Here is a 44,276-nt window from a genome sequence, read left to right as displayed (position 1 = left end):
GTCAGCCGTCAGCGTGAAGTCGGTGTCCACCGCCGTGCCGCCGTCGTCGTTCACGACATCCTTCACGAGCGTCAGCACCGCCGGCACGTCGTCGTTCGTCAGCTCGCAGACGGCGCTCCCGCCGTTCGCGAGCTCGATCCGCCCGTCGACCACCTCCACGGGAGTCTCGCGCGTCGCATCGGTCCAGCAGGACACGTCGACGAGGGAGTACCCGTCGAACGCCGTCTCGCCGATCACGTACCCGCCCGCCGACACCTCCGCACCGGTCACCGCCGCATCGCCCTCCGCACCCGAGACCGGCGTCGGACCGTCAGCCGTCAGCGTGAAGTCGGTGTCCACCGCCGTGCCGCCGTCGTCGTTCACGACATCCTTCACGAGCGTCAGCACCGCCGGCACGTCGTCGTTGACGATCGTGCAGACGGCGTCCTCGCCGACGCCGAGCACGAGCTCGTCGCCCTCCAGCGCACCGCCGTCGCAGCTCCAGGCGCCCGCGGCGTACCCCGAAGGCCCCGACTCCGACAGGACGTAGGTGCCGGCCAGCACGTCCACGACCGTCACCTCCTCGCTGCCGGTGGAACCCGACAGCGGCGTCGGGCCGTCGGCCTCGAGCGTCCAGTCGATCGCCGACGCCGCGCCGCCGTCGTCGTTCACGACCGTCTTCACGAGCGTGAGGGTGGGCGCGACATCGTCGTTCACGATCGTGCACACGGCGCTCTCCCCGATGTCGATCGTCAGCTGGTCGCCCTCCTGCGTGCCGCCGGCACAGCTCCACGCGCCCGCCGCATAGCCGGGCTGCTCGACCTCCGAGAGCGTGTACGCCCCCGGGGCCACCGCGACGTCCGTCACCTCGACCGCGCCCGAGATGCCGGTGACGGTCTCCGGCCCCTCGGCCGTGAGCGGGAAGTCGTCGACCGTCCGGGTGCCGCCGTCGTCGTTCACGACGACCTTGACGAGGGTGAGTCGGGGGGCGATGTCGTCGTTCACGATCGTGCACACGGCGCTCTCGCCGATGCCGAGGGTGAGCGTGGCGCCGTCGAGCGCTCCGCCGTCGCAGCTCCAGTCGCCCGCCGCATAGCCGTCGGGACCGCTCTCCGTGAGGTCGTAGGCGCCGGCGAACACGGCGGCGTCGGTGACGGCGGGGGCTCCCGTGGCACCGGAGATCTCGATCTCGCCGGACGCCGTCAGGGTCCAGTCGGTCGCGACGGACGTGCCGCCGTCGTCGTTCACCACCTGCTTGACGAGGGTGAGCCGGGGCGCCACGTCGTCGTTGACGATCGTGCACGTGACATCGCCGCCGTTCGGCACCGTCACGACACCCTCGGCTGTCACGCTGCCGCCCTCGCAGACCCAGGCGCCCGGCTGGTAGCCGCCGGGGCCGTCCTCCGTCAGCGTGTACGCGCCGGCGGGCACGGTCGCATCGGTGATCTCGGGATCACCCGTGACGCCGCTCACCGTGACCGGGCCGTCTGCCGTGAGGGTCCACGCGGCCGGGTCGACCTCTCCCCCGTCGTCGTTCGTCACGCTCTTGATGAGGGTGAGCTCGCCGGGCTCGTCGTCGTTGACGATCGTGCACACCGCCGTGTCGCCGACGGCCAGCTCGAGCACGTCGCCCGAGAGCACGCCGCCGGCGCAGCTCCAGTCGCCCGCCGCGTAGCCCTCCTGCGTCTGCTCCGACAGCGTGTACGAACCGGCCGCGACCGCGACATCGGTGACCGCGTCGTCGCCGGATGCGCCCGTCACGAGGTCGGGCCCGTCGGCCGTGAGCGGGAAGTCTTCCGTGCCGAGCGTTCCGCCGTCGTCGTTCACGACCTGCTTGACGAGGGTGAGGCGCGGGGCGATGTCGTCGTTCGTCAGCTCGCAGTAGGCGGTGCCCGCCCCGCTCAGCGTGATCTGCCCGTTCTCGACCGGCACCTCGGTGTCGCGGTCGGCCGTGGTCCAGCACGACAGGCCGGTGAGGTCGTATCCGTCGACCGCATCCTCGCCGATCGTGTAGACGCCGGCATCGACGACCGCGGCGGTGATCGCCGCATCGCCTTCCGTGCCGGAGATCGGCGTCGGGCCCTGGGCGTGGAGCGTGAAGTCGGTGTCGACGGCCGTGCCGCCGTCGTCGTTCACGACCTCCTTGACGAGCGTCAGCTGCGCCGGCACGTCGTCGTTCGTCAGCTCGCAGAAGGCGCTCGCGCCGAGAGCGAGCTCGATCTGCGCATCGTCGACGGCGACCTCCGTCTGGCGCGAGTCGTCCGTCCAGCACGAGATGCCGGTGAGCTGGTAGCCAGGGAGCACCTCCTCCCCCAGCGTGTAGACGCCGGTCGAGACCGCCGCGTCGGTGATCGCCGGGTCGCCCTCTGCGCCCGACACCGGCGTGGGGCCGGTCGCGGACAGAGTGAAGTCGGTGTCGACGGCCGTGCCGCCGTCGTCGTTCACGACCTCCTTGACGAGCGTGAGGTGCGCGGGCTGGTCGTCGTTGACGATCGTGCAGACGACGGCTCCCCCGTTCGGGACCACGACCTCGTCGCCCGCGACGGATGCGCCGGAGCAGCTCCACGCGCCCGGCTCGTACCCTGCCGGTCCGCTCGTCTCCGACAGCGTGTAGACGCCGGCGGCGACCTCCTCGACGGCCGTCCCGCCGGCGCCCGAGATGGGCGTCGGACCGTCGGCCGACAGCACCCACGCCGCCGGATCCGCCGTGCCGCCGTCGCCGTTGTCGACCTGCTTCACGAGCCGGAGCGTGCCGGGGAGGTCGTCGTTCGCGAGCTCGCAGAACGCGCTCGCCCCGTTGGCCAGGGCGATGGAGCCGTCGGTCACCGGGACGATCGTCGTTCGCGTGGAGTCCGTCCAGCACGAGACGCCCGTCTGCGCGTAGCCGTCGAGGGGGTCCTCGCCGATCGCGTACGAGCCGGCCGAGACCTCGACGTCGGTCACCTCGGGCGCGCCCTCTGTGCCCGACAGCGGCGTCGGGCCGTCTGCCGTCAGGGTGAAGTCGACGTCCTCCGCCGTGCCGCCGTCGTCGTTCACGACGGCCTTCACGAGCGTGAGGTGCGCAGGGGCGTCGTCGTTGACGATCGAGCAGACCACGCCGGCGCCGGCCGCGACCGTCACGACGTCGCCCTGGAGCGTGCCGCCGACGCAGTTCCACGAGCCGGCGTCGTAGCCGGGCTGGCCGACCTCCGCGATCGTGTACGCCCCCGGCGCCACGAGCGCCGAGAGCGTGCTCCCCTCGTCGGAGTCGGTGTCGACGCCGTCGATCGCCGCCGTCTGGCCCGATGTCGCCGTGAGCGGGAAGTCCTCCGACGTCGCCGAGCCGCCGTCGTCGTTGACGACCACCTTGTCGAGGGTGAGCGAGGTCACCTGGTTCGTGATGACGCACACAGGGGTCATCAGCCCCAGCGTCGCCGCCGAGAGCACGAAGTCGTCTCCCGTGTACGCGCCGTCCTGCCAGACCGTCGTCTGCACCTGAGGGCTTCCCGCGACGAAGGGGTCCTGGTACGTGCAGACGACCGAGAGCCCGGTCACGCCCGGGGGCAGGTCATCGACGATCTCCGCCACGCGGTAATCGGGCTGCGCGATGACGCCAGTCCAGGTCTGCGACGCGTCCGGCGCGATCTGCGCGGTGATCGCGGAGACGCTGCCGTCGGTGTCGGCCACGGGCCCCGTCGCCCCCGCTGGGCCGTGGACGGGCATGGTGTCGGCCTGGTCGACGACGTAGTCGAAGAGCAGATCGGCCGGCGCGGTGCCGTTGACGACCTTCTCCACCGTGAGGCCGCCGCACGTGCCGATCGTGAGCGGGTCGCCGGCCACCATGAAGTCCTGGAGCTGGCCCTGCGTGCCCGCGTTGCCGGTCTTGGTGACGATGTCGCCCGACGTGAAGGTGACGCATCCCGTCGCCGGCAGGATCCCCGATGCCGTGAGGTCGATCGCGAACTCGCCGAAGGTGTCGCCGATCGAGCCGGCGATGTCGGGGTTCGGGCCGAGGAGCGCCTGGAAGGCGAAGGAGCCCGTCTGGACCCACGACGCCCCGTTCCACGCCATCCCGATGACGTTGGTCGAGCCGTTCGGGTTGACGTTGAACTGGATGAGGATGTCGCCGGCGCGCCCGGCGGCTCCGCCCGCGAAGGAGTAGTTGATCGACAGGTCGCCCGTGCCCTGCGGCGCCCGCGTCCAGTACTGGTAGAGCATGACGTGCTGCTGGCCGTCGACGTCGACGATCTCGTATGCGCCGCCCGCCGAACAGAGGTCGCTCTTCTTGTTGGGGAACGGGCCGGGGCTCATCTGCCACGGGTCGTCGTTGAGGTTCTGGCTGTTCGTGCCGCTCACCGTCGGGTCCGTCAGGCTCGATCCGTCGCCCTCGCACGCCTCGACGAGCGAGTAGCTGTCGAGGATGCCGGTCGTCGGATCGCCATCCGGTGTGAGGCCGGGCCCGTAGAAGGCGGCCCAGTCGGAGGGGCCCGCCTTGTTCCCGTCGATCGCGAACGCCGTCGTGATGCCGCCGACCGTGGCCGCCTGCGCAGGCACGGCGACGAGCACGCCGAACGACGCGAGCACGAGGGCCGTGCCCGCCGCGAGCACGGCGCGCGCGCGTCGCCGCCATCCGTGCGACGAGCGCCGCCAGCTGGTCTTCGCCATGATCGACATGAGTTCGCTCCTGCCCGGGCGCACGCCCACCTCCTGCCCGCAGGGGTGCGCCGGTCGGGTCCGGCTGAGCGGGCAGGCGGCCGGCAAGCCGACCGCTGAGGTCAACTTCCTGTCTCCCCGTCTCTGCCCGGGCCCGAGCACGGGTACTTCACCCGCGATGTCACCCCGTCCCGTTCGGAGCGGCTCCCGCGGGATCACGCGGTTTCACCCCCTCCGTCACCCGGGCGGGAGCTCATATATCGGATATCCGGGTGCAACCGGTCGAATCGGGAGCAGAATAACGCTCGTGAAGGTCGGTACGAACGCTTCCGTACCCGGGGAAGCGCACCGAGCGTCCGACGCGTCCGCACGCGTCTACCGCGCGCTCGGTGCCCGGTCCTGGGACGAGGCCCTGCGCATCGTCGAGCAGAACTGGAGCCAGCTGCTCGCGTCCGGCGCGCCCGCACTGCGCGCCGTCGTCGCGACGGTGCCGCGGGATCGGCTCGCGGCGGATCCGCGCTGGACGCGCGCCCGTGCGTACATCGGCGCGCTGCCGGCCGCCGCCCCGTCCCCCGCACCCGTCCACCCCGATGCGCTCGCGGAGGTCGTCCGTCTGACGACGTCCGCCGACCGCGAGCGGCGGACGGGGTCCGCAGCGGGGGCGCTCGCGCTCACCCGACGTGCGAGGTCGGCGTACGACGCCGTGCCGTCCGAGCGGCGCGGCGGACTGCGCGGCGATCTGCCCCGGATGCTCCTCGCGTGGGGTCTCGCAGAGTTCCGCGCGGGCGACCTCGCCACCGCGCAGGAGGACCTCACGCGGGCGTACTCGGCGGCGCGCGCGGTGGGCGATCCCCAGGCCGGCTCCGTCGCGGCCGCCGAGCTCGCGTGGCTCCACGCCGCGGAGGGCCGCCCGAGCGCACGGACCGAATGGGCGGCGATCGCGCGCTCGCTCGCGCCGCGGGGAGTGCCCGGCGGTGCCGTCCCGGCCGCACTCCTCCTCGCCGAGGCCCTGGCGGCGCTCGACGCGCTCGACCTCGCTGGCGCCCGCGTCCGCCTCGAAGCGGCGGCACGGGCGCCGGGAGATCACGCGTTCGACGTCGAGATGCTCTCGGCGCTCGTCGACGCCAAGGATCCCGCCGCCGATCCGCGCGCCCGGTGCGCCCTGCTCGAATCGGGGGCGACCTCGTCCGACGACGTCGCCCTCCTCGCCCTCGCCGACGCGGCGCAGGCCTGTGCACTGCTCCACACCGGCAGCAGCGAGCAGGCCAGACGGCTCCTCACGACGCTGCCCGTCCCCGCGCAGCCCGCCACGCGCGCGCTCCGCGCCGTCGCGCACCTCGTGCAGGGCGACCTCGACCACGCCCTGCGCGACGCCCAGGCCGCCCTGCACGACCTCGGACGCCCCCGCGTCGTCGTGGAGGCATGCGCAGTGGCCGCAGCCGTGCACCTCCGTCGGCGTGACGACGAGACCGCCCCGACGTTCCGCCGGGCCGTCGCCCTCGCCGACGCGCACGGCCTGCCCTGCGCCCTCACGCAGATCCCGCAGGGCGACTTCGACGCCCTCGCGATCTTCGCTCCCGAGGGAAGCCCGTCGATGGCGGTCATCGCATCGACGCCGGTCCGCCGGCCGCCCGCTCCCCGGGTCGCCGGGGTGCGCGCCACCGAGCACGAGATCGCCGCCGTCCGGCTCCTCGCGGCCGGGCGGAGCGTCGCCCAGGCGGCCGCCGAGCTGGGAGTCAGCACGAACACGGTGAAGACGCTCACGCGGCGGATCTACGCCAAGCTCGGCGTCTCCGACCGCCGGCAGATGACGGCGGCCGCCTCCGAACACGGCCTCCTGTGACGGCGACGCCATGGAGCATCGGGGGAAGGACACGGCGGGCACCGTCTTCGACGCTCTCGCGGACGGAAGGTGGGGCGACGCCCTCGACCTCGTCGAGGCCGCCATGCCGGAGCTCCTCGATCGCGACCCCGCGCTCATCCGGACGGTCGCGGATGCCGTTCCGGCCGTCGAGCTGCGGCGACGGCCGTGGTGGCTCGGCCTGCGGCAGTACGTCGTGCACCTGCTGACGGAGCCCGCGAAGCCGCCTGTCTTCCCGGATGTCGACCCGCGCGTCCCGGACCACCTCGACGCCGTCGACCGGATCGTGATCCTCACCGGGCGCGCCGCCGCCCTGCGCACGCGCGGCCGTTTCGCCGATGCCGCGTCGCTGGCCGACGACGCGCACGACGCGCTGCATCGCCTCGACGGCGGCGAGCGCGCACGGCTCCGCCCCGTCGTGGCGATGCTTCTCACGCAGTGGGGCACGACCTTCGCCGCCGCGGCGCTCGCCGACCACGCCGTCGTCGTCCTCGAGGAGGCGCACGGCGCGGCCGAGGCGACCGGCAGCGCACGAGCGGCCAGCGAGTCGGCCGGTGAGCTGGCGTGGATCCACGCCGTCACCGGCTCGGGGAAGGAGGCCGATCGGTGGATCGAGCGCGCGGGATCGCTGCGGGCGCGGCATCCGGGGGTGCAGCACATCCGCGGCGGCCTCGCCCTCGCGCGCGCCTACCGGGCGGGCGACCGGCTCGACATCCTCGAGGCGCTCCGCCTCCTCGACCACGAGGGCGACCCCTTCGAGGAGCTCTCCCTGCTCGCGGCATCGCTCGGCGCCGTGCTGGGCGCACGGTCGGGGGCGGCCGATGCCCTCGCCATGCACAGCAGGATCGAGGTCGCCGTGGCGAGCGCCCCCGGTCCGCGCGCGCTCTCGGGGATCAACGCGGCGGCGCTCGCGGTCGCACGCAGCACCCTGCACGCCTTCCAGGGCCTGTACGAGGCCGCGCTCCTCGACCTCGCCCGCTGCCCGCCCCTGCCGCGGCCTGCGGCCGGCATGATCCGCTCCCGCGCCGGTGTGGCGCGGCTCGGGCTCGGCGACCCGCACGGCGCGCTCGCCGAGGTCGCCAAGGAGTCCGCGAACCCCGCGCCGAGGGTGCGCACGGAGGCGCTCATCGTGCGCGCCGCCGCGCTCCTCCGGATCGGCAACGAGCCCTCCGCCGTCACCGCGTTCCGCGAGGCGCTCGCGGTGTCGTCCGAGAACCGCCTCGGCGGCGCCCTGGCGCTCGTGTCCGCGGCGGATCTCGGTGCGCTGGCCGCGGCATGCGGCACGCCCGCCCCGCTCGACCTCGCGTCGCTGCAGCGCCTGGCGACCCCGGCGGCCGCCTACGGATACGAGCGCCTGAGCCCTCAGCAGCTCGCCGTGCTGCGCGCCATCGCCGAGCGCGAGCACATCGCCGACGCGGCGGCGCTCCTGGGGCTCAGCCCCAACACGCTCAAGACCCACCTGCGCGCTGCGTACCGGCGGCTCGGTGTCGTCGACCGTTCAGGGGCTCTCGACGAGGCGCACCGCCGCGCCCTGCTCTGACCGCGCCCTGCTCTGACCGCGCCCTGCTCTGACCGCGCCGGACAAGACTCAGCGCCCGGGCCGCGGCGATGCCTGCGAGACGTCCGGGCGCTGAGTGGATCTGACAGCAAGGATGCTCCCCCGTGAGCGGCCTGTCAAGGGCCTACATCGACAGGAGCGCCTGCCTCGTGACGACGGCGCGCTGCAGCAGCGCGTGCTCGTCCGCCGCCGCCCGCGGATCGCGACCCGACAGCGCGCGCTGCCGCGTCGCGGCGAGCGCCGTCGCGTCCCGGATGAACGCCTTCATGAGCGGCGAGCGGTCGCCGCGCAGGGTGCGCGCCCAGGCCATCCCCGCGCGTCGCCCTGTCGGCGTCGCGAGCATGTCGACCTCCTGCGGGGTGAACCACCCCGCAGCGGCGTACTCGCCCAGCCGTTCGCGCGTGAGCCGCTCCTCCTCGCGTCGCAGGCGCACGAGCATCACGGTGAACACGATGAAGAGCGGCACCTGCAGCACGACGTAGAGGTGCAGGAACCCCTCGAGATCGGTGAACGTCGCCGACCCGTTCCACAGGCCGTGCAGCGCCATGGCGCCGAGGAGCCCGACGAGCCACGAGGCGAGGATGCTCCCCGCGCGCGCCCCGCGGCGCACGGCGAGGCCCAGCGCGAATCCGGTCACGGCCGTGAACATGGCGTGCGCGAACGGCGACAGCAGTCCGCGCAGGACGAACGTCCAGGTGAGGGAGGCGGCCCCTCCGTCGATGACCGACACGGCGAAGTACTGGATGTTCTCCGTGAAGGCGAACCCCGCCCCCACGAGGGCGCCGTAGACGACGCCGTCGACGGGGCCGTCGAAGGCGCGCCGCCCCATGACGAGGACGAGCAGGAGCCCCGCGCCCTTCGCGAGCTCCTCCACGACGGGCGCCTGCACGACCGTGCCGACGATGTCGAGCACGGGCGAGCGCGGCAGCACGAGCTGCACGCCGAGGTCGAACAGGAGCGCGAAGCCCACCGAGGCGACGGCTCCCCACGCGAGCGCGAAGACGATGAGGCTGCGGGGCTCCGGCTCCCACCGGTCGACCCACAGCATGGCCGAGACGACGACCGTGAACGGGACGAGGGCGACGACGAGGCCGACGATCGAGGCGGCGGCGCCGAGCGCGCTCGTGAAGTACGCCACCAGGCCGATGAGGAGGAGGGCGAGGACACCCCACACCCAGATCCATGTGCCGCGCCCCTTCCGCGTCGGCACGGGCACGCGCGGCAGATGCGCCTCGGCATGACCGCCGACGGGGATGGCGGCGGCTGGCGCGCGGTGCGGCTGCGCGAACGACGTGGCGAACGGCGGGGAGGAGGGCGGGGTCAACCCTGTGCCGTATGTCATGGTCCACAGCCTAGAGGGGGAGCTTTCGTGCATATCGGTCGTGATCGCCTCGCCGCTGGGCCGGATAGCCTGGACCTCATGCGTTTCGCCCACGTGACCTTCCCCGGGGGCGTCGCCCCCACCCTCGCGTTCGTCGACGACGACGGCGCCCTCGACGTCGCCTCCGTGCTCGCCGACGGACCCCGCACGGTCGAGCAGCTCATCGCAGGGGGCGACGCCGCCCTCGCCGCCGTGCGCGAGGCCGCGGCGGCGCCTGGCTCCGAGCGCACGCCGATCGCCGACGTCGTGTTCGCGCCGGCGCTCCTCACGCCGCCGTCCATGCTGGCGATCGGCCTGAACTACGCGGCGCACTCCGGCGAGCTGAACCTCAAGACCGACGACACCCCCACGGTGTTCACGTTCTGGCCGAACTCGCTGCAGGCGCACGAAGGCACGACGACATGGTCGCGACGTCTCAGCGAGGCCGTCGACTACGAGGCCGAGCTCGGCGTCGTGATCGGCCGCCCCGCCAAGGACGTGACGGAGGAGGAAGCCCTCGACTACGTCTTCGGGTACACCGTCGTCAACGACATCTCGGCGCGCAACATCCAGTACTCCGAGGCGCAGTGGTGCCGATGCAAGTCGCTCGACGGCTTCACCCCCGTCGGCCCGTACATCGTCACGGCCGACGAGATCGCCGATCCACAGGACCTGCACATCTGGACGCGCGTGGACGGCCACATGATGCAGGACGCGACGACGGGCCAGATGGTGCGCTCGGTCGCGAAGCTCATCGCGCACCTGTCTCAGGGCATCACGCTGCTGCCGGGAACGCTCATCTCCACGGGCAGCCCCGGCGGCTCGGGCTTCTCGCGCACGCCCCAGGTGCTCCTGCGCGACCGCTCGACCGTGACCGTCGGGATCGACGGCATCGGCGAGCTCACGACGCACTGCCGCATGACCGACTGACCGTCACGCCCGGATCAGGCGGTGGGGATGTCCTCCGCCGCCACGATGGGCATCACCGTCGTGATGGGCTCGAGACCAGACAGCCGCTGGGGGCTCAGCTGCTTGTCGACCTCGGCACGGTCCATGAGACCCGCCTCCACGACGAGGTCCGCCACGTTGCGGTTCGTGAGGAGGGCGGTCTTCGCGAGCGCGGCCGCCGCGGCGTAGCCGATGAACGGCGTGAGCGCCGTGACGACGCCCACGCTCGAACCCACCATCGCGCCCAGTCGCTCGCGGTTGGCGGTGATGCCGTCGACGCAGTTGATGCGCAGGGTCCGCATTGCCTGGCGCATCCAGATGATCGACTGGAAGATCGAGTGCGCGATGACGGGCTCGAAGGCGTTCAGCTGCAGCTGCCCCGCCTCGACGGCCATCGTCACGGTCACGTCCGACCCGGCCACCGCGAACGCCACCTGGTTCACGACCTCGGGGATGACGGGGTTCACCTTGCCCGGCATGATGCTCGACCCCGCCTGACGGGCGGGGAGGTTGATCTCGCCGAGCCCCGCCTGCGGCCCCGACGACAGCAGCCGCAGGTCGTTGCAGATCTTCGACAGCTTCACGGCATTGCGCTTGAGCGACGCCGAGAACGACATGAACGAGCCCGTGTCGCTCGTGGACTCCACGAGGTCGCTCGCCGTCTCGAGGTCGAGCCCCGTGATCTCGCGCAGGTGGCGCTCCACCGCGCGCCCGTACCCCGGGTGCGTCGTGATGCCGGTGCCGATCGCCGTCGCGCCCATGTTGATCTCGTGGAGGAGGAACGCGTTCTCGTTCAGGCGGCGGTAGTCGGCCTCCAGCGTCGTGGCGAACCCGTGGAACTCCTGGCCGAGCGTCATGGGCACCGCGTCCTGCAGCTGGGTGCGGCCGACCTTCAGCACGTCGTGGAACTCGACCGCCTTCGCGAGGAAGGAGCGGCGGAGGAGGTCGAGCTCCTCCAGGAGCGACCTCAGCGACAGCGAGAGGCCGATCTTGATGGACGTCGGGTAGACGTCGTTCGTCGACTGGCTGCGGTTCGTGTGGTCGATGGGCGACAGGTACGCGTAGTCGCCGCGCTCGCGGCCGGCGAGGCCGAGCGCGATGTTCGTGATGACCTCGTTCGCATTCATGTTCGTCGAGGTGCCGGCGCCCCCCTGGATCACGCCGACGACGAACTGCTCGTGGAACCCGCCGTCGATGACGATCTGAGCCGCGCGGTCGATGAGGTCGGCGCGCTCGGCGTCGAGGACGCCGATCTCCCGGTTCGCCCGCGCCGCCGCCTGCTTCACCATCGCGAGCGCGACGACGAGCTCGGGATAGACCGAGATCGGGCGCTTCGTGATGTCGAAGTTCTCCAGCGCCCGCGCCGTGTGGATGCCCCAGTACGCCTCGGCGGGGATGTCCATCGACCCCAGGGAGTCGGTCTCGGTGCGGATGGGCGTCGCGGCGTCGTCGGCCATGGGTGCTCCTCGTGGGTGCTCACGTCGGTGTGTGTGCGGGATGCGGCCGATCCTACCCGCCGGCTCCGCCGCCTCCGCTTGACGTCGCGTACATGCTCGAACCTGCGGCTGTACGCCTTGTACAGTGCCTCCCCGACCGACCGGGACCCGACTAGCGTGGAGGGGTGACCACCGAGAGCACCGCCGTCCCCTCGCCCGCCGTCTCCCCCGCTCCCCCCGTCGCCGCTGCGCGCCCGGTCGTCCGCTCGCACCACGGCGACGACGTGGAGGACCGCTACGAGTGGCTGCGCGCGAAGGACGACGCCGAGGTCGTCGCGCATCTGGAGGCGGAGAACGCCTACACCGACGCCCGTCTCGCGCACCTGGAGCCGCTCCGCGAGACGCTCTTCCAGGAGATCAAGGGGCGCGTGCGCGAGACCGACCTCACGGTGCCGGTCCGGCAGGGCGGATGGTGGTACTACGGCCGGTCGATCGAGGGCAGGCAGTACGGTCTGCAGTGCCGCGCGCCCCTCGCGGACGCGGACGACTGGACGCCCCCGCGTCTCGAGGCCGACGTCCCGGTGCCCGGCGAGCAGGTGCTGCTCGACGGCAACGTCGAGGCCGACGGCCACGAGTACTTCTCGCTCGGGGCGTTCTCCGTGACGACGGACGGGTCGCGCATGCTGTGGGGCGTGGACACGGCCGGCGATGAGCGCTACACGGTGCGGATCCGCGACATCGCGACGGGCGAGGAGCTGCCCGACGTCCTCGAGGGGATCGGCGGCGGCGCCCGCTTCACGCCGGACGGGGCGTATGTCGTGTACTCCACGGTCGACGACGCCTGGCGCCCCGACGGGGTCTGGCTGCACCGCGTCGGCGAAGCCGGCCGGGACGGCGACGTCGAGATCGCCCACGAGGACGACGACTCGTTCTGGATCGGCGCGGGCTTCACGCGCAGCCGCCGCTATCTCGCGATCGAGTCGGCGTCGAACACCACGAGCGAGATCGACCTCATCGCGGTCGCCGATCTGCCCCTCCTCATCGAGGACCCCGACGCGGTGGACTCCCTCACCGTGTGGGACCGCTCGGCAGGGGTGGAGTACTCCGTCGACCACGCCGTGATCGACGGACGCGACTGGATCTACGTCCTGCACAACCAGGGCGCCCTCGACTTCGAGCTCGTCCGACTGCCCGCCGACGACGAGGACGCGGAGCCGGAGACGGTCATCCCCCACACGCCCGGCACGCGGCTCGAGAGCGTCGACTGCCTGCGAGACTTCGCGATCGTCGAGTACCGCTCCGACGGCATCCCGCGCGTCGGCATCCTCGACTACACGACGCACGAGGTGCGGGAGGTCGCCTTCGACGAGCCCCTGTACGACGCCGGCTCCGGCGGAAACCCCGAGTGGGCGCAGCCCGTCGTGCGCCTCAGCTACGGCTCGTTCACGACTCCCGGCGCCGTCTACGACTACGTCGTCGACACGGGCGAGCTGCGCGAGCTCAAGCGCGTCGAGGTGCGCGGCGGCTACGACGCCGCAGACTACGCGCAGGAGCGCCTGTGGGTGCCCGCAGCAGACGGCACGGCCATCCCGGTCTCGCTCGTGTGGAGACGCTCGTTCGGCGAGCCGGGCGCCGACCCGCGCCCCCTGCACCTGTACGGGTACGGCTCCTACGAGCACTCCATCGACCCCGGGTTCTCGTACGCGCGGCTGTCCGAGCTCGATCGCGGCGTCGTGTTCGCCGTGGCGCACGTGCGCGGCGGAGGCGAGCTGGGCCGCGCGTGGTACGAGGACGGCAAGCTCTCGCGCAAGCGCAACTCGTTCACGGACTTCGTCGACGTCGCCCGCCACCTCGTCGCGCACGGCTTCACGACGCCCGAGCGGATGGTCGCCGAGGGCGGCTCCGCTGGCGGCCTCCTCATGGGGGCCGTCGCGAACCTCGCCCCCGAGCTCTTCGCGGGCATCCTCGCGGACGTGCCCTTCGTCGACGCTCTCACGACGATCCTCGACCCCTCGCTCCCCCTCACCGTCATCGAGTGGGAGGAGTGGGGCGATCCCCTCCACGACGCCGAGGTGTACGCGTACATGAAGTCGTACACGCCGTACGAGAACGTGCGCGACGACGTCGCCTACCCCCGCATCCTCGCGATGACGTCGCTCAACGACACGCGCGTGTTCTACGTCGAGCCCGCGAAGTGGGTGGCGCGGCTGCGCGAGGTCGGCGCCGACGCGCTGCTGCGGTGCGAGATGGTCGCCGGTCACGGCGGCGTGAGCGGCCGCTACAACGCGTGGAGGGAGCGGGCGTTCCAGCTCGCGTGGATGCTCGACGTCATGGGCGTCGACGCCTGAGCGTCACGCCGGCTTGCGCGAGAACCGCTCCAGGCGCTCGTGCGGCGGCAGGGCGGCCATCCGCGCGTACCATTCCGGCGTGAAGAAGTCGTTCGGGTCGGCGGCGTCCACCGGCACGACGGCGTGCGTCACGGTGTCGTCGTACACGTGCACGAGCTGGAACGTCTGCCCCGCATCCATCCCGTTCACCGAGAGCGCGGGGCGGGCGATGTCCATCGTGTAGCACGATGCGGACGCGACGCTCACGGGGATCCCCGCGAACGTGCCGCTCGTGGCGTAGTGCAGATGGCCGGCGAGGATGGCCCGCACGTCGGTGCCGCGGATCGCGTCGGCGAGCGCCGGCTGGTCCTGCAGCTCGAGGATGTCGAAGAGCGGGACGTGGCTCGGCAGCGGCGGATGGTGCAGCGCGAGCAGCGTCCCGAGCGGCGCGGGCACCGCCAGCTCGCGACGCAGCCAGTCCAGCTGCTCGTCGCCCAGCCGGCCGTGGTGCCAGCCGGGCACCGAGGAGTCGAGGGCGATGAGGCGGAGGCCGCCGAGGTCGTGCACCGAGGTGACAGGTTCGAGGCTCGGCTCTCCTCCCAGGAGCGCCGATCGCAGCGGAGCGCGCTCGTCGTGGTTGCCCGCCACCCACACGACGGGCGCGCCGAGGCGCTCCGCCACCGGCTCGACGAGCGCCCGGAGCCGGCGGTACGCCGACTCCTCGGCGAGATCGGTCAGATCGCCCGTGAACACGAGCGCGTCGACCCCGCCGACGAGCCGCTCGACGCGCGCGAGCGCGCGGACGAGGTTGGCCTCGGTGTCGATGCGCCCGTTCAGCGGCCCCTCGAGCAGATGGGTGTCGCTGAGGTGCACGATCGTGCGGCGGGCTGGCGGATGGCTGCCGAGCTGGTGCATGCGCCCAGCCTAGGCGGGGCGGCCGACGCCGCCCCGCCCGCGGCGGGTCAGCCGAAGAGGGCGGCCGCCTCCTCGTAGCGGCTGAGCGGCACCGTGTGCAGCTCGCCGAGGGCCTCCTCGAACGGCACGCGCACGATGTCGGTGCCTTGCATGGCGACCATCTGACCCCAGGCGCCGTCCACGACGGCGTCGGCGGCGTGCAGGCCCAGACGCGTCGCGAGCACGCGGTCGAAGCCCGAGGGGGCGCCGCCGCGCTGGATGTGGCCGAGCACCGTCGAGCGGGTCTCGATCCCGGTCGCCTGCTCGATGAGCGGCGCGAGCACCTCGCTGATCCCGCCCAGGCGCGGGCGGTTGAACGCGTCGAGCCCCTTGTCGCTGTACGCCTCGGACTGGCCCTTCAACGTGAAGCCCTCCGCCACGACGACGAGCGGCGCGCGACCGCGCTCGGCCGCCGCGAGCACGTGCTCGGTGATCTCCTCGAGCGACAGCGGCACCTCGGGGATGCAGATGATGTGCGCACCCGCCGCCATCCCGGAGTGCAGGGCGATCCAGCCGACGTGACGGCCCATGACCTCGGCCACCATGCAGCGCTGGTGCGAGTCGCCCGTCGTGCGGAGCCGGTCCATGGCGTCGGTGGCGATGTTGACGGCCGTGTCGAACCCGAACGAGTAGTCCGTCGCCCGCAGGTCGTTGTCGATCGTCTTCGGCACGCCGAGCACGGGGATGCCGTCGTTGTTGAGACGCTGAGCGGCCGCGAGGGTCCCCTCGCCGCCGATCGCGATGATGCCGTCGAGCTTGTGCCCGTAGAGCGTCTTCGCGATGTTCTCCGCTCCCCCGCGGTCGCCCTCGTAGGGGTTCGTGCGGCTCGTGCCGAGGATGGTGCCGCCGACCTTCGACAGGCCCTTCACGTCACGGCGCGTGAGCGGGAAGAAGTCCGCCTCCACGAGGCCCTTCCAGCCGTCGCGGATGCCGACGAACTCCATGTCGTACGCCTCGGTGCCCTTGAGCACAGCACCGCGGATGACTGCATTGAGGCCGGGGCAGTCGCCACCACTCGTCAGAACGCCGATCTTCATGAGAACAACGCTAGGGCATCCCGGGCCGCCGTGTTCACGCCCCGGGATGCCGTGCGCGTCATTCGCCGCCGAGCGCCTGGCGGAGCACGTGCATGAGCGCGGCGAGCTGCACGGAGTCGCTCGACGTCTCGTCCCAGACCTCGCCGTCGAGGGCGCGTCCCGCGAGACCCTGCTTGCGGTCGATGAGCTCCGCGATCTTCGTGTCGATCGTGTGCGCCGCGATGATGCGCCAGGCGGTGACGGGCTCGTCCTGGCCGATGCGGTGCACGCGGTCGATCGCCTGCGTCTGCTCCGCGGCCGTCCAGCTGAGCTCGGCCAGCACGACGTTCGAGGCCACCTGCATGTTGACGCCGACGCCGGCTGCGGTCAGCGAGCACACCGCGATGCCGACCTCCGGGTCGTTGTTGAACGCGTCGATCGCAGCCTGCCGGACGGCGCCGGACTGCTCTCCCCGCACGGAGACCGCCTTGATCCCGGCCGCGGCGAAGTGCGCCTCCGCCTGGTCCATGACGTCGATGTGCTTGGCGAAGAAGACGACCTTGCCGACCGAGCGCTGCAGCTGCGCGGCGTAGTCCGCCGCGAGCAGCGCCTTGGCCTGGCCGATGCGGCGCACCATCGCGAAGACGTTGTCCCCCTCGGTGCCGGCGGCCTTCGACTCGTCGAGCTCGCCCTGCGCCACGAGGCGCACGATGTCGTCGTCGATCTCGCCCGGCGCGAGGCCCCTGTCGCCGCGCGCCTCGATGATGCGGCGGTACCGTGCGGCGAGCCGGCCGCCGAGCTCGCGCTCGGCCGCGCGGATGCCGCGCCCGAACTCGTCGTCGAGCTGCACGGGCAGGTCGGCCACGAGCTTGTCGGGGAGGTCCTTCGCGACGTCCTTCTTGCGTCGGCGGACGATGCCGAGCGAGATGACGGCGTCGCGGGCCTCGGGGTAGAAGGCCTTGTCGGCAGGCGTCAGCCCCGTCGCGTCGAGCTTCTCCATGAGCTCGGGGCCGGGCTTCTCGCCGTTCGTCCAGCCGAGGAAGCGCCAGATCGCATCGAAGTCCTCGACGTCGTTGATGAGCGGAGTTCCCGTCAGGGCGAGCATGAGCGGCTCGCCGCCCGGGGTGGTCTCGCGGATGCCCCGCGCGAGGGCGAGGACGTTCTGCGACCGCTGCGACGTGAGGTTCTTGATGAAGTGCGCCTCGTCGACGACCATCCCGCGCAGCCCGAGCGTCGACAGCCATCCGATGTGGCGGTCGAGGATCTCGTAGTTCACGATGAACACGTCGGCGAACGCGTCGACGTCCTGCCCGTCACCGGTGATGACCGTGGCGCGGCGCTGCGGCGTCCAGCGCTCCACCTCGCGCGCCCAGTTCATCTTCACGACGTTCGGCACGACGACCACGAGCGGATACGCCTCCGCGACCGACGCCGCGAGCACCGACTCCGCCGTCTTGCCGAGACCCGGCTCGTCGGCGAGGAGGAACGACCGGTGCCCCTGCCGCACGGCCTCGAGGAACCGCGACTGGTGCGGCATGACCTCGAGCCCCTTGGGCGAGAGCCGGTCGAACTCGGGCACGTCGGGCAGCGGCATGGTCGCCGCGCCTCCGCCGGCGCCCAGCTCGAACGCCTTGTAGAGCGGGCCCATGAGCTCCCAGCCGTCGAGTCGACGACGCGGGGTCGGGCCGGACGGCGCGCGCGACAGATCGGGGGCGAGGAACGGATTCGCCTCGCGGCGCGTCTCGATCTGCGGCGGCGTGACGGCGCGCTCCGACACGACGGCGGGGAGGACGGCGGCCTGCACGACGGGCTTCTCGTCGGAGATGACGAGCTCCTCCGGCGGGAGATCGGCACCCGACTCGAGCAGCCAGTCGCGGCGCATGCGGCGCGCCACGGGAGAGGTCGCGTGATCGGCCTCCAGGAGCTGGATGAGCGAGGTGTCGCGCGCCGCCGTCTTGGCGAGGATGGTCGCGACGCCGTCGAGGCGCTTGAGAAGCTCGACGCGGGCCGCGTCGGTGATCGCCGTGTCGGCCTTCACGCGGGCGCGCTCCTCGCGGACGAGGAACGCGATCACCTGGAACTTCACGCGGTTCGTGGGGCCGAGCTTGTTGCGCTGGGCCTTCGCCTCGATCTCGCGCACCTTGCGGGCGAGGATCGGGATGACGGGGGCCTCGTCGTCGCGCCGGGCGGACGAGGACTTCTTGCGCTGTCGCGCGGGTGCCGTGGTCGGCATGCTCCTCCTGAGCGTCGCTGCCCGCGGATGTCGCCGCGGGTCAGGTCGAGGTCGTGCGCGCGCCATGCGCCGCCGGAGTGCGGGCGGCGCCGTCCGGCGGGACCGGGCGACGACCGGAGCGCTCGCGAACCGGCGTCCGATGACGCGTCCCGTCCTCCCGGCGCACGCGCGTCGATCGGGAGAACGGAAGCTTCACGGGCATTCTACGCCATCGGGCGGCGTCGACCGCGTCTCAGCCCCAGAGCGTCGCGATGACGTCGTCGGTGTACTCGGGCTCGACGTCCGCGTTCAGCCAGTGGGTGGACACCCAGCCGTTGCCGCCCAGCACGTGGATCTCGCCGCCCTCCCCCGCGGGAGCGCCGTCGAAGGTCTCTCTGAGCTCGCAGCGCGTCACGACGACGCGGTCCTCGCAGCTGAACGACCGCTCCTGCAGCGCCGCGAGGACGGCGTCCGCCTGCGCGTCGTCGATGATCGCGACGGTCGTGGCGATCCCGACGTCGCTCGGCAGGCCCCACGTGCAGCGCAGGCTCGGCACCGTGTCGAGCACCTCGAGCGCCGGCACGACCTCGGTCGAGAGCATCGTGAGACCGGGGTCGTTCAGCGGTCCCACGTCCTCGCTCAGGATGGCGAGCGCCTCGGGCGACCACACCTGCTCGCAGCCCGCCGGCAGCGCGATGCCGTCGGAGGGCTCGGCCGTCGGCGTCGACGCCGCGGGTGCCGTGGTCACGGGAGTCGGCGTGACGGGAGCGCCCGTCTCCGCCGTCACGGGCACGGACGAGGTCTCGGCGGGCGCCGGGCCGAGCCCGCCGGACGCGCACCCCGCTGCCGCGAGCACGAGGGCCGCCGGCACGACGGCGAGGGCGAGGCGGCGCATCATGCGTCCGACGGTAGCGGAGCGGCCGTCCCGCCGCGCGGGGGCGCACCCCGATCGTGATGCAATCGCATCCGATCGGGGCGCACCTCAGCGGAAGCGGCGCAGCCGCAGGCTGTTGAGCACGACGAAGACGCTCGAGAACGCCATCGCCGCCGCCGCGATCATGGGATCGAGCAGGCCGAGGGCGGCGAGCGGGATGGCCGCCACGTTGTATCCGAACGCCCACACGAGGTTGCCGCGGATGATCGACATGGTGCGCCTCGACAGTCTCACGGCATCGGCGGCGGCGTCGAGCGACGCGCGCACGAGCGTGACGTCGCTCGCGTGCAGAGCCGCGTCGGCTCCCCCGCCCATGGCGATGCCGAGGTCGGCCGCGGCGAGCGCCGCGGCGTCGTTGACGCCGTCGCCCACCATCGCGACCCGGTGGCCGTCGGCCTGCAGGCGGGCGATCTCGGCCAGCTTTCCCTCGGGGTCCGTGCCCGCGACGACGCGGTCGATGCCGACGGCGTCGGCGACCCGGCGCGCGATCGGCTCGGCGTCGCCCGTGAGCAGGACGGGCTCGAGACCGAGGGCGCGCAGGCGCGCGATGGCGGCGGCGGAGTCGGGCCGCACGGCGTCGGCGACGAGGAGCACGGCCCTGGCCTCGAGCGGTGCGCCGGAGTTCTCCGTCCAGCCGACCACGACGACCGTCGCGACCGCGTCGTCGACCGCCGCGGCGAGCGCGTCCGGCAGGCGCGCGCCCTGCTCCGCGGCGAAGGCCGGGCTGCCTGCGAACGCGCGACGGCCTCCGACGACGCCCGTGACGCCGCGACCCGCGTGGTCGCGGAAGTCCTGCACCGCATCGGGCTCGCCGCCCGCGGCCGCGACGACGGCGCGCGCGATCGGGTGGGCGGAGGCGCCCTCGAGGGCCGCCGCCGTCCGCAGGGCGTCGCGTTCGGAGACACCGCCGGCGACCACGATGCGCTCCAGGGCCATCCGACCCTCGGTCACGGTGCCCGTCTTGTCGAGGACGACGACGTCGACGCCGCCCGCCGTCTCGATGGCCTCTGGGCCCGTCACGAGGACGCCGCGCTGGGCCCCCCTCCCCGTGCCGACGAGGATGGCGACGGGGGTCGCGAGGCCGAGCGCGCACGGGCAGGCGATGATGACGACGGCGACGGCGGCCGTGAACGCGGCGTCGACGGGCTGACCGGCGATGAGCCATCCCGCGAAGGTGGCGAGGGCGAGGGCGATCACGATGGGGACGAACACCGCCGAGATGCGGTCGGCCAGACGCTGCACGCGACTCTTGCCCGCCTGCGCGTCCTCGACGAGCCGCGCCATGTGGGCCAGCCGGGTCGCCTCTCCCACGGCCGTCGCGACGACGACGAGCCGTCCGTCCGCGGCGATCGTCCCGCCCGTGACGGAGTCGCCCTCGCCGCGCGCGACGGGGACCGACTCGCCCGTGAGCATGCTCGTGTCGACGGCCGCAGATCCGCTCTCGACGACGCCGTCCGCGGCGACTCGCTCGCCGGGCCGCACGATGAACCGGTCGCCCGCGGCGAGGGAGCCGATCGGCACGCGCGCGCCGTCCCGACCGTCGGGGGCGGCCAGCACGACGTCCTTCGCTCCCAGGTCGAGCAGGGCGCGCAGCGCTGCTCCCGCCGTGCGCTTCGACCTCTGCTCGATGACGCGCCCGAGCAGCAGGAAGACCGTGATGACCGCCGCGGTCTCGAAGTACACGTGCCCGTCGCCGACGACGGTCGCCCCCGCGCTCCACAGCAGCGCGGCCGCCGTCCCCAGCGTGATGAGCGTGTCCATGGTGGCGGCGCCGTGACGCGCGGCGGCGAACGCCGCCCGGTGGAACGGCCATCCGCCCCATACGACAACGACGGCCGTCGCGACGAGCGCCGCCCACTGCCATCCCGGTACCTGGAGGGGCATGATCATCGACACGAGCACGACGGGGACGGCGAGCACGGCCGACACCACGAGTCGCGTCCGCAGCCTCACGGCACCCGGCCGGTCCTCGACGTCGTGCACGTGGGCTGGCGCACCCGCGTGCTCATGGTCGCCGTGCTCATGGCGATCGGCGCGTCCCGGCGTCGCCGCGGGGCGGCGCACGACGGCGTCGTACCCCGCCGAGCGGACGGCCGCGACGAGAGCGTCGTCCGCGACGCCGGCGGGCGCGGTCACCCTCGCCGACTCGGTCGCGAGGTTGACGCTCGCGTCGACGCCCGGCACGCTCCGCAGGCGCTTCTCGACCCGGGCGACGCAGCTCGCGCAGGTCATCCCGTCGATGTCGAGCACGACGGGTCGCCCGCCGGACTCCTCTGTCACCGCCATGGTGCATCCTCCTCTGCTGTCGTCTCAGGGAACACGATACCCCCCAGGGGTATTCCCCACCACCCGCGCGGGTAGGCTGGCCGCATGCCCATCGAGCTCACCGAGGCGGCTGTCGCCGCCGCCATCGACCACGCGATCCTCAAGCCGGACTTCACGCGCGCCGACGTCGACCGGGAGCTCGACATCGCCGCGGAGTGGGGCGTGTTCAGCGTCTGCGTCCGCCCCTCCGACATCCCCTACGCCGTGCGCCGTCTCGACGGGACGGGAGTCGCGGTCGGCACCGTCATCGGGTTCCCCCACGGCACCACCTCGACGGCAGCCAAGACGGCCGAGCTGCGGCGGGCCCTCGACGACGGCGCGACGGAGTTCGACATGGTCGTGCACATCGGGGCCCTGCGCGGCGGAGAGGACGACCGCGTCGTCGCCGACATCCGCGAGGTCGTCGCCACCGCCGGCGGCCTCGTCACCAAGGTCATCCTCGAGACGAGCCTCCTCGACGAGGAGCAGATCGAGCGCGGCAGCCGTCTCACCGAGGCCGGCGGCGCGTCCTTCGTGAAGACGTCGACGGGCTTCGCCGGGGGCGGTGCGACGGTCGAGCACGTGGCGCTCATGCGCCGCACGGTGTCGGAGGCCGTGCAGGTGAAGGCGTCCGGCGGCGTCCGCGGCCTCGACGCGGCCATCGCCATGCTGGAGGCCGGCGCGACCCGCCTCGGGACGAGCGCGAGCGCGACCATCCTCGGCGAGCTGCGTGCCCGCGAGGCCGGCGGCGCTGCCTCCCCCACGGAGGACACCACCTCCTACTGAGGAGCCGTCCGACCCCCTCAGCCCTGACGGAGGGCGTCGCGGACGCGCGCGACGTCATCGGCCATCTGGTCGATGAGCTTCTCGACGCCCTCGAAGGCGACCATCCCGCGGATGCGCTCGACGAACTGCACCTCGACGCGCAGCCCGTACAGGTCGAGATCGGCCTCGTCGAGCACGTAGGCCTCCACCTGGCGGCGCTCGACGTCGTCGAAGGTCGGGTTGGTGCCCACCGAGATCGCAGCCGGATAGCGCACGACCGAGCCCAGGTCGCCGCGCGGCACGATGAGCCATCCGGCGTAGACGCCGTCGGCCGGCACGAAGCCCTCCGCGTCCTCGGCGAGGTTCGCGGTCGGGAACCCCAGCTCGCGGCCGCGCTTCAGCCCGTGCACGATCTCGCCCCGCATGCCGTGCGGGCGGCCGAGCAGCTTCGCCGCGCGCTCCACCTCGCCCTCATCGAGCAGCTCCCTGATCCAGGTGGACGACACCCGGCGGCCGTCGCCCGCGCTCGCGATGTCGGGCATGACCTCGACCGTGAAGCCGTGGACCGCCCCCATCCGCTCGAGGAGGGCGGAGTCGCCCGCCCCGCCGCGGCCGAACCGGAAGTCGCCGCCCACGAGCACGCGTTCGGCGTGCAGGGCTCCGACGAGCACGCGCTCGACGAAGCGCTCCGGCTCCTCCCCCGCCAGCTCGTCGTCGAAGGCGAGCACGAGGGTCGCGTCGATCCCCGTGCCGTCGAGCAGGTCGATCTTCTGCGCGACGCCGATGAGGGGCCGCGGGCACTTCTCCGGTGCGATGAGCGCGAGCGGGTTGCGGTCGAACGTGACGGCCACGGTGCGCGACCCCGTCCCCGCCGCGTCCACGAGCATCCGCTCGACGATGGCGCGATGGCCGGCGTGGAGGCCGTCGAACTTGCCGATCGCGACGACCGAGGGGCCGAAGCCGACGGGAACCTCGTCCGCGCTGCGGAAGAGCATCATGCTCCCGCCTCCGGTGCATGCGTGCGCAGCCACCAGATGCCGAAGAAGGGCAGCACGAGCGGGATCCAGACGTAGCCGCTGCCGTAGAGCGACCACACCGTGGGGTGCTGGAAGAGCGCGGGGAGCGCGATGCTGAGGGTTCCCACGACGAGCACACCCGCCAGTTCGAACAGGACCGAGACCCACGCGACCCGGTACCAGGCGGGGCTCTTCGCGAACAGCAGCGCGAGGGTCGCCAGGATGTACACGACGGCCGATGCGGCCGACAGCGCGTACGCGAGCGGCGCCTCGTCGAACGCGCGCACGATCTGCACGAACGAGCGGCCGGTCGCGGCGAGCGCCATGACGCCGTAGACGAACACGAGGACGATGCCGACGCCGGTCATCCGGCGGGTGCGCGCGGTCTGTGTCATAACCGCCCCAGTCTAGTTCTCCCGAGGGGTGGGCGATCCGGCCTCACGCGCCCTGGATGGTCCAGATGACGTGCATGCGGTACACCATGACCGCCACGGCGAGCGCGAGCACGCCCATCACGACGACGCTCCATCGGCTCCTGTCGACGAACGCCCACACGATGCCGGCGGCGGGCAGGAGCGCGGCCGATACGAGGTACGTCCAGAACTCCAGCAGGTCCCCCGTGGGCGGGTTCCCCGCGAGCGGCGCGACGATCGCCACGACGATCTGCGCGAGCAGGAGCAGCTCCACGAGCGCGAGCGAGCCCACCGAGACGTCGCCGGGGCGGCGCCCGACGAGGCCCAGGACGACGCACAGGAGCCCGGCGACCGCCGCGACGCCGACCTGCGCCACGGTGAACCACTCGATCACGACCGCGCCTCCGGCATGTTCATGGCGCTCTTGAGCGCCGCCCCCCGCTTCTCCACCACGCCGACGAGCACGCCGTCCGGGTCGATCGCCGCGGCGCGGGCGCCCGCCACGCGGACGGCCGCCCCCTCCAGGCGCTTGCCGTGGCGGAGGTCCCTGGCCTCCTCGGCGGTCGCGTCGAAGCGGCCGAGGACGCGCGCCGCCACCTCCGCGGCGGGGAGGAGGACCGCGTCGTCGAGCGCGTCGACGGCCGCCGCCTCCGCCACGCCGAAGGGGCCGACATGCGTGCGGCGGAGCGCCGTGAGGTGCCCGCCGACGCCGAGCGACGCCCCCAGGTCTCGCGCGAGGGCGCGGATGTACGTCCCGGACGAGCAGTCGACGACGACGTCGAGGTCGATCGCATCGGCCGAACGGCGGATGGCCCGCACGTCGAATCGCGAGATCGTCACCTCCCGTGCCGCGAGCGAGACCTCCTCTCCGGCGCGCACGCGGTCGTACGCACGGCGGCCGCCGACCTTGATCGCGGAGACGGCGCTCGGCACCTGCGAGATCGTGCCCGTGAGCGCCGCGACGCCGTCGGCGATCGCGGCATCCGCCACGGCCGCGAGCGCGACCTCGTCGACGGGCGCGAGCGTCTCGCCCTCGGCGTCGTCCGTCGTCGTCGCGGCGCCCAGGCGGATGGTCGCGGTGTAGGTCTTCCCGAGGCCGACGAGATAGGTGAGGAGCCGGGTCGAGCCCTCCACGCCGATCATGAGGAGACCCGTCGCCATGGGGTCCAGCGTGCCGGCGTGGCCGACCTTGCGGGTGCCGAATGCGCGCCGCGTGCGGGCGACGACGTCGTGGCTCGTCAGCCCGCCCGGCTTGTCGACGAGGAGGATGCCCCCTGCCGTGGGATGAGCCTGTGCCATCCCTCCAGCCTAGGCGCTCGCGCGCGGGAGACTCTCAGGCGCAGGCCTCGTAGGACGGCGTCTCCTGCGTCGTCACCGTCACGGATCCCGCACCGTCGCCGCCGTCGGAGTAGGTGAAGAAGAGCGCGCCGTCGTCGGCGTCCTCGTCTCGGACGCGCAGATGCGAGACGCCGTCGACGGGCGAGTCGACCTCCTCCGCATCGGGGAAGACCGCGAGCACGTCGTCGCGCTGCGCGCCCACTCCGAGCCCCTCCTCCGTGCGCGGGCCGATGCCGGTCATGTCGCTGAGCCACTCCACGGCGACGCCGACGACAGGACCGTCGGCACCGGCGTCGGCATCGCGCTGGAAGGACACGAGGTAGGTGCCGTCGGGCGAGGACCAGTACGCCACCCAGGCGCAGGTGTCGTCGTTGATCCACTCGGCGGGGAGCCCGGCCAGCGTCTGCGCGAACGGTTCGCCCAGCTCCACCGGCCCGATCGACCCGTCCTCGATCTCCCACGTGGCGGGATCGGCGGGATCCTCCTCGTCGCGCCCCGGCGTGGAGGGGGTGGGCGGCGGCGTGGCCGGGGTCTGCGACGGGGTCGTGCTCGACGGCGCGGATGAGTCCGTCGTGCCCGGCTCCGCGCCCCCCGGCGACGCGCAGCCGGCGAGCGCGAGCACGAGCACTCCCGCGAGCGCGGCGGCAGAGCGTGTGCGCGACATGATGAAACTCCTCCGTCGATCCCCCTCTCGACGCTAGTGGCGGGTCGCGGTATGTCGGTAACGGTTGGGACGCCGTCCGATAACGCTTCGGTCGCGACGGCCGTCCTAGGGTGGAGGGATGCCCGACCTCGCGCTCGCCGACGCCCTCGCGCCGTGGTTCCGCGCCCACGCGCGCGATCTCCCGTGGCGGCGGCCGGGGTTCGGCGCCTGGGGCACGCTCGTCAGCGAGTTCATGCTGCAGCAGACCCCCGTGGCGCGCGTCGTCCCGCGACTCGCCGAGTGGCTCGAGCGCTGGCCCACGCCGACGGCCCTCGCCGACGACGCGCCGGCAGAGGCCGTGCGCCTCTGGGCCAACCTCGGGTACCCGCGCCGCGCACTGTGGCTCCACCGCGCCGCGGTCGAGATCCGCGACCGCCATCACGGCGTCGTCCCGCGCGACGTCGACGACCTGCTCGCCCTCACGGGCATCGGCGACTACACGGCGCGCGCCGTCGCCGCCTTCGCCTACGGCGACAGGCATCCCGTCGTCGACACGAACACGCGTCGCGTGATCGCACGGGCCGTGCACGGGAGGGCGCAGCCCGCGCCGCCGCATCGTCGCGACCTCGCCGAGATGGCGGAGCTGCTGCCGCCGGCCGCTCCGGACGCCGCCGTGATGAACGCCGCGGCCATGGAGCTCGGCCAGGTGATCTGCACGGCGCGGACGCCCCGCTGCGGCGAGTGCCCCGTCCAGCACCTGTGCGCATGGGTCGCCGCCGGTCGTCCCGAGACGCCCGACACCCGTCGGCGCCAGGCGCGGTACGAGGGCAGCGACCGGCAGGCGCGAGGCGCCGTCCTGCGGCTGCTGCGCGAGCGCGATCCCGCTCCCGTCGCGGAGGACGCCGTGCTCGCAGGATGGCCCGACCGCGCACAGCGCGACCGGGCCATCCTGTCGCTCCTCGCCGACGGCCTCGTCGAGGCGGAGGGCGGAGAGCTGCGACTGCCGCGGTGAGCGTCAGTCCTCGTCGTCGACGCGCGGCTTGACGTAGGGGTCCTCGTCGCCCGCGTACCGGGCGCCCGCCGCGAGACCGGCGACGGCCTGATCGCGCTCACGCGCCTCCTGCAGCAGCGCGGCCAGGTGGTCCGCCGATTCCGGCAGCGCGTCGGGGATGAACTCGAGCGTGGGAGTGAGGCGCGTGTTGAGCTTGCGGCCGACCTCGCTGCGCAGCATGCCGGTCGCGGCCTTGAGAGCCGCGCCGCTGGAGGCCCGCTCCTCGTCGGAGCCGTAGACGGTGAAGAACACCGACGCGTGCTGCAGGTCGCCCGTGACGCGCACATCGGTGATCGTCACGAACCCGAGCCGCGGATCGCGCAGCCCCTTCTCGAGCCGCTCGGCGAGGATGACGCGGATGCGGTCCGCGAGCCTGGCCTGTCGTTCGTTTCCAGCCATGTTCAGTCCTCCTCGGGAAGAGATGGCCCTGCCGAGCGGCTCGCGCCGCCCGGCAGGGCCATCGTGTCATGAAGACGCGTCAGGAACGCGGCTTCTCGACCATCTCGGTCGTCTCGATCTCGTCGCCGATCTGGATGTCGTTGTACTTGCCCAGGCCGATACCGCACTCGAAGTCCGTGCGGACCTCGGTGACGTCGTCCTTGAAGCGGCGCAGCGACTCGATGGCGAGCCCGTCCGCGATGACGACGCCGTCGCGGATGACGCGCGCCTTCGCGTTGCGGGTGATCGTCCCCGACCGCACGATGACACCGGCGATGTTGCCGAACTTGGAGGAGCGGAAGACCTCGCGGATCTCCGCGACGCCCGACTGCACCTCCTCGTACTCCGGCTTGAGCATGCCCTTGAGCGACTGCTCGACGTCGTCGATCGCGTTGTAGATGACGGAGTAGAAGCGCACGTCGACGCCCTCGCGGGCGGCCGCCTCGCGGGCCTTCGCGTCCGGTCGGACGTTGAAGCCGATCACGATCGCGTTGTCGATCGTGGCGAGGTTGACGTCGGACTCGGTGATCGCGCCCACACCGCGGTGGATGATCCGCAGCTGCACGCTGTCGTCGACCTCGATCTTGAGGAGCGACTCCTCCAGCGCCTCCACGGCACCGGCGACGTCGCCCTTGATGATGAGGTTGAGCGACTCGACCTTGCCCTCCTCGAGGGCGCGCGTGAACTCCTCGAGCGACATGCGCTTGCGGGCCTTGGCCAGCTGCGCGTTGCGCTCGACGGCCTCGCGCTTCTCGGCGATCTGGCGTGCCGTGCGGTCGTCGTCTGTGACGATGAAGGTGTCGCCGGCCCGGGGGACCGAGCTGAGACCCTGCACCTGGACGGGCCGCGACGGGGCGGCCTCGACGACCTGGTCGCCGTTCTCGTCGACCATGGCGCGCACGCGGCCGTACGCCGTGCCCGCGACGATCGGGTCGCCGACGCGCAGCGTTCCCGACTGGACGAGGACGGTGGCCACGGAGCCGCGGCCCTTGTCGAGCTTCGCCTCGATCGCGATGCCGCGCGCGGCCTTGTTCGGGTTCGCACGCAGGTCGAGACCCGCGTCGGCCGTCAGCAGCACGGCGTCCAGGAGGTCCTGGATGCCCGTGTTCTGGCGCGCCGACACGTCGACGAACATGACGTCCCCGCCGTACTCCTCGGCGACGAGCCCGTACTCGGTCAGCTGCTGGCGCACCTTCGCCGGGTTCGCCTCCGGCTTGTCGATCTTGTTCACCGCGACGACGATCGGCACGCCGGCCGCCTGCGCGTGGTTCAGGGCCTCGACCGTCTGCGGCATGATGCCGTCGTCGGCCGCGACCACGAGGATCGCGATGTCGGTCACCTCGGCACCGCGGGCGCGCATGGCCGTGAAGGCCTCGTGACCCGGGGTGTCGATGAAGGTGATCGCGCGCTCGTAGCCCTCGTGCTCCGTCCACACCTGGTAGGCGCCGATGTGCTGCGTGATGCCGCCGGCCTCGCCCGCGACGACGTTCGTCTTGCGGATGGCGTCGAGCAGTCGCGTCTTACCGTGGTCGACGTGGCCCATGACGGTGACCACGGGGGGACGGATCTCGAGATCGTCGTCGTCCTCCTCGAGCTCCTCCTTCTCGAGGTCGAGACCGAAGCCCTCGAGGAGCTCCTTGTCCTCGTCCTCGGGGGAGACGATCTGCACCTTGTAGCCGAGCTCGGAGCCGAGCACGTCGAAGGTCGCCTCGTCGAGGGACTCGGTGGCGGTGGCCATCTCACCGAGGTGGAAGAGCACCGTCACGAGGTTGCCGGGCTGGCAGACCATGCCGGTCGCCGCCTCGATCTTGTCGGCGAAGTCGGAGATCGATGCGCCGCGGCGCATCCGGATGACGGTGTTGCCGTCGCCGCGCGGGACCTTGACGCCGCCGACGATCGGGGCCTCCCGCATCTCGAACTCTTGACGCTTCGCCCGACGCGACTTGCGCTGCTTCGACTTGCCGCCGCCCTTGCCGAACGCGCCGGCGGTGCCGCCGCGTCCGCGACCGCCGGGGCCGGGACGACCGGCGAAGCCGCCGCCGGGAGCGCCGCCGCCGGGACGGAAGCCGCCGCCGGCACCGGGAGCGCCGCCGGGACGACCGGGGCCCCCGGGACGCTGCTGGAACGGCGCGCCGCCGGGACGACCACCGGGACGACCGGGACGCGGAGCGCCCGGGCGGGGTGCCCCGGGGCGCGGAGCCTGCGGCTTCGGCGGGCGCGGGATGTTGCCGGGCGTCGGGCGCTGGCCCATGCCCTGCTGCGAGGCGAAGGGGTTGTTGCCCGGACGGGGACCCGCGGCGGGGCGCTTGCCCATGCCCTGCTGGGTCGAGAACGGGTTGTTGCCGGGACGCGGGCCGCCGGGTCGGGGGCCGGGCGTGGGCGCACCGGATGCCGCCGGCGCCTCATCGGCCGACGCCGTCGGGGCGGCCGGCGCGGCGGGCTTCGCCGCAGCGGGTGCGGCGGGTGCGGCTGCTGCCCGCTTCGCCGGGGCGGACGGCGCGGCAGCAGCGGGCGCCGGAGCCGCCGGCTCCTCGACGGCGGGCTTCGCCGCGGGGCGCGCGGGGCCGGGCTTCGGCGCGCCGGGGCGCGCGGCCGCGGGCCCCGGACGACCGGGGGCGCGCGGAGCGGCGGGCTTCGCCGACCCCTCGGCCGCCGGCTTCGCGGAGCCCTCCGACTCGAGCGCGGCGCGCAGCTTGCGCGCGACGGGCGGCTCGATCGTCGACGACGGGCTCTTGACGAACTCGCCGAGCTCCTTCAGCTTCGCGAGCGCGACCTTGCTGTCGACGCCGAGCTCCGCTGCGATCTCATGTACGCGTGGTTTTGCCACAATTCTCCTGTCTGGGGCGGCCTGCCCCGGACAGGGCAGACCTCAGTGAAGTCGGACGGGACTCATTTCGAGCCGTTCACTTGGTTTCCATAGCTGACAGCCATTTCTCGAAGGTCTGCGTGTCGAGCGGGCCCGGCACGCGCAGTGCCCGAACGAAGGCGCGTCGCTTCACCGCGATCCCGATGCATTCGGGGGTCGGATGGACCCACGCGCCCCTGCCCGGCATGATCGCGCGCTCGTCTGCGACGAGTTCGGAATCGATGACCACCACCCTGAGGAGGGCGGTTCGGGAGGCACGCGTGCGACAGGCGACGCACGTCCGTACGGATTCCATCCTACACCTCGGTGTCGCGGCCGCCTCCGCGCGTGTCGCGGCGCCGGCCATCCTGCGGTTACTCCTCGAGCACGCTGTCGGGCTGGATGTCGATCTTCGCGCCCGTGAGCTTGGCGGCGAGGCGGGCGTTCTGGCCCTCCTTGCCGATCGCGAGCGAGAGCTGGTAGTCCGGCACGAGCGCGCGCACGGCCTTCGTCGAGGCGTCGAGCACGAAGGCGCTCGTGACCTTGGCGGGCGAGAGCGCGTTGGCGACGAACTTCGGCAGCTCGTCGTCGTGGTCGACGATGTCGATCTTCTCTCCGCTCAGCTCCTCCGTGACGGCACGCACGCGCCGCCCGAGCTCGCCGATGCAGGCGCCCTTGGCGTTGATGGACGGGTCGTTGGCGCGCACGGCGATCTTCGTGCGGTGCCCCGCCTCTCGCGCGAGCGAGGTGATCTCGACGAGGCCGTTCGCGATCTCCGGCACCTCCAGCGCGAAGAGCTTCCGGACGAGCCCGGGGTGGGTGCGCGAGACCGTGATCTGCGGGCCCTTGGTGCCCTTCGCGACGCTCGTGACGTAGACGCGGAGCCGCGATCCGTGCGCGTACTCCTCCCCCGGAACCTGCTCCTCGGGAGGGAGGATGGCCTCGACGGTGCCGAGGTCGACGTGGATCATCCGGGGGTTGGGCCCCTGCTGGACGACGCCCGCGACGATGTCGCCCTCCTTGCCGCGGAACTCGCCGAGCACGGCGTCGTCGGCGATGTCGCGCAGTCGCTGGCTGATGACCTGCTTCGCCGCGTAGGCCGCGATGCGGCCGAAGTCGTCGGGGGTGGTCTCCTCCTCGCCGACGACGGCGCCCTCGTCGTCGCGGACGGGGAGGAGGATGGCCACGTGGCCGCTCTTCCTGTCGAGACGGGCGCGTGCGCCCTCGGGGATCTCGCCGGACTGCGAGATGTGCTTGCCGTACGCGGTGAGGATCGCCTGCTCGATGATGCGGACGAGTTCGTCGAAGGGGATCTCCTTCTCGCGCTCGACCGTCCGAAGCAATCCGAGATCGATGTCCACAGGGCCCTCCAGTATTCAGCTCTCACCGGCACACGTCTCGCCGATATCTCCGCAACGATACCGGATGACCGGGAGCGGCGGCTGTGCGTCGTCGCCCCGGGCGCGCCGGTCAGCGCGCGGAGGCGAGCCCGTTCACGGCGGCGATGAGGCGGTGGAGCGATCCGACCTCGCGTCGACGCAGGTGCAGGGCGAGACGAGGGAGGTCGACGTGGTCGTCGTCGGCGACCTCGGGAGGGAGCGCCGCGACGCGCTCGATGCGCCCCTCGGCGAGGAGCGCGCCGAACGTGGCGTCGAGCTCGGCGACCTCGGCGTCGCTCGGCTCGTGCCGCAGCCGCAGCACGAGGCGCTCGCCGACCCACCGGAGGGAGTGGTAGTTGCGCCAGAAGCCGGTGATCTCGGCGATCGCCTCCTCGGCGGAGTCCGTGAGGAGCACGCGGTCGAAGTCGCCGGGCGAGATGACGCCGGCCGGCTCGAGCTGCTCCGTCACGAAGGACTCCAGTCCGCGCCAGAAGCGGCCGCCGGGGGCGTCGAGGAGGACGATCGGCATGGGCTCGGCCTTGCCGGTCTGCTGCAGCGTGAGGAGCTCGAACAGCTCGTCGAGCGTGCCGAACCCGCCCGGAAGGCAGATGAATCCGCTCGACTCCTTCACGAGCATGAGCTTGCGCGTGAAGAAGTACTTCATCTCGACCGAGCGGCTGTCGTCGGCGACGCCCTCCGCCTTCTCCTCGAACGGGAGGCGGATCGACACGCCGAGCGCGCGCTCGTCCCCCGCGCCCTCCGCGGCCGCGCGCATGATGCCGGGGCCCGCGCCCGTCACGACCATCCAGCCGCGTTCGGCGAGCGCGGCCGCCGCATCGCGCGCCTGCCGGTAGAGGGGGTCCTCCGGCCGCGTGCGCGCGGATCCGAAGACCGTGATCTTGGGGACGCCCGCATAGGGCTGGAACAGCCGGAACGCGGAGCGCATCTCGGTGACGGCGGACGCCGCGATCTTCAGATCGAGCCGGGACGTGCCGTCCTGCCCGAGCTGGAGCGCGGCCCGCAGCATCCGCTCGACGAGGCCGCGATTCGCCGTGATGCCCGCCGCGTCGAGGAGTGCGGCGAGGTCGTCGTCGACCGTCGTCATCGGGTGGCCGTGAGGCGCGCGACGGCCTCTTCGACGGGGACCACCTCTCGCTCGCCCGAGCGCCGGTCCCACAGCTCGACCTGGCGGTCGGCCGCGCCGCGGCCGACGACCACGAGGCGCGGGACGCCGATGAGCTCGGCGTCGCCGAACTTCACGCCGGGAGAGACCTTCGGACGGTCGTCGTAGAGCACGTCGAGACGCGCGCCCTCGAGCGCGCCGGCGAGCTCCTCGGCGAGCGCGAACGCCTCGTCGCCCTTGCCTGTCGCGACGACGTGCACGTCGAACGGGGCGACCGCCTCGGGCCAGATGAGGCCGCGGTCGTCGTTCGAGAGCTCGGCGATGATGGCGAGGATGCGCGTGACGCCGATCCCGTAGGACCCCATCGTGACGGTCGCGAGCTTGCCGTTCTCGTCGAGCACCTTGAGACCCAGCGTCTCGGCGAAGAAGCGGCCGAGCTGGAAGACGTGGCCGATCTCCATCCCGCGCGCGAGCTCGACGGGGCCGGAGCCGTCGGGCGCGGGGTCGCCAGCGCGCACGTTCGCGATCTCGACGACGCCGTCCGCGGCGAAGTCGCGGCCGGCGACGACGGAGTGCGCGTGCTTCTGGTCGATGTTCGCGCCCGTGATCCACACGGTGCCCTCGCTCACGCGCGGATCCACGAGATAGCGGATGCCGGTGGCCGACTCGGAGCCGAGCACGGCGCCCGTCGGCGACCACGGCCCGATGTAGCCCTTCACGAGGAGGGGGTGCCGCTCGAAGTCCTCGGGCGTCGCGGTCTCGACCTCTGCGGGGGCGAAGGCCACCTCCGCGCGCTTCTCGTCGACCTCGCGATCTCCCGGGATGCCGACGACGACGAGCTCGCGCGTGCCGTCCAGGTGGGTGAGGGCGAGCACGACGTTCTTGAGGGTGTCGGCGGCCGTGTACTCGCCGTCGAGCACGGCGTTGGAGTGCGCGACGAGGGTCTCGATCGTCGGCGTGTCCGGGGAGTCGAACACGGTCGCCTCCGGCACGGCCGAGAAGTCGACGGCGTCGGGGACGGCGGTCGTGAAGGCCTCGACGTTGGCGGCGTAGCCGCCCGCCGAGCGCACGAACGTGTCCTCGCCGACGGGCGTGGGGTGCAGGAACTCCTCGCTGCGCGCGCCGCCCATGAGCCCGTTGTCGGCGTTGACGATCACGTACTCGAGCCCGAGGCGCTGGAAGATGCGCTCGTAGGCGTCGCGCTGCGCCTGGTAGCTGTCTTCCAGCCCGGCGTCGGAGACGTCGAAGGAGTACGCGTCCTTCATCGTGAACTCGCGCCCGCGGAGGAGGCCGGCGCGCGGCCGGGCCTCGTCGCGGTACTTGTCCTGGATCTGGTAGATCGTGAGCGGCAGGTCCTTGTACGAGGAGTACAGGTCCTTCACGAGCAGCGTGAACATCTCCTCGTGCGTCGGCGCCAGGAGGTAGTCCGCGCCCTTCCGGTCCTGCAGGCGGAAGATGCCGTCGCCGTACGACTCCCAGCGGCCCGACTGCTCGTACGGGTCGCGCGGCAGCAGCGCAGGGAAGTGCACCTCCTGCGCACCGGCGGCCGTCATCTCGTCGCGGATGATCGCCTCGATGCGCGCCTTCACCCGGAGGCCGAGCGGCAGCCACGTGAAGATGCCGGGCGCCGCCCGCCGGATGTAGCCGGCGCGCACGAGGAGCTTGTGGCTCGCGACCTCCGCCTCGGCGGGGTCCTCTCGGAGCGTGCGGACGAAGAGCTTCGACAGACGGGTGACCACGATCCCCCAGTCTAGGCCCGCGCCCTTCCGCGCCCCCGACACGCGAGACACAACGCAGGAGTTTTCTCCGCGGCGGATGGCCGTCCCGCGTGGTTCTGCGGTTCCCGTCGCGTCGGCCGGCCGGATCTCCTGCATCGTGTCCCGGCGGACGCGCGCCTAGGCTGACGCCATGCCGGCCCGTCGCACCCGACTGTCCCCGTCCGCCGTCCGGACCGAGCTCGCGGACTCCCTCGCCGCGCTCCGCCGAGACCTCGAGCTGCCGGAGTCGTTCCCGCCCGAGGTGCGGTCGGAGGCGGTCGCGGTATCGGCGGGCCCCGCGGTCGACGGCTCCGATCGCGAGCGCATCGATCTGCGGGACGTCGACTTCCTCACGATCGACCCCGAGGGGTCGCGCGACCTCGACCAGGCGATGCACATCGCCCGCGACGGCGACGGCTTCGTCGTGCGCTACGCCATCGCCGACCTCGCGGCGTTCGTGCGCCCGGGAGGCGCGATCGACCGCGAGGCGCGGCGACGCGGGCAGACGCTGTACGCCCCGGACGGCTCGATCCCCCTCCATCCCGAGGAGCTCTCGCACGGCGCCGCATCGCTCCTGGCGGGCGAGGACAGGCGCGCGTACGTCTGGACCTTCGCGCTCGACGCGCGCGCGGCCGTCCGCTCCCCCGCGTCGATCGAGCGCGCGTGGGTCCGCTCGCGACAGCAGTGGACCTACCGCGAGGCGCAGACGGCGCTCGACGACGGCACCGCGCCTGTCACCATCGCCCTGCTCGGCGTCGTCGGGCCGCTCCTCGTGGCACAGGAGGCGCAGCGCGGTGGAGCGAGCCTCAACACGCCGGAGGAGGAGGTCGTGGACGGGCCGGCGGGGTACGCGCTGCGTCGGCGCGTGCCGCTGCCGATCGAGGAGTGGAACGCGCAGATCTCGCTCCTCACGGGGATGGCCGCCGCGGCGCGCATGCTCGCGGCGGGCAAGGGCGTCCTCCGGACCCTGCCGCCCGCCGACGAGGATGCGCTCGCGCAGTTCCGCCGCAAGGTCGAGCTGCTCGGGCGGCCGTGGGACGACTCCCTCGCGTACGGCGAGTACCTCCGGCGGCTCGACGTGGACGACCCCGTCACGGCCGCCGTGCTGCAGGCGGCCACCGCGCTCTTCCGAGGTGCCGACTACGCGGTCTTCCTCTCCCCCGCCGAGGTGCCGGAGCACGCAGCGCAGGCCGCCATCGGCGCACCGTACGCGCATGTCACGGCGCCGTTGCGGCGCCTCGTCGACCGCTTCGCGCTGCGCGCCTGCATGGGCGACGTCGACGTCGAGGCGCTGCCCGCCCTCCCCGAGGCGATGCGCCGGTCCTCCGCGCTGGCGTCTCGGCTCGAGAACGGCGCCGTCGACCGTGTCGAGGCGGCCGTGCTGCACGCCGGCGATGTGCACGACGCCGTCGTGCTCTCGGAGGCGAAGAGCGGCGTGCGCGTGCAGATCGCCGAGCCGTTCGTCACGGCGACGGCGGATGGCACGGCGCCGGCGGGCGCGCGCGTGCGGGTGCGCGTGGTCGCCACCGACATCGCCGCCGGCACGGTGTCGCTCGCCGTGGTCGAGGAGGATCCGGGCGAGGACGGCGCGTAGGAGCCGGCGCGCTCAGCCGGCGCGCACGAGCGCGACGAGCGCATCGATGCCGGGGGCGGCGGCATCACGCGGGAGGTGGCCCGCGACGACGAGGTTGGCGAGACCGTGCGCGAGACCCCACACGCCCGCGACGGCTGCGGCGCGCGCCGCCTCGTCGAGCTCCGGGTCGACCTCTCCCACGACGTCGGCGATCAGCTCTTCGTTGGCGCGGATCAGCGGCGCCATGGTCCCCGAGGGAGCCCCGGGAACGCACACCTCGGGGTCGAAGACGAGGGCGAAGCCCTGAGGGTGGTCGGCGGCGTAGTCGACGTAGGCCACCGCCATCGCACGCAGGCGCGACGCTCCCGGCGGCGACGCGGAGGCGGCGGCGCGCTGCGCGTCGAGCAGGGCGGACATGTGCCGTTCGGACAGCCGCTTCAGCAGCGCCTGGCGGTCGGCGAAGTGATGGTACGGCGCGTTGTGGCTCACCCCCGCACGGCGTGCGACCTCGCGCAGGCTCAACGTGGCGGCGCCGCTCTCGCCGAGGAGCGCATCGGCGGCCTCGAGCAGGGCGGCGGCCAGCGCGCCGTGGTGATAGCGGCCACCCGATGTTGACATGCGCAAGATCGTAGCTATCTTGATAGTGTCCAGATATCTGGGCACTGTCCATATCAAGGGAGCCGCCATGTCCGCCCTCGTCATCGACGGCCATCCGTCACCCGAATCGCTCACCGCCGCGCTCGCCCGCGGATACGCACAGGCGCACGGCGACGCCACGCTGCTGGCGCTGCGCGACCTCGCGTTCGACCCCGTGCTGCGCGCGGGCTACCGCGGGGTGCAGGAGCTGGAGCCCGACCTCGAGCGCGCTGTGTCCCTCCTGCTCGCCGCCGACCATCTCGTCGTCGCCACCCCGGTGTGGTGGGCGTCGACCCCCGCACTGCTCAAGGGGTTCTTCGATCGCGTGCTGTTGCCGAAGACCGCCTACCGCTACCGGTCCAACGGACTGCCCGAGGGCCTGCTGACGGCGAGGTCGGGGCGGATCCTCCTCACGAGCGACTCCCCCCGCTGGTTCCTGGCGTGGACGGGAGATCCGGCGACGCGCCAGGTGCGCGATCAGACGATGCGGTTCTGCGGCGTGCGCGGCGTGCGCGCCACGCGGTTCACGGCGGTCCGTCGCGCGGACGCCGCACGACGGGATGTCTGGCTCGCATCCGTCGAGCGCCTCGCGCGCCGCGACGCCCATCGCGCACGCACCGTCGCGGATGTCGGCGCTCGCCGTTAGCGTCGGGGCATGGAGATCATCCTCGTCCCCGGACTCTGGCTCGACGCCGATTCGTGGAGCGCCGTGACCCCGGCGCTCGAGGCCGCGGGGCACACGCCGCGGCCCCTCACCCTGCCCGGGGTCGGCGACCCCTCACCCGACGGCATCGGCATCGCCGACTGGGTCGACGCCGTCATCGCGGAGATCGACGCGGCGGACGCGCCCGTCGTGCTCGTGGGCCACTCGGGCGGCGGCAACGTCGTCTGGGGCGCGGCCGACGCACGGCCCGCGCGCGTCGCGCGCGTCGTCTTCGTCGACACCGTGCCGCCGCCGCCCGGTGCGGGCATCTCGGAGTTCCCCGTCGATGGCGGCATCGTGCCGTTCCCCGGCTGGGACTTCTTCCCAGACGAGGACGTGCACGACCTCGACGCGGCGACCAGGGCGCGCACCGAGCCGCTCACGCGCAGCGTTCCGGCGCGCGTGCCGACCGACGCCATCCGCCTCGCCGACCCGCGCCGGCACGAGGTGCCGGTGACGCTCCTCATGGGCGGGATGGACGAGCGCGCCTTCCGCGCGGAGATCGCGCAGTGGGGCGCCTACGCGGCCGAGTTCGACGCGATCGCCGACAGCGAGGTCGTCCGCATCGGGTCGGCGCACTGGCCGCAGTTCACGCGGCCAGAGCGCCTCGCCGAGCTGATCATCGCCGCGGTGCGCTGACCCCGAAGACCGTCAGACGGTGACGACCTGCGCGGTGCCGGTGGCGGCATCCGGGCCCATCTCGTCGGCGATGCGGTTCGCCTCCTCGATGAGGGTCTGCACGATCTCTGCCTCGGGGACGGTCTTGATGACCTCGCCCTTCACGAAGATCTGGCCCTTGCCGTTGCCCGACGCGACGCCGAGGTCGGCCTCGCGCGCCTCGCCGGGGCCGTTCACGACGCAGCCCATGACGGCGACGCGCAGCGGCACGGTCATGTCCTTGAGTCCCTCAGTGACGTTCTCGGCGAGCGTGTAGACGTCGACCTGCGCGCGTCCGCACGAGGGGCACGACACGATCTCGAGCTTGCGCTCGCGCAGGTTGAGCGACTGCAGGATCTGGTGGCCGACCTTGACCTCCTCGGCCGGCGGAGCCGACAGCGAGACGCGGATGGTGTCGCCGATGCCCTCCGACAGGAGGATGCCGAACGCCGTGGCCGACTTGATCGTGCCCTGGAACGCGGGGCCGGCCTCCGTCACACCGAGGTGGAGCGGCCAGTCGCCCCGCTCCGCGAGCTGGCGGTAGGCCTTGACCATGACGATCGGGTCGTTGTGCTTCACCGAGATCTTGAAGTCGTGGAAGTCGTGCTCCTCGAAGAGGCTCGCCTCCCAGACGGCCGACTCGACGAGCGCCTCGGGCGTCGCCTTGCCGTACTTCTCGAGCAGACGACGATCGAGCGAGCCGGCGTTGACGCCGATGCGCAGCGAGACGCCGGCGGCCTTCGCCGCCTGCGCGATCGCTCCCACCTGGTCGTCGAACTTGCGGATGTTGCCGGGGTTCACGCGCACGGCGGCGCACCCCGCGTCGATCGCCTGGAAGACGTACTTCGGCTGGAAGTGGATGTCGGCGATGACGGGGATCTGGCTCTTCGCCGCGATGATGTGGAGGACGTCGGCGTCGTCCTGGCTCGGCACCGCGACGCGGACGATCTCGCATCCCGACGCCGTCAGCTCGGCGATCTGCTGCAGCGTCGCGTTGATGTCGGTCGTGGGCGTCGTGGTCATCGACTGCACGCTCACGGGAGCGTCGCCCCCGACGAGCACCTTGCCGACCTTGATCTGCCGGGACTTCCGTCGCGGGGCGAGGGTCTCGGGAACACGGGGCATACCGATGTTGACTGCGGGCACGTGCTCCAGCGTACGCGCGCACGGTGGGTGAGGGCTGGATGGCCGTGGCCGCGCCGCGCGCTGTGGTAGTTTCGGCGCATGCTCGCGAACCTCTCCTGGTGGCCCGCCCGATAGGCGGACCCTTTCGCGAACCACGATTCGACCGCCCAGTTCAACCGGATGGGGCGGTCTTTTCCGTATCAGGGCGGCCCCGCCCAGAGGGAGTACCACGCATGACCGGGCCCACCGCCCTCGCCCCCGCCTCGGCCGACCTGATCGCACGGCTGGCCGCCGACCCCGCCTCCTCGTTCGCGCTCATCGTGCGCGAAGGGGGCGCCGCCGTCGAGGTGCTCTCCGGAGCGCTCTCCGACGTCGAGCTGCTGGGCGACATCCCGCTGCAGGACGCCGACGGCACCCCGCGCGAGGTGCTCGCGCTCGTGCCCTTCCGCCAGGTGCGCGAGCGCGGCTTCGCCGCCCACGACGACGGCGCACCGCTTCGCTGCCTCCTCGTCGACGCGCACGTCGCCGTCCCCCTCGACGAGGCCGTCGCCGCGCTGCCGAGCGAGACCATCCCCCTCGCCGACGCGGGCTTCGACCTCGCGGACGCCGAGTACGCCGACATCGTGCGCCGTGTCATCGCCGACGAGATCGGCCAGGGCGAGGGCGCGAACTTCGTCATCCGCCGCGACTACGTGGCGGGCGTCGACGCCGACCCCCGGATGGCCGCGCTGACGTGGTTCCGGGCACTCCTCGAGCACGAGCGCGGCGCGTACTGGACGTTCGCCGTCGTCACGCCCGGGCACGTCGCCGTCGGCGCGAGCCCCGAGGCGCACGTGAGCGCCAGGGACGGCGTCGTCACGATGAACCCCATCTCCGGCACGTTCCGCCATCCCGCCGGCGGCGCGACCGTGGAGACGCTCACCGAGTTCCTCTCCTCGACGAAGGAGACCGAGGAGCTCTTCATGGTCGTCGACGAGGAGCTCAAGATGATGAGCGCCGTCTGCAGCGACGGCGGTCGCATCACGGGGCCGCACCTCAAGGAGATGTCGCGACTCACGCACACCGAGTACGTGCTCCGGGGGCGCTCGCGGCTCGACCCACGCGACATCCTCCGCGAGACGATGTTCGCCCCCACGGTGACGGGCTCGCCCATGCAGAACGCCTGCGCCGTGATCCAGCGCCACGAGCGCACGCCGCGCGGGTACTACTCGGGTGTCGCGGCGCTCTTCACGCCGAACGCCGAGGGCGGGCACGACCTCGACGCGCCCATCCTCATCCGCACCGCCTACCTCGAGGACGGGCGCCTGCGCGTACCCGTGGGCGCGACGCTCGTGCGGCACTCCGACCCCTACGGCGAGGTGAGCGAGACGCACGGCAAGGCCGCGGGCGTACTCGGCGCGATCGGCGCCATCCCCCGTGCCATCACGATCGTCCCCGACGATGATGAGCCGGCTCCGGCCCGACGCCTCGCCGACGACGAGGGCGTCGCGACGCTGCTCGCCTCCCGGAACGCGCGCCTCGCGCCGTTCTGGATGCAGGAGCAGGCGGGCGCTCCCGACGCACGGCCGTTCGCCGGCCGCCGTGCCGTCGTGGTCGACGCGGAGGACCGCTTCACGACGATGCTCGCGCACCAGCTGCGCCACCTCGGCCTCGACGTCGAGATCGTGCACTGGAGCGACGCCTCCCCCGAGGTCGTCGACGCCGCCGAGCTCATCGTGTCGGGTCCCGGCCCCGGCGACCCCCGCGATGAGGCGAGCGCCCGCATCGCGCGCATGCGCGAGGTCGTGCATGCGCGGCTCGCGGGGCACCGGCCGCTCCTCGCCGTGTGCCTCAGCCACCAGATCCTGTCCGACCGGATCGGAGTCTCGCTCGCACCGCTCGCGAGCCCCCACCAGGGGCTGCAGCTGACCGTCGACCTGTTCGGCGAGGACGCGTCGATCGGGTTCTACAACACCTTCACGTCGCGCGTGACGCCGGGCGTCACGCAGCTGACGCCGAGCGAGACGCGCTGCGGCGGGGTGGGAGCCGTCGAGATCGCCGCCGACCCCGCGACGGGCGACGTCTACGCCCTGCGCGGCGCCGGGTTCGCGTCGGTGCAGGGCCACCTGGAGTCGATCCTGTCGCGCGACGGCATGCGCACCCTCGAGCGCCTCGTGGCGCACGCGCTGCGCTGAGCGGAGTGCCGCGGGGGACGGACGCGGGTGCGCGTCGGGGTTTCGCCGCGTTTCGGGGCGAAACCCGCGCCGGGGGCCCCGCAACCCGGCGCCCCGCGCCCGCGCCCACCCCCCCCCCCCCCGCCCACGGGTGTAAATTTGGGCGGCGGTGGGTTTTGCGGCGTTTTGGGGGCCAAACCCGGCGCGGGTCCCCGCAAACGGGGGCCACCGGCGCCGTCGCTCAGCCGCCGAGCAGCTGCACAGGGTTGAAGATGTCGGCGGCGAACAGCAGGGCGCCCATGCCGACGAGCAGCACGACGACCACGAGCGTCACCGGCACGAGCTTCGTGGCGTCGGTCGGCTTCGGCTCGGGCCTGCCGAGAAGCTTCGCGACCGCGCGGCGCAGACCGTCCCACAGCGCGATGAGGATGTGCCCGCCGTCGAGGGGCAGCAGCGGCACGAGGTTGAACACGAACAGCGCGATGTTGAGCGACGCGAGCAGGCTCATCATGACGGCGATGCGGTCGAGCACGGGGGCGTCGGTCGCCGCGACCTCGCCGGCGAGCCTTCCCACTCCCACGACGCTCATGGGGCCGTCGGCATCGCGCTCGCCGCCCGTGAACAGGTCGTACGCCGTGTCGTACAGGCGCGCGGGCAGGTTCGCGACGATCTGCACGACGGCGCCCACGTTCTCGAAGGCCGTCTGCGGGCCGACCCAGATCGGCTCCTGGATGCGCGCGACGGTCGCCGTCACCCCGGCGTAGCCGACCGTCTCGACCGATGTCGTGCCGTCGTCCGCCGTGACCTCGACCTGGTTCTCGACGGGGGTGAGCGTGAGCGCGATCTCCGAGCCCTCGCGTTCGACGACGACCGGGATGGCGTCGCCCGGGTGCGCCTGGATGATCGCGGACGCGTCCGCGAAGCTCTCGACTTCGGTGCCGTCGAGCGACACGAGCACGTCGCCCGGCAGGATGCCGGCCGCATGCGCCGGCGCCTCGGCGTCCGCCGCCGAGCACTCCGTCGCCGTCGACCCCGCGGGCAGCACGCACTCCGCGACCTGCGAGACGGTCGTCGTCGCCTGCTGCATGCCGATGCCGCTGAACAGCACCGCGAACAGCACGACCGCGAGCACGAGGTTCATCACCGGACCGCCGAGCATGATGACGACGCGCTTCCACACGGGGAGCCGGTGGAACGTCCGCGACTCGTCGACGCCGTCGAGCGTCTCGGCGTTCGCCGCCTGCGCATCCTGCACGAGCGTCGCGTACATGCGGCGCCCTCGCGCGGCGCGCACCGTCGAGGCGCCTTCTGCGACCTGGGCCGGCGGGTACATGCCCGCCATCGAGATGTAGCCGCCCACGGGGAGCGCCTTGATGCCGTACTCGGTCTCGCCGCGCCGCCGCGACCAGAGCGTCGGCCCCATGCCGATCATGTACTGGCCGACGCGCACTCCGAAGAGCTTCGCCGGCACGAGATGCCCGACCTCGTGCAACGCGATCGACGCACCGAGGCCGATGACCATGACGACGACGCCGACCACGAAGAGGAGCACATCCACCCCGCCACGGTAGCCCTCGCCGCCTATGAATGCGCGCAGAGGCGCGTCGCCTATCCTGGAGCCGTGAACCCGCGGCAGTTGCGCGTCCTCCGTGGCGCATCGGCATCCGCCGCCGCGACCCTGCTCGCCGCCGTGTCGCACACGTTCGGCGGCGGCGCTGCCCCCGCTCCCCTGCTCGTCGTCGGGATGGCCGCGCTCCTCGCGCTGCCGGCGGCGGCCCTCATGGGGCGGCGCCTGAGCCTTCCCCGCCTCGCCGCCACCACGACGATCACGCAGGGGGCGTTCCACGTCGTGTTCGCCGCGCTCGGCGCTCCCTCCTCGGCCGCGGCCGTGCACTCGGCTCACGATCACGATGCGCACCTCGCGGCTCTCGCGACCGAGCACGCGTCGCTCGCCGCGCAGACGGATGGCGCCATGCTCGTCGCGCACGCCGCCGCCGCGCTCGTCACGACCGCGCTGCTCTGGCGCGGGGAGCACGCGGTGCGCGCCATCGCCGGATGGGCGCGCGCCGCCATCCGGCGCGTGCCCGTCGCGGTCGCCCCGCCCGTCGCCGTCGCCCCGGCGGCTGTCGCCGCCGAGCCGACGCGCCCCGCGAGCCGCCTCTTCCACGACGTCCGCCTCCAGCGCGGCCCTCCGCTCGCGTTCTCCTGAGCCCCCTTCCTGCGGCCCGTGCGACGGCTTCGCCCGTCCCGGTCGCAGTCCGCGTCCCCGACCACCGGTTTCGGGACGCTGATCGCCACCTGGGCGACGGACATCGTCGCCGGGTGGGTTCATGGCGCAGCCGCGCCCTCTTCCGACTCTCCAGGAGAACCCATGTCCTTCACCCCCGCACCCCTCCCCTCCGCGCCCCTCGACGCAGCGCCCCGCATCCGCCGTCGCCGCGCGATCCGCCTCGCCGCGGGAGCGGCCGCCGCGTGCGCGCTCGTCGTGGCCGCGCCGCTCGCCGCCCAGGCGCACGTCACCGTCACGCCGGATGCCCCCGTCGCGGGCGGCTACGACGTCCTCACGTTCGCGTTCTCGCACGGCTGCGACGAGTCGCCCACCACGCAGCTCGTGATCTCGATGCCCGACGAGGGTCTCGACTCGGCGACTCCGACCATCCAGGCCGGATGGACGATCGACGTCGCGCGCGACGCGTCGACGGGTCTCGTCGACGCGATCACGTACACGGCCGACGAGCCGGTGCCGAACGCCATGCGCGCGGCCGTCGAGATCTCGGTCGCCTACGCCGCCGACGCTCCCGAGACGCTCGCCTTCCCCGTGGAGCAGATCTGCGAGGACGGGTCGACGTCGTGGTCGGAGCTCGCCGAGGACGGCGAGGACCCGCACGCCCTCGACGCCCCCGCCCCCGTGGTGACGCTCGCCGAGGCGGCCGACACGGCGGCTTCGGACGAGACGTCGCACGCCGACCACGAGACGGCGTCCGCGACGGCCTCTGCTGCGGCGGACGCTGACCCCCTGCCGGTCGCGCTCGGAGCGGGCGGCCTCGTCGCCGGCGTCGCCGCGCTCGTCGTGGCCGTGCTCGCCTACCGCCGCGGAGCGCGCCGCTGACGCGGTGAGGCGGGGCGCGCGGCTCTCGCGC

The 44,276-nt window shown here is 72.8% G+C and carries 34 protein-coding genes; 12 read left to right on the top strand and 22 right to left on the bottom strand.

Annotated features, from left to right (window positions below):
- A partial coding sequence (locus ACWGPF_RS12385; RefSeq protein ID WP_452333108.1) for a hypothetical protein occupies positions 1–4,632 on the bottom strand: 4,632 nt, incomplete at its 3' end.
- A 286-nt stretch (positions 4,633–4,918) separates the two neighbouring features.
- On the opposite strand from ACWGPF_RS12385, the gene ACWGPF_RS12380 reads away from it, so the two are divergent.
- Both ACWGPF_RS12380 and ACWGPF_RS12375 read left to right on the top strand, forming a co-directional pair.
- Complete coding sequence (locus ACWGPF_RS12380) at positions 4,919–6,454, top strand: LuxR C-terminal-related transcriptional regulator (RefSeq protein ID WP_452333107.1); 1,536 nt, start codon at positions 4,919–4,921, stop codon at positions 6,452–6,454.
- Between the two features lie 10 nt (positions 6,455–6,464).
- Positions 6,465–8,012, top strand: coding sequence for a response regulator transcription factor (locus tag ACWGPF_RS12375; protein WP_452333106.1), 1,548 nt, complete (start codon positions 6,465–6,467; stop codon positions 8,010–8,012).
- 142 nt (positions 8,013–8,154) lie between these two features.
- On the opposite strand, the gene ACWGPF_RS12370 is transcribed toward ACWGPF_RS12375, so the two are convergent.
- Entirely contained in the window at positions 8,155–9,372 is a 1,218-nt protein-coding gene (locus tag ACWGPF_RS12370; RefSeq protein WP_452333105.1) for a PrsW family intramembrane metalloprotease, read from the bottom strand.
- A 78-nt stretch (positions 9,373–9,450) separates the two neighbouring features.
- Here ACWGPF_RS12370 and ACWGPF_RS12365 point away from each other — a divergent pair, with 78 nt between their 5' ends.
- Positions 9,451–10,320, top strand: coding sequence for a fumarylacetoacetate hydrolase family protein (locus tag ACWGPF_RS12365; RefSeq protein ID WP_452333104.1), 870 nt, complete (start codon positions 9,451–9,453; stop codon positions 10,318–10,320).
- 14 nt (positions 10,321–10,334) lie between these two features.
- Here the strand turns inward: ACWGPF_RS12365 and ACWGPF_RS12360 are convergent, their stop codons facing one another.
- On the bottom strand, positions 10,335–11,795 hold the full coding sequence (locus ACWGPF_RS12360; protein ID WP_452333103.1) for an aspartate ammonia-lyase: 1,461 nt from the start codon (positions 11,793–11,795) through the stop codon (positions 10,335–10,337).
- A 164-nt stretch (positions 11,796–11,959) separates the two neighbouring features.
- Here ACWGPF_RS12360 and ACWGPF_RS12355 point away from each other — a divergent pair, with 164 nt between their 5' ends.
- Complete coding sequence (locus ACWGPF_RS12355; RefSeq protein ID WP_452333102.1) at positions 11,960–14,122, top strand: S9 family peptidase; 2,163 nt, start codon at positions 11,960–11,962, stop codon at positions 14,120–14,122.
- Between the two features lie 3 nt (positions 14,123–14,125).
- Here the strand turns inward: ACWGPF_RS12355 and ACWGPF_RS12350 are convergent, their stop codons facing one another.
- From ACWGPF_RS12350 to ACWGPF_RS12330, 5 genes are all read right to left on the bottom strand, one after another.
- Positions 14,126–15,016 (bottom strand): phosphodiesterase, encoded by an 891-nt coding sequence (locus ACWGPF_RS12350; RefSeq protein ID WP_452333101.1) that lies wholly within the window; start codon positions 15,014–15,016, stop codon positions 14,126–14,128.
- A gap of 47 nt (positions 15,017–15,063) precedes the next feature.
- On the bottom strand, positions 15,064–16,092 hold the full coding sequence (locus tag ACWGPF_RS12345; protein WP_345439718.1) for an ATP-dependent 6-phosphofructokinase: 1,029 nt from the start codon (positions 16,090–16,092) through the stop codon (positions 15,064–15,066).
- Between the two features lie 58 nt (positions 16,093–16,150).
- On the bottom strand, positions 16,151–18,304 hold the full coding sequence (locus ACWGPF_RS12340) for a DEAD/DEAH box helicase (protein WP_452333100.1): 2,154 nt from the start codon (positions 18,302–18,304) through the stop codon (positions 16,151–16,153).
- Positions 18,305–18,536: 232 nt separating this feature from the next.
- Entirely contained in the window at positions 18,537–19,181 is a 645-nt protein-coding gene (locus ACWGPF_RS12335) for a hypothetical protein (RefSeq protein ID WP_452333099.1), read from the bottom strand.
- Between the two features lie 84 nt (positions 19,182–19,265).
- Positions 19,266–21,503: a heavy metal translocating P-type ATPase gene (locus tag ACWGPF_RS12330; protein ID WP_452333098.1), complete on the bottom strand. Its 2,238-nt coding sequence runs from the start codon at positions 21,501–21,503 to the stop codon at positions 19,266–19,268.
- A gap of 84 nt (positions 21,504–21,587) precedes the next feature.
- Between ACWGPF_RS12330 and deoC the strand changes: the two genes are divergently transcribed.
- A complete protein-coding gene (gene deoC, locus ACWGPF_RS12325) occupies positions 21,588–22,307 on the top strand; it encodes a deoxyribose-phosphate aldolase (RefSeq protein WP_452333097.1) in 720 nt (239 codons plus the stop codon).
- Positions 22,308–22,324: 17 nt separating this feature from the next.
- Here the strand turns inward: deoC and ACWGPF_RS12320 are convergent, their stop codons facing one another.
- Genes ACWGPF_RS12320 through ACWGPF_RS12300 form a run of 5 tightly spaced genes read right to left on the bottom strand, consistent with a single transcriptional unit; the run spans position 22,325 to position 25,717 of the window.
- Positions 22,325–23,284 carry a bifunctional riboflavin kinase/FAD synthetase gene (locus ACWGPF_RS12320; RefSeq protein WP_452333096.1) on the bottom strand — a complete coding sequence of 320 codons (960 nt, stop codon included), beginning with the start codon at positions 23,282–23,284 and terminating at the stop codon, positions 22,325–22,327.
- Complete coding sequence (locus ACWGPF_RS12315) at positions 23,281–23,697, bottom strand: hypothetical protein (RefSeq protein WP_452333095.1); 417 nt, start codon at positions 23,695–23,697, stop codon at positions 23,281–23,283. Before ACWGPF_RS12315 ends, ACWGPF_RS12320 begins: the two co-directional genes overlap by 4 nt.
- Before the next feature lie 43 nt (positions 23,698–23,740).
- Positions 23,741–24,109, bottom strand: a complete 369-nt coding sequence (locus tag ACWGPF_RS12310; protein ID WP_452333094.1) for a hypothetical protein — start codon at positions 24,107–24,109, stop codon at positions 23,741–23,743.
- The gene (gene truB / locus ACWGPF_RS12305; RefSeq protein ID WP_452333093.1) at positions 24,106–25,014 is read right to left on the bottom strand and encodes a tRNA pseudouridine(55) synthase TruB; all 909 of its coding nucleotides are present in this window, start codon (positions 25,012–25,014) and stop codon (positions 24,106–24,108) included. Before truB ends, ACWGPF_RS12310 begins: the two co-directional genes overlap by 4 nt.
- Positions 25,015–25,048: 34 nt before the next feature.
- Complete coding sequence (locus ACWGPF_RS12300) at positions 25,049–25,717, bottom strand: hypothetical protein (RefSeq protein ID WP_452333092.1); 669 nt, start codon at positions 25,715–25,717, stop codon at positions 25,049–25,051.
- A 118-nt stretch (positions 25,718–25,835) separates the two neighbouring features.
- Here ACWGPF_RS12300 and ACWGPF_RS12295 point away from each other — a divergent pair, with 118 nt between their 5' ends.
- Positions 25,836–26,708: an A/G-specific adenine glycosylase gene (locus tag ACWGPF_RS12295; protein WP_452333091.1), complete on the top strand. Its 873-nt coding sequence runs from the start codon at positions 25,836–25,838 to the stop codon at positions 26,706–26,708.
- Positions 26,709–26,711: 3 nt separating this feature from the next.
- Here ACWGPF_RS12295 and rbfA read toward each other — a convergent pair whose 3' ends face one another.
- The 6 genes from rbfA to ACWGPF_RS12265 all read right to left on the bottom strand — a co-directional run bounded on the left by rbfA (position 26,712) and on the right by ACWGPF_RS12265 (position 34,271).
- Positions 26,712–27,146 carry a 30S ribosome-binding factor RbfA gene (rbfA, locus tag ACWGPF_RS12290; RefSeq protein WP_345439696.1) on the bottom strand — a complete coding sequence of 145 codons (435 nt, stop codon included), beginning with the start codon at positions 27,144–27,146 and terminating at the stop codon, positions 26,712–26,714.
- Positions 27,147–27,225: 79 nt separating this feature from the next.
- The gene (gene infB, locus ACWGPF_RS12285; RefSeq protein ID WP_452333090.1) at positions 27,226–30,012 is read right to left on the bottom strand and encodes a translation initiation factor IF-2; all 2,787 of its coding nucleotides are present in this window, start codon (positions 30,010–30,012) and stop codon (positions 27,226–27,228) included.
- 76 nt (positions 30,013–30,088) lie between these two features.
- Positions 30,089–30,346: a YlxR family protein gene (locus tag ACWGPF_RS12280; RefSeq protein WP_452333110.1), complete on the bottom strand. Its 258-nt coding sequence runs from the start codon at positions 30,344–30,346 to the stop codon at positions 30,089–30,091.
- 58 nt (positions 30,347–30,404) lie between these two features.
- On the bottom strand, positions 30,405–31,391 hold the full coding sequence (gene nusA, locus ACWGPF_RS12275; RefSeq protein ID WP_345439690.1) for a transcription termination factor NusA: 987 nt from the start codon (positions 31,389–31,391) through the stop codon (positions 30,405–30,407).
- Between the two features lie 109 nt (positions 31,392–31,500).
- Positions 31,501–32,514: an LOG family protein gene (locus ACWGPF_RS12270; RefSeq protein ID WP_452333089.1), complete on the bottom strand. Its 1,014-nt coding sequence runs from the start codon at positions 32,512–32,514 to the stop codon at positions 31,501–31,503.
- Positions 32,511–34,271, bottom strand: coding sequence for a proline--tRNA ligase (locus tag ACWGPF_RS12265; RefSeq protein ID WP_452333088.1), 1,761 nt, complete (start codon positions 34,269–34,271; stop codon positions 32,511–32,513). The genes ACWGPF_RS12270 and ACWGPF_RS12265 overlap by 4 nt, the downstream gene beginning before the upstream one ends.
- A 169-nt stretch (positions 34,272–34,440) precedes the next feature.
- Here ACWGPF_RS12265 and ACWGPF_RS12260 point away from each other — a divergent pair, with 169 nt between their 5' ends.
- Entirely contained in the window at positions 34,441–35,883 is a 1,443-nt protein-coding gene (locus ACWGPF_RS12260; RefSeq protein WP_452333087.1) for an RNB domain-containing ribonuclease, read from the top strand.
- A 12-nt stretch (positions 35,884–35,895) separates the two neighbouring features.
- Here ACWGPF_RS12260 and ACWGPF_RS12255 read toward each other — a convergent pair whose 3' ends face one another.
- Positions 35,896–36,480 (bottom strand): TetR/AcrR family transcriptional regulator, encoded by a 585-nt coding sequence (locus ACWGPF_RS12255; protein ID WP_452333086.1) that lies wholly within the window; start codon positions 36,478–36,480, stop codon positions 35,896–35,898.
- 67 nt (positions 36,481–36,547) lie between these two features.
- Here ACWGPF_RS12255 and ACWGPF_RS12250 point away from each other — a divergent pair, with 67 nt between their 5' ends.
- Both ACWGPF_RS12250 and ACWGPF_RS12245 read left to right on the top strand, forming a co-directional pair.
- Positions 36,548–37,144: an NAD(P)H-dependent oxidoreductase gene (locus ACWGPF_RS12250; RefSeq protein ID WP_452333085.1), complete on the top strand. Its 597-nt coding sequence runs from the start codon at positions 36,548–36,550 to the stop codon at positions 37,142–37,144.
- Between the two features lie 9 nt (positions 37,145–37,153).
- Positions 37,154–37,840, top strand: a complete 687-nt coding sequence (locus ACWGPF_RS12245; protein WP_452333084.1) for an alpha/beta fold hydrolase — start codon at positions 37,154–37,156, stop codon at positions 37,838–37,840.
- Positions 37,841–37,852: 12 nt separating this feature from the next.
- On the opposite strand, the gene ispG is transcribed toward ACWGPF_RS12245, so the two are convergent.
- The gene (gene ispG / locus ACWGPF_RS12240; protein WP_345439885.1) at positions 37,853–38,983 is read right to left on the bottom strand and encodes a flavodoxin-dependent (E)-4-hydroxy-3-methylbut-2-enyl-diphosphate synthase; all 1,131 of its coding nucleotides are present in this window, start codon (positions 38,981–38,983) and stop codon (positions 37,853–37,855) included.
- Positions 38,984–39,216: 233 nt separating this feature from the next.
- Between ispG and ACWGPF_RS12235 the strand changes: the two genes are divergently transcribed.
- Positions 39,217–41,157: a chorismate-binding protein gene (locus ACWGPF_RS12235; RefSeq protein ID WP_452333083.1), complete on the top strand. Its 1,941-nt coding sequence runs from the start codon at positions 39,217–39,219 to the stop codon at positions 41,155–41,157.
- A gap of 220 nt (positions 41,158–41,377) precedes the next feature.
- Here ACWGPF_RS12235 and ACWGPF_RS12230 read toward each other — a convergent pair whose 3' ends face one another.
- Positions 41,378–42,694: a M50 family metallopeptidase gene (locus ACWGPF_RS12230; protein ID WP_452333082.1), complete on the bottom strand. Its 1,317-nt coding sequence runs from the start codon at positions 42,692–42,694 to the stop codon at positions 41,378–41,380.
- A gap of 63 nt (positions 42,695–42,757) precedes the next feature.
- On the opposite strand from ACWGPF_RS12230, the gene ACWGPF_RS12225 reads away from it, so the two are divergent.
- Complete coding sequence (locus ACWGPF_RS12225) at positions 42,758–43,345, top strand: hypothetical protein (protein ID WP_452333081.1); 588 nt, start codon at positions 42,758–42,760, stop codon at positions 43,343–43,345.
- A 162-nt stretch (positions 43,346–43,507) separates the two neighbouring features.
- Positions 43,508–44,245 carry a YcnI family protein gene (locus ACWGPF_RS12220; protein ID WP_452333080.1) on the top strand — a complete coding sequence of 246 codons (738 nt, stop codon included), beginning with the start codon at positions 43,508–43,510 and terminating at the stop codon, positions 44,243–44,245.
- Positions 44,246–44,276: the final 31 nt, after the last annotated feature.

It is taken from the genome of Microbacterium sp. NPDC055683 (genome assembly GCF_053617895.1).
This window is presented reverse-complemented; position numbering and strand designations above follow the sequence as displayed.

Coding starts and splice junctions, on each gene's coding strand:
- ACWGPF_RS12250 (WP_452333085.1), top strand. CDS start 36,548: ATGTCCGCCCTCGTCATCGACGGCCATCCGTCACCCGAATCGCTCACC.
- ACWGPF_RS12300 (WP_452333092.1), bottom strand. CDS start 25,717: ATGTCGCGCACACGCTCTGCCGCCGCGCTCGCGGGAGTGCTCGTGCTC.
- ACWGPF_RS12235 (WP_452333083.1), top strand. CDS start 39,217: ATGACCGGGCCCACCGCCCTCGCCCCCGCCTCGGCCGACCTGATCGCA.
- ACWGPF_RS12370 (WP_452333105.1), bottom strand. CDS start 9,372: ATGACATACGGCACAGGGTTGACCCCGCCCTCCTCCCCGCCGTTCGCC.
- ACWGPF_RS12315 (WP_452333095.1), bottom strand. CDS start 23,697: ATGACACAGACCGCGCGCACCCGCCGGATGACCGGCGTCGGCATCGTC.
- ACWGPF_RS12295 (WP_452333091.1), top strand. CDS start 25,836: ATGCCCGACCTCGCGCTCGCCGACGCCCTCGCGCCGTGGTTCCGCGCC.
- ACWGPF_RS12330 (WP_452333098.1), bottom strand. CDS start 21,503: ATGGCGGTGACAGAGGAGTCCGGCGGGCGACCCGTCGTGCTCGACATC.
- ACWGPF_RS12220 (WP_452333080.1), top strand. CDS start 43,508: ATGTCCTTCACCCCCGCACCCCTCCCCTCCGCGCCCCTCGACGCAGCG.
- ACWGPF_RS12245 (WP_452333084.1), top strand. CDS start 37,154: ATGGAGATCATCCTCGTCCCCGGACTCTGGCTCGACGCCGATTCGTGG.
- ACWGPF_RS12270 (WP_452333089.1), bottom strand. CDS start 32,514: ATGACGACGGTCGACGACGACCTCGCCGCACTCCTCGACGCGGCGGGC.
- ACWGPF_RS12350 (WP_452333101.1), bottom strand. CDS start 15,016: ATGCACCAGCTCGGCAGCCATCCGCCAGCCCGCCGCACGATCGTGCAC.
- ACWGPF_RS12340 (WP_452333100.1), bottom strand. CDS start 18,304: ATGCCGACCACGGCACCCGCGCGACAGCGCAAGAAGTCCTCGTCCGCC.
- truB (WP_452333093.1), bottom strand. CDS start 25,014: ATGGCACAGGCTCATCCCACGGCAGGGGGCATCCTCCTCGTCGACAAG.
- ACWGPF_RS12320 (WP_452333096.1), bottom strand. CDS start 23,284: ATGATGCTCTTCCGCAGCGCGGACGAGGTTCCCGTCGGCTTCGGCCCC.
- ACWGPF_RS12335 (WP_452333099.1), bottom strand. CDS start 19,181: ATGATGCGCCGCCTCGCCCTCGCCGTCGTGCCGGCGGCCCTCGTGCTC.
- ACWGPF_RS12365 (WP_452333104.1), top strand. CDS start 9,451: ATGCGTTTCGCCCACGTGACCTTCCCCGGGGGCGTCGCCCCCACCCTC.
- ACWGPF_RS12260 (WP_452333087.1), top strand. CDS start 34,441: ATGCCGGCCCGTCGCACCCGACTGTCCCCGTCCGCCGTCCGGACCGAG.
- rbfA (WP_345439696.1), bottom strand. CDS start 27,146: ATGGCTGGAAACGAACGACAGGCCAGGCTCGCGGACCGCATCCGCGTC.
- ACWGPF_RS12255 (WP_452333086.1), bottom strand. CDS start 36,480: ATGTCAACATCGGGTGGCCGCTATCACCACGGCGCGCTGGCCGCCGCC.
- deoC (WP_452333097.1), top strand. CDS start 21,588: ATGCCCATCGAGCTCACCGAGGCGGCTGTCGCCGCCGCCATCGACCAC.
- ispG (WP_345439885.1), bottom strand. CDS start 38,983: ATGCCCCGTGTTCCCGAGACCCTCGCCCCGCGACGGAAGTCCCGGCAG.
- ACWGPF_RS12345 (WP_345439718.1), bottom strand. CDS start 16,092: ATGAAGATCGGCGTTCTGACGAGTGGTGGCGACTGCCCCGGCCTCAAT.
- ACWGPF_RS12280 (WP_452333110.1), bottom strand. CDS start 30,346: ATGGAATCCGTACGGACGTGCGTCGCCTGTCGCACGCGTGCCTCCCGA.
- ACWGPF_RS12360 (WP_452333103.1), bottom strand. CDS start 11,795: ATGGCCGACGACGCCGCGACGCCCATCCGCACCGAGACCGACTCCCTG.
- ACWGPF_RS12375 (WP_452333106.1), top strand. CDS start 6,465: ATGGAGCATCGGGGGAAGGACACGGCGGGCACCGTCTTCGACGCTCTC.